This window comes from Pseudomonas sp. Pse1 (genome assembly GCF_024519635.1).
Lineage (GTDB): Bacteria > Pseudomonadota > Gammaproteobacteria > Pseudomonadales > Pseudomonadaceae > Aquipseudomonas.
In genome coordinates this window covers 57,537-115,207 of sequence record NZ_JALJRO010000017.1, presented here as the reverse complement: position 1 = coordinate 115,207, position 57,671 = coordinate 57,537, and the positions used below count along the sequence as shown (strand labels likewise).

The 57,671-nt window shown below is 60.1% G+C and carries 47 protein-coding genes (2 of these 47 cut by a window edge); 14 read left to right on the top strand and 33 right to left on the bottom strand.

The window, feature by feature from the left end:
* Positions 1 to 1,830 carry the 3' portion of a hypothetical protein gene (locus tag NR126_RS22015; protein ID WP_256831417.1) on the top strand. 501 nt of this gene lie to the left of the window's left edge, so the window shows 1,830 of its 2,331 coding nt (coding positions 502-2,331); its start codon lies beyond the left edge, outside the window; the stop codon is at positions 1,828 to 1,830.
* 55 nt (positions 1,831 to 1,885) lie between these two features.
* Here NR126_RS22015 and NR126_RS22010 read toward each other — a convergent pair whose 3' ends face one another.
* The 13 genes from NR126_RS22010 to hutU all read right to left on the bottom strand — a co-directional run bounded on the left by NR126_RS22010 (position 1,886) and on the right by hutU (position 19,994).
* Positions 1,886 to 2,620, bottom strand: coding sequence for an amino acid ABC transporter ATP-binding protein (locus NR126_RS22010; RefSeq protein WP_027617397.1), 735 nt, complete (start codon positions 2,618 to 2,620; stop codon positions 1,886 to 1,888).
* Positions 2,613 to 3,572, bottom strand: a complete 960-nt coding sequence (locus NR126_RS22005; protein ID WP_027617396.1) for an amino acid ABC transporter permease — start codon at positions 3,570 to 3,572, stop codon at positions 2,613 to 2,615. The genes NR126_RS22010 and NR126_RS22005 overlap by 8 nt, the downstream gene beginning before the upstream one ends.
* Positions 3,573 to 3,704: 132 nt before the next feature.
* Complete coding sequence (locus NR126_RS22000; protein ID WP_105754125.1) at positions 3,705 to 4,502, bottom strand: transporter substrate-binding domain-containing protein; 798 nt, start codon at positions 4,500 to 4,502, stop codon at positions 3,705 to 3,707.
* A 242-nt stretch (positions 4,503 to 4,744) separates the two neighbouring features.
* On the bottom strand, positions 4,745 to 7,315 hold the full coding sequence (gene mdoH, locus NR126_RS21995) for a glucans biosynthesis glucosyltransferase MdoH (protein WP_256831415.1): 2,571 nt from the start codon (positions 7,313 to 7,315) through the stop codon (positions 4,745 to 4,747).
* The gene (locus tag NR126_RS21990; RefSeq protein WP_027617393.1) at positions 7,308 to 9,125 is read right to left on the bottom strand and encodes a glucan biosynthesis protein G; all 1,818 of its coding nucleotides are present in this window, start codon (positions 9,123 to 9,125) and stop codon (positions 7,308 to 7,310) included. Before NR126_RS21990 ends, mdoH begins: the two co-directional genes overlap by 8 nt.
* Positions 9,126 to 9,402: 277 nt before the next feature.
* Positions 9,403 to 9,840, bottom strand: a complete 438-nt coding sequence (gene dtd, locus NR126_RS21985; protein WP_027617392.1) for a D-aminoacyl-tRNA deacylase — start codon at positions 9,838 to 9,840, stop codon at positions 9,403 to 9,405.
* A complete protein-coding gene (pip, locus tag NR126_RS21980; protein ID WP_256831406.1) occupies positions 9,837 to 10,808 on the bottom strand; it encodes a prolyl aminopeptidase in 972 nt (323 codons plus the stop codon). The genes dtd and pip overlap by 4 nt, the downstream gene beginning before the upstream one ends.
* A 588-nt stretch (positions 10,809 to 11,396) precedes the next feature.
* The gene (locus NR126_RS21975) at positions 11,397 to 12,572 is read right to left on the bottom strand and encodes a hypothetical protein (RefSeq protein ID WP_256831405.1); all 1,176 of its coding nucleotides are present in this window, start codon (positions 12,570 to 12,572) and stop codon (positions 11,397 to 11,399) included.
* Between the two features lie 376 nt (positions 12,573 to 12,948).
* Positions 12,949 to 13,752: an N-formylglutamate deformylase gene (hutG, locus tag NR126_RS21970; RefSeq protein WP_256831402.1), complete on the bottom strand. Its 804-nt coding sequence runs from the start codon at positions 13,750 to 13,752 to the stop codon at positions 12,949 to 12,951.
* Between the two features lie 10 nt (positions 13,753 to 13,762).
* The gene (gene hutI, locus NR126_RS21965) at positions 13,763 to 14,968 is read right to left on the bottom strand and encodes an imidazolonepropionase (RefSeq protein WP_256831400.1); all 1,206 of its coding nucleotides are present in this window, start codon (positions 14,966 to 14,968) and stop codon (positions 13,763 to 13,765) included.
* A gap of 17 nt (positions 14,969 to 14,985) precedes the next feature.
* Positions 14,986 to 16,395 (bottom strand): amino acid permease, encoded by a 1,410-nt coding sequence (locus NR126_RS21960; RefSeq protein ID WP_256831395.1) that lies wholly within the window; start codon positions 16,393 to 16,395, stop codon positions 14,986 to 14,988.
* 123 nt (positions 16,396 to 16,518) lie between these two features.
* Complete coding sequence (hutH, locus tag NR126_RS21955; RefSeq protein ID WP_155953780.1) at positions 16,519 to 18,057, bottom strand: histidine ammonia-lyase; 1,539 nt, start codon at positions 18,055 to 18,057, stop codon at positions 16,519 to 16,521.
* 254 nt (positions 18,058 to 18,311) lie between these two features.
* The gene (gene hutU / locus NR126_RS21950) at positions 18,312 to 19,994 is read right to left on the bottom strand and encodes a urocanate hydratase (protein WP_027617386.1); all 1,683 of its coding nucleotides are present in this window, start codon (positions 19,992 to 19,994) and stop codon (positions 18,312 to 18,314) included.
* 441 nt (positions 19,995 to 20,435) lie between these two features.
* Between hutU and NR126_RS21945 the strand changes: the two genes are divergently transcribed.
* Together NR126_RS21945 and NR126_RS21940 are read left to right on the top strand one after the other, a co-directional pair.
* Complete coding sequence (locus NR126_RS21945; protein WP_105754064.1) at positions 20,436 to 22,073, top strand: methyl-accepting chemotaxis protein; 1,638 nt, start codon at positions 20,436 to 20,438, stop codon at positions 22,071 to 22,073.
* A 142-nt stretch (positions 22,074 to 22,215) separates the two neighbouring features.
* Positions 22,216 to 23,130, top strand: a complete 915-nt coding sequence (locus NR126_RS21940; RefSeq protein ID WP_105754065.1) for an RHS repeat-associated core domain-containing protein — start codon at positions 22,216 to 22,218, stop codon at positions 23,128 to 23,130.
* Between the two features lie 142 nt (positions 23,131 to 23,272).
* On the opposite strand, the gene NR126_RS21935 is transcribed toward NR126_RS21940, so the two are convergent.
* Both NR126_RS21935 and hutC read right to left on the bottom strand, forming a co-directional pair.
* Positions 23,273 to 23,845 carry a HutD family protein gene (locus NR126_RS21935; RefSeq protein ID WP_256831381.1) on the bottom strand — a complete coding sequence of 191 codons (573 nt, stop codon included), beginning with the start codon at positions 23,843 to 23,845 and terminating at the stop codon, positions 23,273 to 23,275.
* Between the two features lie 14 nt (positions 23,846 to 23,859).
* Complete coding sequence (hutC, locus tag NR126_RS21930; RefSeq protein WP_256351103.1) at positions 23,860 to 24,528, bottom strand: histidine utilization repressor; 669 nt, start codon at positions 24,526 to 24,528, stop codon at positions 23,860 to 23,862.
* A 187-nt stretch (positions 24,529 to 24,715) separates the two neighbouring features.
* Here hutC and NR126_RS21925 point away from each other — a divergent pair, with 187 nt between their 5' ends.
* Positions 24,716 to 26,080, top strand: a complete 1,365-nt coding sequence (locus NR126_RS21925; protein WP_256831378.1) for a formimidoylglutamate deiminase — start codon at positions 24,716 to 24,718, stop codon at positions 26,078 to 26,080.
* A gap of 45 nt (positions 26,081 to 26,125) precedes the next feature.
* Here NR126_RS21925 and NR126_RS21920 read toward each other — a convergent pair whose 3' ends face one another.
* The gene (locus tag NR126_RS21920; protein ID WP_027617381.1) at positions 26,126 to 26,695 is read right to left on the bottom strand and encodes a lipocalin family protein; all 570 of its coding nucleotides are present in this window, start codon (positions 26,693 to 26,695) and stop codon (positions 26,126 to 26,128) included.
* A gap of 31 nt (positions 26,696 to 26,726) precedes the next feature.
* On the bottom strand, positions 26,727 to 26,981 hold the full coding sequence (locus NR126_RS21915; protein ID WP_027617380.1) for a hypothetical protein: 255 nt from the start codon (positions 26,979 to 26,981) through the stop codon (positions 26,727 to 26,729).
* Positions 26,982 to 27,260: 279 nt separating this feature from the next.
* Between NR126_RS21915 and NR126_RS21910 the strand changes: the two genes are divergently transcribed.
* Positions 27,261 to 29,153 carry a methyl-accepting chemotaxis protein gene (locus NR126_RS21910; protein WP_256831365.1) on the top strand — a complete coding sequence of 631 codons (1,893 nt, stop codon included), beginning with the start codon at positions 27,261 to 27,263 and terminating at the stop codon, positions 29,151 to 29,153.
* Positions 29,154 to 29,241: 88 nt separating this feature from the next.
* Here NR126_RS21910 and NR126_RS21905 read toward each other — a convergent pair whose 3' ends face one another.
* The 5 genes from NR126_RS21905 to NR126_RS21885 all read right to left on the bottom strand — a co-directional run bounded on the left by NR126_RS21905 (position 29,242) and on the right by NR126_RS21885 (position 38,109).
* A complete protein-coding gene (locus tag NR126_RS21905) occupies positions 29,242 to 29,844 on the bottom strand; it encodes a DUF924 family protein (protein ID WP_256831362.1) in 603 nt (200 codons plus the stop codon).
* Between the two features lie 3 nt (positions 29,845 to 29,847).
* On the bottom strand, positions 29,848 to 30,858 hold the full coding sequence (locus NR126_RS21900; RefSeq protein WP_027617377.1) for a class 1 fructose-bisphosphatase: 1,011 nt from the start codon (positions 30,856 to 30,858) through the stop codon (positions 29,848 to 29,850).
* 189 nt (positions 30,859 to 31,047) lie between these two features.
* Positions 31,048 to 32,421, bottom strand: a complete 1,374-nt coding sequence (locus NR126_RS21895) for a DUF3999 domain-containing protein (RefSeq protein ID WP_372827107.1) — start codon at positions 32,419 to 32,421, stop codon at positions 31,048 to 31,050.
* Positions 32,418 to 35,558 carry a DUF2339 domain-containing protein gene (locus NR126_RS21890; protein ID WP_256831355.1) on the bottom strand — a complete coding sequence of 1,047 codons (3,141 nt, stop codon included), beginning with the start codon at positions 35,556 to 35,558 and terminating at the stop codon, positions 32,418 to 32,420. Before NR126_RS21890 ends, NR126_RS21895 begins: the two co-directional genes overlap by 4 nt.
* 100 nt (positions 35,559 to 35,658) lie before the next feature.
* The gene (locus NR126_RS21885; protein WP_105754070.1) at positions 35,659 to 38,109 is read right to left on the bottom strand and encodes a glycogen/starch/alpha-glucan phosphorylase; all 2,451 of its coding nucleotides are present in this window, start codon (positions 38,107 to 38,109) and stop codon (positions 35,659 to 35,661) included.
* Between the two features lie 252 nt (positions 38,110 to 38,361).
* Between NR126_RS21885 and NR126_RS21880 the strand changes: the two genes are divergently transcribed.
* Entirely contained in the window at positions 38,362 to 38,802 is a 441-nt protein-coding gene (locus NR126_RS21880; protein ID WP_027617373.1) for a YkgJ family cysteine cluster protein, read from the top strand.
* Positions 38,803 to 38,912: 110 nt separating this feature from the next.
* On the opposite strand, the gene typA is transcribed toward NR126_RS21880, so the two are convergent.
* Entirely contained in the window at positions 38,913 to 40,736 is a 1,824-nt protein-coding gene (typA, locus tag NR126_RS21875; protein WP_027617372.1) for a translational GTPase TypA, read from the bottom strand.
* A gap of 139 nt (positions 40,737 to 40,875) precedes the next feature.
* Positions 40,876 to 42,330 carry a tRNA uracil 4-sulfurtransferase ThiI gene (gene thiI / locus NR126_RS21870; RefSeq protein ID WP_027617371.1) on the bottom strand — a complete coding sequence of 485 codons (1,455 nt, stop codon included), beginning with the start codon at positions 42,328 to 42,330 and terminating at the stop codon, positions 40,876 to 40,878.
* Positions 42,331 to 42,662: 332 nt separating this feature from the next.
* On the opposite strand from thiI, the gene glnA reads away from it, so the two are divergent.
* From glnA to ntrC, 3 genes are all read left to right on the top strand, one after another.
* Positions 42,663 to 44,069, top strand: coding sequence for a type I glutamate--ammonia ligase (gene glnA, locus NR126_RS21865; RefSeq protein WP_027617370.1), 1,407 nt, complete (start codon positions 42,663 to 42,665; stop codon positions 44,067 to 44,069).
* Positions 44,070 to 44,502: 433 nt separating this feature from the next.
* A complete protein-coding gene (gene glnL / locus NR126_RS21860) occupies positions 44,503 to 45,588 on the top strand; it encodes a nitrogen regulation protein NR(II) (protein WP_027617369.1) in 1,086 nt (361 codons plus the stop codon).
* Positions 45,585 to 47,021, top strand: coding sequence for a nitrogen regulation protein NR(I) (ntrC, locus tag NR126_RS21855; protein WP_105754071.1), 1,437 nt, complete (start codon positions 45,585 to 45,587; stop codon positions 47,019 to 47,021). The genes glnL and ntrC overlap by 4 nt, the downstream gene beginning before the upstream one ends.
* 416 nt (positions 47,022 to 47,437) lie before the next feature.
* Here the strand turns inward: ntrC and NR126_RS21850 are convergent, their stop codons facing one another.
* Entirely contained in the window at positions 47,438 to 47,878 is a 441-nt protein-coding gene (locus NR126_RS21850) for a hypothetical protein (protein WP_256831340.1), read from the bottom strand.
* On the opposite strand from NR126_RS21850, the gene NR126_RS21845 reads away from it, so the two are divergent.
* On the top strand, positions 47,877 to 48,332 hold the full coding sequence (locus NR126_RS21845) for a tRNA (cytidine(34)-2'-O)-methyltransferase (protein WP_027617366.1): 456 nt from the start codon (positions 47,877 to 47,879) through the stop codon (positions 48,330 to 48,332). The genes NR126_RS21850 and NR126_RS21845 overlap by 2 nt on opposite strands.
* A 102-nt stretch (positions 48,333 to 48,434) precedes the next feature.
* Here NR126_RS21845 and secB read toward each other — a convergent pair whose 3' ends face one another.
* The 3 genes from secB to NR126_RS21830 are packed head-to-tail and all read right to left on the bottom strand — an operon-like array spanning position 48,435 to position 49,637.
* Positions 48,435 to 48,917: a protein-export chaperone SecB gene (gene secB, locus NR126_RS21840; protein WP_027617365.1), complete on the bottom strand. Its 483-nt coding sequence runs from the start codon at positions 48,915 to 48,917 to the stop codon at positions 48,435 to 48,437.
* A 50-nt stretch (positions 48,918 to 48,967) separates the two neighbouring features.
* Positions 48,968 to 49,222, bottom strand: coding sequence for a glutaredoxin 3 (grxC, locus tag NR126_RS21835; protein WP_027617364.1), 255 nt, complete (start codon positions 49,220 to 49,222; stop codon positions 48,968 to 48,970).
* Position 49,223: 1 nt separating this feature from the next.
* A complete protein-coding gene (locus NR126_RS21830; RefSeq protein ID WP_027617363.1) occupies positions 49,224 to 49,637 on the bottom strand; it encodes a rhodanese-like domain-containing protein in 414 nt (137 codons plus the stop codon).
* 156 nt (positions 49,638 to 49,793) lie between these two features.
* Between NR126_RS21830 and gpmI the strand changes: the two genes are divergently transcribed.
* From gpmI to NR126_RS21810, 4 genes are all read left to right on the top strand, one after another.
* A complete protein-coding gene (gene gpmI / locus NR126_RS21825) occupies positions 49,794 to 51,323 on the top strand; it encodes a 2,3-bisphosphoglycerate-independent phosphoglycerate mutase (protein WP_256831336.1) in 1,530 nt (509 codons plus the stop codon).
* Positions 51,324 to 51,488: 165 nt separating this feature from the next.
* Positions 51,489 to 52,784, top strand: a complete 1,296-nt coding sequence (locus NR126_RS21820; RefSeq protein ID WP_027617361.1) for a murein hydrolase activator EnvC — start codon at positions 51,489 to 51,491, stop codon at positions 52,782 to 52,784.
* Positions 52,785 to 52,814: 30 nt separating this feature from the next.
* Positions 52,815 to 54,122, top strand: a complete 1,308-nt coding sequence (locus NR126_RS21815) for a S41 family peptidase (RefSeq protein WP_027617360.1) — start codon at positions 52,815 to 52,817, stop codon at positions 54,120 to 54,122.
* Position 54,123: 1 nt separating this feature from the next.
* Positions 54,124 to 54,903: a divergent polysaccharide deacetylase family protein gene (locus NR126_RS21810; RefSeq protein WP_256831332.1), complete on the top strand. Its 780-nt coding sequence runs from the start codon at positions 54,124 to 54,126 to the stop codon at positions 54,901 to 54,903.
* Here the strand turns inward: NR126_RS21810 and NR126_RS21805 are convergent.
* From NR126_RS21805 to hisH, 5 genes are all read right to left on the bottom strand, one after another.
* On the bottom strand, positions 54,900 to 55,655 hold the full coding sequence (locus tag NR126_RS21805; RefSeq protein WP_027617358.1) for an ABC transporter substrate-binding protein: 756 nt from the start codon (positions 55,653 to 55,655) through the stop codon (positions 54,900 to 54,902). The two genes, NR126_RS21810 and NR126_RS21805, sit on opposite strands and share 4 nt — an antisense overlap.
* Before the next feature lie 65 nt (positions 55,656 to 55,720).
* Complete coding sequence (gene hisF, locus NR126_RS21800) at positions 55,721 to 56,491, bottom strand: imidazole glycerol phosphate synthase subunit HisF (RefSeq protein WP_027617357.1); 771 nt, start codon at positions 56,489 to 56,491, stop codon at positions 55,721 to 55,723.
* A 9-nt stretch (positions 56,492 to 56,500) separates the two neighbouring features.
* Positions 56,501 to 57,238: a 1-(5-phosphoribosyl)-5-[(5-phosphoribosylamino)methylideneamino]imidazole-4-carboxamide isomerase gene (gene hisA, locus NR126_RS21795; RefSeq protein ID WP_027617356.1), complete on the bottom strand. Its 738-nt coding sequence runs from the start codon at positions 57,236 to 57,238 to the stop codon at positions 56,501 to 56,503.
* Between the two features lie 40 nt (positions 57,239 to 57,278).
* A complete protein-coding gene (locus tag NR126_RS21790; protein ID WP_027617355.1) occupies positions 57,279 to 57,539 on the bottom strand; it encodes a DUF2164 domain-containing protein in 261 nt (86 codons plus the stop codon).
* On the bottom strand, positions 57,539 to 57,671 hold the final stretch of the coding sequence (gene hisH / locus NR126_RS21785) for an imidazole glycerol phosphate synthase subunit HisH (RefSeq protein ID WP_027617354.1). The gene runs 506 nt beyond the window's last position; 133 of the gene's 639 nt are visible here — the last part of the coding sequence; its start codon lies off the right edge, out of view; its stop codon occupies positions 57,539 to 57,541. The genes NR126_RS21790 and hisH overlap by 1 nt, the downstream gene beginning before the upstream one ends.

Sequence of the window (57,671 nt, the reverse complement as noted above, 5' to 3'; positions counted from 1 at the left end):
CGCGCCTTTGCGCACCTAACACCCATAAAATACATGTTGATTCCAACGTCAGCTGCCAATCTGACTTTAGGTACAATCCGCGCAGCCCATCCGGGAAGAAATATCATCCTTTGCTTCGATCATGGCGAACCAAAAGACTGGAAACGGGAATGGGTACAAAAACCTTACCTATGGTCCTCGATTAAACATGCGTGGAGCGTCATCGACAACGAACAGACGGTGACAGAGGCCGTCATCAACGCAATGCTTTCACCACCCAGTGAACAATATTGGGTATTGAGCGCAGCGGCTCGCAACAAAAATGGCCCCATGTACTTGAGAGCCAACCATCCGATACGAACTGAAACATTCAGAAATGGCAGGAAAACTGCCAACGTTGTCATGGTGGACTTCATCGAAAGAGCAGAAACCATCACCAGTGTTACGGAGCAGTGTATTGCACTGAATCGACTGCGCTCACATGATGTACAGCCACCGACCACTCCCCAAAACCTGAAAGCCAGAAAGGTCCCTGGAGATAACCTGCAAAATACGGTGGAAGTGAGTTTGGATCGTTCAGACGATGGTATTGGGATCCGTACATACGAAATATATGAAGGCGATAATCTGCTGTTCACTACCAGCAATATCCCTCACCAAGAAAAAAACCTGCCGCTGAGAAATTACACCCTGAGAGCCAGAGCAGTTAACGTTAACGTTAACGTTAACGGCAAAAAATCAGAATTCGCGACGCCCTACACATTCATTCAGGATGTAGTACCCCCCAGCGTTCCAACAGAGTTCACAGTTTGGAAGTACGGATTTACTGCGATAGAGCTCCATTGGAACGCTTCGTATGATCAAGCAGGGATACAACATTACGAAGTTAGCCGTGAAAACCAGGCACCCATAATCACATCAGAATTGACAGCAGGATTTACACAGCTAAACCCGAATCAACTACATACATTCAAGCTGAGAGCAAAGGACGTCAATGGTTTATTCTCTGAATACACAGAACTGATTTACAAGCCGATCAACCCAAAGTTTGAAAATCCAAAACTGCACATACTTAAAAGCCCCGACGCGTCTGGATATTATGAAGGCATGATTACATGGGACATCATCGACGCTCCATCATTGAGTTTCGTGTACGAATACAACAACAGCGGAATTCCAACCGTTGGCTTTCACTTCAATGGCATACCACCATTCCAAATTTTTCGAGGCCGCTTAAACGTAGAAAAAACAATAACAGCGCGCGCATTCTTTACCTATACAAATGAAAGAGGCGAGCTTAGCACCAAAACTTTTTCGTACGCTGGCGAATACGTAATTCCACCCAGGAATCTAAAAGTCCAGTCACGCACACCAGACAGCACCGTTATTACCTGGACAGGTTCCTTTACTCCAAACGTCGAAAACTATGCACTCTCTCTAAACGAAAGATCTCCTATAATCCTACCAAGAGAAACGCTCTCTTATGAATTTGAAGGATTACCTGGCAATGAAAGATTTTCAGTAGAAATCTGGGCAATCAACAATTTTGACGAACAATCCGAAACTCGATCACTCATCATCGAGCCTATTCCTGGGTATATTGCTCCTCCGAAAAACTTTCATTATACACAACCGCTATTGCCCACTCTGGACTGGGATGCGCCGAACCAGCCTGTCTCTGGCTATAACGTCACCCTGACCGGCCCTGGCGGAACATCATGGATTTACGGGGTGAACGTGCCAAGGCTTCAAACTTTCTTGCTGCCAAGAACGCGATACGACGTCAGCATCACAGCCAAAACCGAAGCAGGAGAGTCGTTACCATTGATCGGCGAGTTCACCACGCATTGAAATCAACTCCCCGAGCAATCCAGCGCCTGCTCGGGGATAGCCGAGACTGGTTCGTTTACAAAACCTGGCGCAAAAACGCCTGCGCCCGCGGATCCTTCGGTGCATCGAAGAATTCCGCCGGCGAGGCGTCTTCCAGCAGTTTGCCGTGATCGAAGAACAGCACCCGGTCTGCCACTTCGCGGGCGAAGCCCATTTCGTGGGTGACGCAGACCATGGTCATGCCTTCCACGGCCAGGGTCTTCATCACGTCCAGCACTTCGCCGACCATTTCCGGGTCGAGGGCCGAGGTCGGTTCGTCGAACAGCATGACCTTGGGTTCCATCGCCAGCGCCCGGGCGATCGCCACCCGCTGTTGCTGGCCGCCGGAGAGGCGCGAAGGGAATTCATGGGCCTTCTGCGCGATGCCGACCTTTTCCAGCAGCGCCATGGCCTTGGCCTCGCGCTCCTTCTTGCCGCGCTTGCGCACGACCTTCTGCGCCAGGCACAGGTTGTCGAGCACGGTCATGTGCGGGAACAGGTTGAAATGCTGGAACACCATGCCGACTTCACGGCGGTAGGCATTGATGTCGGTTTTCGGGTCGGCCAGTTGCAGGCCGTCGATGCTCACCGAGCCCGAGTCGAACTCTTCCAGGCCATTGAGGCAGCGCAGGAAGGTCGACTTGCCCGAGCCCGACGGGCCGATCACCACCAGCACTTCGCCCTTAGCCACTTGCGTGGTGACGTTGTCCACGGCGCGGACGATCTGGCCACGGGTGTCGAAGACTTTTATCAGATCGCGGACTTCAATCACTTTGCGCGAGCCTCCGCTCAAGCCGGCTGGCGATTTTCGACAGCGGCAGGTTGATCAACAGGTACAGCCCTGCCACGCAGAACAGAATTTCGAACGGCGAGAACGAGGTGGTGATGACTTCCCGGCCGCTCTTGAGCAGCTCGGTGATGGCGATCACCGACACCAGCGAGGTGTCCTTGACCAGGCTGATGAACTGCCCGGCCAACGGCGGCAGCACGCGCTTGAAGGCTTGCGGCAGAACCACGTGACGCATCGACTGGCTGGCATTCAGACCCAGGGAGCGCGCGGCCTCGTTTTGCCCACGGGCAATCGACTGCACCCCGGAACGAATGATTTCGGCCACGTAGGCGCCGGTGAACAGCGACAGCGCGGCGATCCCGGCGAACTCGCGAGAGAGGTTCAGGACCGTGCCGATGAAGAAGTAGAAAATGAATATCTGCACCAGCAGCGGCGTACCGCGTACCAGTTCGATGTAGACGATCGACAGGTCGCGCAGGGTCGGGTTGTTCGACAGCCGGCACAGGCCGGTTGCCAGGCCGATCAACAGCCCGAGCACACCCGAGACCAACGACAGCCACAAGGTCGTCCACAGGCCCCACAGCAGCGGTCCGGCAGCCCAATGCCGAGTGACACCGACCACATCGCCTTCAGCCACATCGTCGCCACGCGCCACTTGCAGGCTGTTCTCGTCGACGACCAGCACTTGCTCGGTGCCGGCATCGTTGCGCAGGGTCACTTCAGCCTTGTCGCCCTTGCGCACCAGTTCGCTGACGGTGGAAATGTCGGCGGCGCGCTGGGTTTCCTCGGCGTGGTAGGCGAAGTACTGCGGGACGCGGTTCCAGCGCCATTCGTAGGACATCAGCGAGGTGGCGTAGTACAAAGCGCCAGCCAAGCCGACCAGCACCAGCACGGTCAGGACGTGCCAGGGCCATTGGGCTTTTTTATGTTTCATTGCGGGTTCCGGGGGATTTTTTGTTGCCTGGAAAGCCGTCATCGCGAGCAGGCTCGCTCCTACAGAGGAATGCGTTCTCCTGTAGGAGCGAGCCTGCTCGCGATTGACGCGACGCGGTCTGGCTGACCGGTGTTATTCCATGTCTTTCTGCCAAGCGGTGTCTTTGAACCACTTGTCATGGATGCGATCGTAGGTGCCGTCTTCGTGGATCTGGTGCAGGAAGTTGTTGATGAAGTTCAGGCTGTCGTAGTCGCCCTTCTTCAGACCGAACGCCAGAGGCTCGTAGGTGAACGGCTTGTCGAGGAACACCAGCTTGCCATTGCCCACCTTGTTTACCGCCACCACGTTGTACGGTGCGTCGTAGACGAACGCGTCAGCCTTGCCGTTGACCACGTCCAGCACACCTTCCTGCTCGTTGTCGTAGCCGTGGTACTTGGCCTTGGACATCAGCTTCTTGGCGACCATCTCGCCGGTGGTGCCCAGCTTGGAGGTGATGCGGTAGTCAGCCGTGTTCAGGTCTTTGTAGGACTTGATGGTGCCTTCCAGCTCCTTGCGGATCAGCAGGGTCTGGCCAACTACGATGAAGGGTTCGCTGAAGTTCAGGCGCAGGTTGCGTTCCTGGGTCAGGGTCATGCCACTGCCGATCATGTCGAACTTATCGGTCAGCAGGGCCGGGATGATCCCGTCGTAGCCGGTGGACACCAGTTCCAGCTTGACGCCCATGGCCTTGGTCATGGCCTTGAGCAGATCGACTTCGAAGCCGATGATTTCGCCGCGTTTGTTGGTCATTTCGAACGGCATGTAGGTCGGATCCATGCCGACTTTCAAGGTGCCGCGCTTGACTGCGTCATCGATGGCGCCAGCCTGTGCGGCGTTGACGGTTACCAGTGCAGTGACGCCAAGCAGCAGCATCGAGAGATACTTCTTCATCATCAAAGTCCCCAATCTTTTTGTAGTCAGGCACGCAAATTGCCGTTTTCGTGTGGAAATCCGGCAGATAAGGACAGAAGGCTGTCCAGGCGCACCAAAGAAGGCAGCGATGCTAACGCACTCGTCGACTTGGACAAAGAGGATGAAGGCTTTTGTCGTAGTTCATTGCCTTCGCGGTAAGTAGGAAGAATCGCCAATTGCAGGTACAAAAAAACCCCGCATCTGCATGCGGGGTTTTTTCGTCAGGCCGGTTGTGCCTGCAAGCTCAGGGGCTTGAGCGGCAACAACGGTGCATGGGGGTCGGCTTTCACCGAACCGCGCCAGGCGTCCAGCCACTCGGCGTGACCTTCGCTCCAGACCTGCTCATGCAGGCGGGCCAGAGCCACCGGGTCGCTGAGCAGTTGCAGGCGCTCATGGTTGTTCAGCCCGGCAGGGCCGACTTTCAATGCATGCCGCACGCGCTCGGCACGCAGCCACTCGATCGGCTCGGCCTGGCCGTGACGCGAAGTCGCCAGAGCACACGCCAGAGCGTTCTGCTGCGGATCGACCACGGCCCGGATGAAGCCATCGTTCAGTGCATGCCAACGGTTTTCGTGGGTGTACTGGTCAGTGGCCAGCAAGGCCTGTGGCGGATTGTATTCTTCAGGAATGAGGAACAGGCTCTCGTCACGGGACTTGAGGCCCAGGCCCACACGGCTGGAAATCACCGAGACCGGGATCGACAGCATCAGCGAACCGACAATCGGCACCAGCCACCACAGGAAGCTCGGGTTCAGCCAGATCACCAGCAAGGCCCAGAAGAAACCCAGCAGGGTTTGCGGACCGTGGCGCTTGACCGCCTCGCTCCAGGGCGTGGAGTCATCGTCACGCTGCGGCGAATTCCAGGTCGCGGCCCAGCCGAGGAATGCGGCGAGCACGAAGCGGGTGTGGAAAATCATCCGCACCGGCGCCAGCAGCATGGAAAACAGCATCTCCAGCAGCATCGACAGGGTGACCTTGAACTTGCCGCCGAACTCTTTCGCGCCCTTGGCCCAGATCAGGATGATGCTCAACAACTTGGGCAGGAACAGCAGCACGATAGTGGTCGAGAACAGCGCGATGGCCTTGTCCGGGTGCCATTGTGGCCACAGCGGATACAGCTGGCGCGGCTCAAGGAAGTACTGCGGCTCCATCAATGTGTTGACCGCCAGCAGCGCCGTCGACAGCACCAGGAAGAAGAACCACAGCGGCGCCGACAGGTACGACATCACGCCGGTGAGGAACACCGCACGGTGCACCGGGTGCATGCCCTTGACCAGGAACAGGCGGAAGTTCATCAGGTTACCGTGGCACCAGCGACGGTCACGCTTGAGTTCGTCCAGCAGGTTCGGCGGCAGTTCTTCGTAGCTGCCCGGCAAATCATAGGCAATCCACACGCCCCAGCCGGCACGGCGCATCAGCGCCGCCTCAACGAAGTCGTGGGACAGGATCGCACCGGCGAACGCGCCTTTACCGGGCAGCGGCGCCAGGGCGCAGTGCTCAATGAACGGCTTCATGCGGATGATCGCGTTGTGGCCCCAGTAGTGGGATTCACCCAACTGCCAGAAGTGCAGGCCGGCGGTGAACAGCGGGCCATAAACACGGGTCGCGAACTGCTGCATGCGCGCATACAGAGTGTCCATGCCCGACGCCCGAGGCGCGGTCTGGATGATCCCGGCGTCCGGCGTGGCTTCCATCAAGCGCACCAGGCTGGTCAGGCACTCGCCGCTCATCACCGAGTCGGCATCCAGTACCACCATGTACTTGTAGTCGCCACCCCAGCGCCGGCAGAAGTCGTCGAGGTTGCCGCTCTTGCGCTTCACGCGACGGCGACGACGGCGATAGAAGATCTTGCCGAAGCCCTTGGCCTCGCGGCAGACGTCCAGCCAGGCCTGCTGCTCGGCAACGCAGATATCGGTGTCGTTACTGTCACTGAGGACAAAGAAATCGAACCGATCCAGATCGCCAGTCGCGGCGACCGATTCAAAGGTCGCGCGCAAGCCGGCGAATACCCGTGGCACGTCTTCGTTGCAGATCGGCATCACCAACGCGGTACGCGCGTCTTTCGCAATCGCCTCGTTGCCCGCGCTTTTCCCGGAGATACGGTACTTATCGTGCCCGGTGAGCAATTCCAGGAAGCCCATCAACGCGGTCCAGAAACCGGCCGAGACCCAGCAAAACAGAATCCCGAACAGGATCAGGATGCTGGTCTGCAAGGCATACGGCAGCACTTGCGTGGCGGTCTGCAGCAGCGGTTGGTGCATGACTTCTTCAAGGTCGACGAACGACCAGCCCTGGTACGGCATGATGCCTTTCATGTACCAGCCGGCAACGATGGTCTGGCCGAGCATCAGCAGCAGGAGAATGTAGCGTCGGATCGAACCAACGGTACGCCAACGCGCAGCCGGCAACACTCGCTCATCCTTGGGTGGCGTCGGCGGGTTGGTGCGGCCAGTCAGCCGCCGCCAGCCACGCACCAGGATATTGGTGCGCCATGGCTCGGGCACGACCTTGGTCCGACGGATCGGCGGGGTTGCCTTGAGGCAGACCCGACCGCTGGCGTCGAGCGCGAGCATCTCGGCCTCCTCCAGCTCCTCGGCGGAGTTGAGGGTCAGGCGTCGGCCAACCGAGGCCTGCGCGGCCTCGCTCGGTGCGTCGAAGGTCGAAGACGACAGGCGTTCATGCAGTTCGCTGAAGGACTTGCAGCCCGCCAGTTCGGCGCGCTGCTCATCGGTCATCGGCAGGTGCGCCAAATACTCGCTGAGAGTCTCTGGCTGTACGTGGGAATTACTCATCGGCAGGCAACTGATAGCTCCAGGTCTCGGTCAGGACTTCTTCAGTCGGCGCCGATTCCGGTGTGGCTGGGGCCGCGTCGGCAGCAGCAGGCTGCTTGGCGTCATTCTTGTCGGCCTTATCCTTGGCATCCGCGACCGGCTTGGCTTCGGCCTTATTGGCCTCGGCGGCTTTCGCATCCTTGTCGGCTTTTTCGGCCTGTTTCGCAGCGACCTTGTCAGCTTTGGCCACCGACGAGGTGGAGGCCGGGATCGAGGTCTTGGCCAGATCGGCCGGCACGATGTTCTGCACCAGAGCCGCACGCATCTCGGTGGACTTGCTCGGATCCTTGATCTTCAGTCGCAGGGTCAGGCGCCAGCCCTTGGTTTCCGGGTTGTAGCGCACGCTGTTCTCGACCAGTTCGGCGTTGTCGCCGACGCTGACCTGGCTGCGTACATCAGTATCGGCCGGCAATGCCGCCAGGGACGGACCTTCGAAGTCCACCAGGTAGGCAACGCTGCCGTCCGGCTGACGAATCAGGTTGGACTGCTTGACGTCACCGGTGGATTTCAAGGTCTGGCTGACCCAGGCGCTGTCCGGCGCGTGAATCGCCGCCTCGTCCATGGTCCAGTGCATGCGGTAGGCGAAGTCCAGCGGCTTGCCCGGCTCCGGCATGGTTTCCGGGCTCCAGAAAGCGACGATGTTGTCGTTGGTTTCGTCAGCGGTCGGAATCTCGACCAGGTCGACGGTGCCCTTGCCCCAATCACCTTTCGGCTCGATCCAGGCACTTGGACGCTTGTCGTAGCGGTCGTCGAGGTCTTCGTAGTGGCTGAAGTCACGGCCACGTTGCAGCAGACCGAAACCACGAGGGTTCTCTACCGAGAAGTTGCTCACGGCCAGGTGTTTCGGGTTGTTCAGTGGACGCCAGATCCACTCGCCATTGCCGGCATGGATCGCCAGGCCGCTGGAGTCGTGGAGTTCACGGCGGTAGTTGAGGACTTTCGACGGCTGGTTGGCGCCGAACAGGAACATGCTGGTCAGCGGCGCGATGCCGAGCTTGCCGACTTTGTCACGAAGGAACATCTGCGCCTTGACGTCAACAATGGTGTCGCTGCCCGGACGCAGGGTCAGGCGGTAGGCACCGGTGGCCCGTGGCGAATCCAGCAACGCAAAGATCACCAGGTGCTTGTCGCCCGGCTTCGGCTGTTGAATCCAGAACTCGCGAAAACGCGGAAACTCTTCGCCGGATGGCAAGGCGGTGTCGATTGCCAGGCCGCGAGCGGACAAACCGTAGACGTGATTCTTGCCGACGACGCGGAAGTAACTCGCGCCGAGCATGGTCATGATCTCGTCTTGCTTGTCAGCCTTGTTGATCGGGTACAGCACACGGAAACCGGCATAACCCAGCTGTTCGGTGGCTTTAGGATCGAATTTGAGGTCGCCGAAATCGAAACGATTGGGGTCGTATTTGATCTCTTCGACGGTATTCGCCGTGATTTCGTTGATTTTCACCGGCGTATCGAAATGCATGCCCTGGTGATAGAACGACAGCTTGAACGGGGTCTTCTTGTCCGCCCACTCGGCCTTTTCGGTGAGGAAGCGAATTTTCTGATAATCGGCGAACTTCATCTCGCGGAATTCGTTCGGCAGATTGCTGCGCGGGGCTTCGTACTTCTGCCCGGCCAACTCTTGCGCCTTGGCCGACACGTCGTTCAGATTGAATGCCCAAAGCTGGCCGGCGCTGAGCAGGCACAACAGGGCAGAGCCCGTCGCCAGTGCATTGCGCAACCGTTTGGCAGACAATTTTGGTGCAGTACAGGGACTAACAATCACGAGCAACCCTCGCCGAAAACAGATCAAAAAACCAACGGCCAGCTATCTATATGCCAGGTTGGCGAGCATTGTTCCGACTCCGATGGGGCAAAATGATTCCCCAAACGGTCGCGAACAAGTCTCTACCTAAGTCAAAAATGGGCCAACGAACGCTGATCCCCGTAGCGCGGGATTATCTAGTAGCCCGCGTTACAACGCATCAGGGGTAACAAAGTATTTATTGCGAAAAACCCCTGTTTCATCCCGAAACACGCCGGAAAAGATGTTTCAAACGCTTTCAGGTCTGTAACAGGAAGGTCACCGGGCCATCATTGACCAGGTGCACCTGCATGTCCGCGCCAAATCTGCCTGATGCCACATTGCCATGCAACTGTTGCGCTTTGCCTAATAGATAGTCAAAAAGCTCTTCGCCGAGTGCCGGAGGGGCAGCGGTCGAAAAGCTTGGGCGCAGGCCATTTTTGGTATCGGCGGCGAGGGTGAACTGCGAGACCAGCAGCAAACCACCGCCAACGTCGGCCAAGGACAGGTTCATCTTGCCCTCGGCGTCACTGAACACCCGATAGTTAAGCAGCTTATGCAGAAGTTTGTCGGCACTTGCCCGGGAATCCTGAGGCTCGACAGCGACCAGCACCAACAACCCTTGGTCGACCGCCCCGACAATCTCCCCTGCTACCTCGACGCGCGCACCCCGCACGCGCTGCAGCAGGCCCTTCATGCTTCTTCCGGCGGCAGGTCGAGCAGGCGTCGCGCCATCTGGCTCGCCGCACGTACCAGGGCATCAGTGATGCCCGGCTCAGAAGCCGCGTGGCCTGCGTCGCGAATCACTTGCAGCTCGCTGTTCGGCCAGTTCTGGTGCAGTTCCCAAGCGTTGTCCAGCGGGCAGATCACATCGTAGCGACCATGGACGATGACGCCCGGCAGATGGGCGATCTTGCCCATGTCACGAATCAACTGGTCCGGTTCGAGGAAAGCATTATTGGTGAAGTAGTGGCATTCAATCCGGGCAATCGACAGCGCGCGCTGCGGTTCGGAGAAGCGATCGACCACCAGCGGGTTCGGACGCAGGGTCGCGGTACGACCTTCCCACAGGGACCAGGCCTTGGCGGCGTGCATCTGGGCGATCTGATCGTTGCCCACCAGGCGCTTGTGGAAGGCGCCGAGCAAGTCGTGGCGCTCGTCCTGAGGAATCGGCGCTATGTAGTCCTGCCAGTAGTCAGGGAACAGACGGCTGGCGCCTGCCTGGTAGAACCATTCGATTTCTTGCGGGCGGGCGAGAAAGATCCCACGCACGATCAGACCATGGACACGGTCGGGATGGGTTTGCGCATAGGCCAGGGCCAGGGTCGAACCCCAGGAGCCGCCGAACAGCACCCATTTATCGATATTCAGGTGCTGGCGAATTTTCTCCATATCCGCCACCAGGTCCCAGGTGGTGTTGTTTTCCACGCTGGCGTGAGGGGTCGAGCGGCCACAACCGCGCTGGTCGAAGGTGACGATGCGGTAAAGGTTCGGATCGAAATAGCAGCGGCTCGCCGCGTCGCAGCCGGCCCCGGGGCCACCGTGAATGAACACCACCGGCAAACCTTCCGGTGAACCGCTCTCGTCGACATACAGGGTATGGGTTTCATCGACAGCCAGATCGTGCCGGGCGTAGGGTTTGATCTGCGGAAACAAAGTCTGCATTGCGCGCTCCGTAAGGGGTCGAGGTCATCCCTGGGGGGACTACTTTTATTCTGCCGTTGGGCATCATAAACCCGATTTACCTTAATGAGCATGTCCGCGCGACGTCACAGCCTCCCTGCCACAAACACCGTCATTTTTAACAAGCGAAAAACCTGTTGGAGCGAGCCTCGCGATGGCGCCCGTCCTATCGCTGCAAAGTCCCGAAAAATCCAATCCACGAAGAATAGAAACAATGTCTCATAGCCAACCAATATAGAAAGCTGTCAGAAACATCAGCAGTCGACCTCCACAAAAACTATTTCAATAGTGAAATAACCTCTACCAAAAACTGGCAGAGGTTTTTGGAGAGCCACCATGAGTTCCCCTTCGCCCTCGCAATCAATCAGTCAAAGAAGAGCTCTATGCAGCAGTCGAATTCCCAGGTGACCATCTGGAGTTCAAGGCAAAAAAGTCAACATAGAAAACAGCATTGATACTTTGGGAGTTGAGTGATCGCCGGTAACTGCCAGTTGCACCCCGGTCCAATCGAGTGACCCGGACAGAGGCGCAATGGGAAGTTCTGAGTCTGCATCAGCGGTGCGTGCGCCTTTACACCACAGTGAACCGCACAATTTCGCTTTGGTCTGAGTATCTAGGGCCATTTACCTTTGAGACGACCTTGATAGCATAAGTTCCTGGAGCCCACTCCTTGAAATCAGACCACTTGCCATTCGCTACTGATAATGTTCTGAGTTCATCACCTTCTGCACTCAACAAAAAAAGTTCACGAGGAGTACCTTCGGCATCACCTGCGATTTCTATCAATCCTGCAGGGTGGGTGCTCCCAGAAAGTGGCTTACTGATCAATGGTGTGGGGAGCCTCTCACCCGGGAAGGGTGTGATTGGCTCTGAAGCTTTCCCTATGCCTTTATCAGCGTCAGTACAAACAACTTGATGATAATCAACGATAAGCGGAATTGGACCCACACGCACCTTCCACCGATCACCAACCATGATGCCATCGAAGGCTTCACGGCCACTACGAGGGTCTGATACAAAAACATAAGTCCCGGCGTGGGATACAGGCGTGCACTCACCTTCGTACTCTACATAACCCTCAACTGTGTAAGAGTGATACTTCCATGGATTGGTAACCGTTACCTTGAGTGATTGATCTATCAGCCCTACAGCAATCCAACGCTCCGCGACGCGCGATAAACCACCGTTCACACCCCGAGTGATTTTGACGTAGACAATTTCCGACTTCTGCCAACTGTGCTGAAAATACCAAAATGCCCCATCCACGTTGGCCGTCCCCAACAAATTGTCATCCACATCCCTTATGTAGATGATGTCGCCTGGTTCATGGGGGCCCGAGAAAGAGACGTACTCATCTATCGCAGCATAAGTGACTTTGGTCTCAGGGACTGTCACTCCCGGAGCCGCAATGGTAGGTGTGCGGACGATGAAGGTCACCGTGGGGCCGGGAGCTGAAATCACCCCATCAAGGGTTTGCCGCACGCTGATACGGTGCCCACCCGCGGTCATATCCTTGAACGTGGTACTCCAGTTTTTTCCGATCGTTGGCACCGCTACCCACGTGCTCCCCTCGGACATTTCCACCTGCGCTCCGTCCTCGCAGGTGCCAGCACAACGCACGTAAGCACCGTCATGCACAGCGCCGTCCTTGGGCCACTCCATCACCGGAGCAGGCAGACTCTTCTTGGCGGGAGAGTGACTGGAACCGGTTGGTTTTTTGCTTGGATTCTCGCGCGTCGTCGACATGGCATTCGTTCTCCATTGCACGCGGGTAAGTCCACATGCGTTTGGAGATCTTTCGCCAAAGACCAGTAGTTGTATACCTGTCAAAGATGACAGTAGCGACGAATGGCATCCTGAATGTTGATCTTGAGCCAGAGAGATTCGAAGCAAATTTTGGCAGGGTCAACCATGGTCAGTACCCTCCATGGCTAATGACTTCACCCCATACATGAAAGAGCCGCAGGATCATATTTATACCGGGGTCGAACTATGTAGCGAGCCTGCTCGCGATGAACGTCCAGCGAATGCGGTTATTCAGATAGTCCGCGTTATCGTTAACGTCTTTCGCGAGCAGCGGAACGCCGCCTAGGGCTGCTGCTACAGGGACGGCGATGAATCGCTATGCGCCGTAGTGCTTCTGGCCCCAAGCGAGCAGGCCTTGCAGCAGTTCTTTCAACACCACCCGCGTCGGCTCCGCCAGGTCCGCCCGATAGCGGAACGGCTCGAACTCTTCCATATAGGTGCACTGCCCTAGCTCCAGTTGCACGGCGTGGATGTTCTCGGCCGGGTTGCCGTAATGGCGGGTGATATGGCCGCCTTTGAAGCGCCCGTTGAGCACATGCGTGTAATTGTCGTGGCGGGCGCAGATGGCTTCCAGCTCGCAGGCCAGGACCGGATTGCAACTGGCGCCATTGAAGGTGCCGAGGTTGAAGTCCGGCAGTTTGCCGTCGAACAGGTGCGGGATCACCGAGCGAATCGAGTGGGCGTCGAACAGCAGCGCGTAGCCGAACTCAGCTTTGAGCCGTGCCAGTTCGCTCTGCAGGGTCTGGTGGTATGGGGTCCAGATCTGCTGCAGATAAGTGGCGCGCTCTTCTTTCGACGGCTCCTGCCCCTCTTTGAACAATGCAATCCCATCGAACAGCGTGGCCGGGTACAGGCCGGTGGTGGCGCCGACGTACAGCGGCTTGTCGTCGGACGGGCGGTTGAGGTCGATGACGAAGCGCGAGTACTCGGCCGCCAGGGTGCTGGCGCCCAACTCGGCGGCGAAGTCGTAGAGCTGCGGAATGTGCCAGTCGGTGTCCGGCAGGCTTTTCGCGTCAGCAATCAACCCGGCTTCGACCGCCGGGGTCAGACGGGTACCGGCATGGGGCATGCTGATCAGCAGCGGCACCCGGCCTTGTTTGAAGTTCAGAACCTTATCCACAGCTGCTCTCCTAAATCTCGACTTCGACGCCGTGGCGCACGACGCGTTTTTCCAGTTCGCCGCCCAGCCAGTACGACAGGTCGGCGGGACGATCGATTTGCCAGGCGACAAAATCCGCGACCTTGCCCACTTCCAGCGAACCGTGAGTCTGCTCCATGCCCAACGCCGTGGCGGCGTGAATAGTCGCGCCGGCCAGGGCTTCTTCCGGGGTCATGCGCAAACAGGTGCAGGCCATGTTCAGCATCAGGCGCACCGACAGCGCCGGCGAGGTGCCCGGGTTGAGGTCACTGGCAATGGCGATCTTCACCTTGTGTTTGCGCAAAGCATCCATCGGTGGCAGCTGGGTTTCCCGCAGGAAGTAGAACGCCCCCGGCAACAGCACCGCGACCGTACCGGAGGCGGCCATGGCGATGGCGTCGTCTTCGGTCATGAACTCCAGGTGGTCGGCGGACAACGCCTGGTAACGCGCCGCCAGGCTGGAGCCGTGCAGCGACGACAGTTGCTCGGCGTGCAATTTCACCGGCAAACCGAGTTGCTGCGCGGCAATGAACACTTTCTCGACTTGCGCCGGGGAAAACGCCAGGTACTCGCAGAACGCATCCACCGCGTCCACCAGGCCATCGGCCGCCAGGGCCGGGAGCATTTCGGCGCAAATGTGCTCGATGTAGTCGTCAGCGCGGTCCTTGTACTCCGGCGGCAAGGCGTGGGCGGCGAGGCAGGTGGTGCGCACGCTAATCGGAAACGCTTCGCCGAGACGCCGGGCGACCCGCAACATCTTGCCTTCGTTGGCCAGGTCGAGGCCGTAGCCGGACTTGATCTCGATGCTGGTGACACCGTCGCGCATCAGGCTTTTCAAGCGCTTGGCGGCGCTGGCGAACAGTTGATCTTCGCTGGCCTCGCGGGTGGCGCGCACGGTGCTGGCGATGCCGCCACCGCTGGCGGCGATTTCCGCGTAGCTGACACCTTGCAGGCGCTTCTCGAATTCATCGCTCCGGTTGCCGCCGAACACCGTGTGGGTGTGGCAGTCGATCAGGCCCGGGGTGACCCAGGCGCCGCCGAGGTCGTGGACCTCAGGATAGTAATCGGACGGCAGCTCACGACGTGGGCCGATCCACTCAATGAGCGCACCGGACGTCACGATGGCGGCATCCTCGATGATCGAGTAGGTGCCTTGCGCCATGCTTGCGACGTTACAGTGTTGCCAGAGGGTTTTCATCCCGGGCCTCCGTGGGGTTATCGATGAGAGGTTGAAGCGTCGCGGGCGACTTCGACCGGCTGTGCGGCCGCCGGCTTGACCCACAGTTTATAAGCAATCACCAGCAGGACGATCCATACGGCACCCACCACCAGCGCGGCCTGGGTGTCCGGGAAGTAACCCAGTACACCAAAGACGAACAGCATGAAGACGATCGCCGCGGCCGGCGCATAGGGCCAGAACGGTACCGGGAATTGCAGCGCAGCGACCTGCTCACGGGTCATAGAGCGACGCATGGCGACTTGGGTGACCAGAATCATCAGCCAGACCCAGACGGTAGCGAAGGTAGCGATCGAAGCGATCACCAGGAACACGTCCTTGGGGATCAGGTAGTTCAGCACCACGCCGCCGAGCAACGCAGCGCCCATGACCACTACGGTCATCCACGGCACGCCCTGCTTGGACAGTTGCGCGAAGCCTTTCGGTGCGTGACCTTGCTGGGCCAGGCCGTACATCATGCGCCCGGCGCCAAAGATGTCGCTGTTGATCGCCGAGACTGCGGCCGAAATCACCACGATGTTCAGGACAATCGCCGCAGAGCTGATGCCCAGGCTGTCGAAAATCTGCACGAACGGGCTGCCCTGGCTGCCGATTTGCGGCCAAGGAAAGATTGCCATCAACACGAACAGGGTCAGCACGTAGAACAACAGGATGCGCAGGGGTACGGCGTTGATCGCCTGCGGAATCACCCGTTGCGGGTCCTTGGCTTCGCCGGCGGTGATGCCGATGATTTCGATACCGCCGAAGGCGAACATTACGACTGCCAAAGAAGCGATAACGCCACCGATGCCATTGGGCATGAAACCGCCATGAGCCCAAAGGTTGCTGACGCCGGTGGCCTGCTCAGTGCCGGCCGAACCGATGCCGAACAGCATGATGCCGAAGCCGCCGAGGATCATCGCGACGATGGCCGCGACTTTCAGCAGCGACAGCCAGAACTCCATCTCGCCAAAAACCTTGACGTTGCACAGGTTCAGGCCGCCGATCAGCAGCACGATGCCCAGCACCCAGATCCAGCGTGCGACCTCGGGAAACCAGAAGCCCATGTAGATGCCGAAGGCGGTGACGTCCGCCAGGCAGACGATGATCATTTCGAAGGCGTAGGTCCAGCCGAGGATAAAGCCGGCCATCGGCCCGAGGTAGGTGCTGGCGTAGTGGCCAAAGGAGCCGGAGACCGGGTTGTGCACGGCCATTTCGCCGAGGGCACGCATGACCATGAACACCGCTGCGCCACCGATCAGGTAGGCCAGCAGCACGGCAGGGCCGGCCATTTGAATGGCGGAGGCGGAGCCGTAGAAAAGCCCGGTGCCGATCGCCGACCCCAGCGCCATGAAGCGAATATGTCGGGCGGATAGCCCGCGTTTCAAGCCTTTGTCTGGCTGTTGCATTGCTCGTCCCTATTATTTTTATCGACGCAAAAAACGCATCGCAAACAAACCGACTCCCACAAGTTCAGCGTAATCCTTGTGGGAGCGGCGGTGCGACGATTCGACTTGCCCGCGATGGGACCCTTACAGGCTTGGCAGCAACTTCGCCGTCACCAGTTCATTCAGGCAGCGCGAAGCCAGCAGCTCGCTGGCAGCGTTGATGTCCGGCGCGAAGAAGCGGTCCTTCTCGTAGAACGGCACTTTGGCGCGCAGGATGGTACGGGCTTGTTCCAGCTTCGACGAGGTTTTCAGGCCGTCGCGCAGGTCCAGGCCCTGGCAGGCAGCCAGCCACTCGACTGCGAGAACACCACGGGTGTTTTCAGCCATTTCCCACAAACGCTTACCAGCGGCTGGCGCCATGGACACGTGGTCTTCCTGGTTGGCGGAAGTCGGCAGGCTGTCTACCGAATGCGGGTGTGCCAGTGCCTTGTTTTCGCTGGCCAGTGCCGCCGCAGTCACCTGGGCGATCATGAAGCCGGAGTTGACGCCACCGTTGGCCACCAGGAACGGCGGCAGTTGCGACATGTGCTTGTCCATCATCAACGAAATGCGGCGCTCGCTCAGGGAGCCGATTTCCGCGATGGCCAGGGCCATGTTGTCAGCGGCCATGGCCACTGGCTCGGCGTGGAAATTACCACCGGAAATCACGTCGCCTTCAGCAGCGAACACCAGCGGGTTATCCGACACGGCGTTGGCTTCGACGGCCAGCACTTCAGCGGCCTGACGGAACTGAGTCAGGCAGGCGCCCATGACTTGCGGCTGGCAACGCAGGGAGTAAGGGTCCTGGACCTTGTCGCAGTTCTGGTGCGAATCAGACACTTCACTGCGCTCGCCCAGTAGGTCGCGGTAGGCTGCGGCCGCGTCGATCTGGCCCTTCTGGCCACGGGCTGCGTGGATGCGCGCGTCGAACGGCGAGCGCGAACCCAGCACCGCTTCAACGGTCAGGCCGCCCAGGGCCAGGGCACCGGCGAACAGGTCTTCACCTTCAAACAGACCGCGCAGGGCGTAAGCCGTCGAGACTTGGGTACCGTTGAGCAGCGCCAAGCCTTCTTTGGCGGCCAGGGTCAGCGGCGTCAGGCCGGCGACTTTCAGCGCTTCGGTAGCTTCCAGCCATTCGCCTTTGTAGCGGGCCTTGCCTTCGCCCAGCAGCACCAGCGACATGTGCGCCAGCGGTGCGAGGTCGCCGGAGGCACCGACCGAACCTTTCAACGGAATGTGCGGGTAGACCTCGGCATTGATCAGGGCGATCAAAGCATCGATCACCAGCCGACGGATACCAGAGAAACCACGGCTCAGGCTGTTGACCTTGAGCACCATGATCAGGCGCACCAGCGCATCGCTGATCGGCTCGCCGACACCGGCGGCGTGGGACAGCACCAGGGAGCGCTGCAGGTTTTCCAGGTCTTCGCTGGCAATGCGGGTCGAGGCCAGCAGGCCGAAACCGGTGTTGATGCCGTAGGCGGTACGGTTTTCCGCGAGGATCTGTTCCACACAGGCCACGCTGGCGTCGATCTGTGCCGAAGCACTGTCGTCCAGGGTCACACGCACCGGCTGTTGATACACGGCACGCAGTTGGGCAAGGCTCAGTTGGCCTGGGATGAGGTTCAGCGCAGTCACATTCATTCTCCTTTTGAGAGTTTTATTAACCAGACGCTCCGGAAGTATCCGTTGTCCGTCGCTTCCCGCTTTTGAGGGGTGGCGCCTTGGCACGCTGGTCTTAGTTAGAAGTCAGTACAAATCGGCAAATGTCTCTTGCATCGAGGCCGGGTCTTTCAACAGCACGGTCATTAATCCACGGTTTTCAGCCCGCACAAGCAATCTCTGCCGACATCACTGATGTAGGAGCTGGCTGCCCGCCGGCTCCTACGGGTAGTGCGTTACTGGCCGGTAATCATCGGCAGGTTCAGACCTTGTTCCTTGGCACAGTCGATCGCGATCTGGTAACCGGCATCGGCGTGACGCATAACACCAGTGGCCGGATCGTTGTGCAGCACGCGAGCGATGCGCTCAGCCGCTTCGTCGGTACCGTCGCAGACGATCACCATGCCCGAGTGCTGGCTGAAGCCCATGCCGACGCCGCCGCCATGGTGCAGGGAGACCCAGGTCGCGCCGCTCGCGGTGTTGAGCAGGGCGTTGAGCAGTGGCCAGTCGGACACGGCGTCGGAACCGTCCTGCATCGATTCGGTTTCACGGTTCGGGCTCGCTACCGAACCGGAGTCCAGGTGGTCGCGACCGATCACGATCGGCGCCGACAGTTCGCCGCTGCGCACCATTTCGTTGAACGCCAGGCCGAGCTTGGCGCGCAGGCCCAGGCCCACCCAGCAGATACGCGCCGGCAGACCCTGGAAGCTGATGCGCTCGCGCGCCATGTCCAGCCAGTTGTGCAGGTGGGCGTCGTCCGGGATCAGTTCCTTGACCTTGGCGTCGGTCTTGTAGATGTCCTGCGGATCACCCGACAGGGCTGCCCAGCGGAACGGGCCGATGCCACGGCAGAACAGTGGACGGATGTAGGCAGGAACGAAACCTGGGAAGTCGAAAGCGTTTTCCACGCCTTCTTCCTGAGCCATCTGGCGGATGTTGTTGCCGTAGTCGAAAGTCGGTACGCCCTGCTTCTGGAACTCAAGCATAGCTTTGACGTGAACGGCCATCGATTGCTTGGCGGCCTTGACCACAGCGGCGGGCTCGGTCTTGGCGCGAGCGCGGTATTCTTCCCAGGTCCAGCCAGCCGGCAGGTAACCGTTGAGCGGGTCGTGGGCGCTGGTCTGGTCGGTGACCATGTCCGGGCGCACGCCACGCTTGATCAATTCCGGCAGAATTTCAGCCGCGTTACCCAGCAACGCGATGGAGATCGCCTTGCCTTCCTTGGTGTACTTGGCGATGCGCGCCAGGGCGTCGTCGAGATCTTTGGCCTGCTCGTCGACATAACGGCTGTTCAGGCGGAAGTCGATGCTCACCTGCTGGCATTCGATGTTCAGCGAGCACGCACCGGCCAGGGTTGCCGCCAGTGGCTGGGCGCCGCCCATGCCACCGAGACCTGCAGTCAGGACCCACTTGCCGGTGAGGTTGTCGTTGTAGTGCTGGCGACCGGCTTCGACGAAGGTTTCGTAGGTGCCCTGAACGATGCCCTGGCTGCCGATGTAGATCCAGCTGCCGGCGGTCATCTGGCCGTACATGGCCAGGCCCTTGGCATCCAGTTCGTTGAAGTGTTCCCAGTTCGCCCAGTGTGGCACCAGGTTGGAGTTGGCGATCAGCACGCGCGGGGCATTGCTGTGGGTCTTGAACACGCCGACCGGCTTGCCGGATTGCACCAGCAGGGTCTCGTCGTCGTTCAGGTTAGTCAGGCTCTCGACGATCTTGTCGTAGCATTCCCAGTTACGCGCTGCGCGACCGATACCGCCGTAAACCACCAGCTCTTTCGGGTTCTCAGCCACTTGCGGGTCGAGGTTGTTCATCAACATGCGCAGCGGCGCTTCGGTCAACCAGCTCTTGGCGGTCAGCTGGTTGCCGCGAGCAGCGCGGATTTCTACGTCACGAAACTTCGTCGGTTTATTCTCGGTCACGAAAAGCACTCCTCAGCAATCAATCCAAACCAACCCAGGCGGTGGGCGAGCGAGCCGGCGAGCAACAATGCTTGCCAGCGAATCAGTGGACGATGGTCGAGTCTTCGTGACTCATACGCATACGTCTTTACTTGTACATACAAGCATATGCAATCGAGCGGCCAACTTATTGGATAGCCGTTCAATAAAATCTTGGAAATGGCTGAAACGCCACAGGAGCAAGGGTTTGAGCGGCGGATCGCTGCTCGCTCGGTTCCAGCGACTCGGCTCACCGACTGTTACTTGAGCCTGTTTTCGCCCTGATCTGGGGCGTTCGGTAACACGCCGGGTACACAATAGAGCAATCAGGAAACACCCTACGTCATCCCCAGAAGCGCCCTACTCCATCAACCCGGAACCTCGCCGAATACCCATTGACGCTACCTTCGCGAGGATCACCCGATGAAACAGTGGAAAGTCAGAACGCACCTCCTGCTCCTGGCCACACTCCTGCTCAGCAGCATGCTGGGCATTGGAGCAATGGGCCTGTACGGCATGCGCGCCACGGTTCAGGGACTGGAAACGGTGTACCTGGACCGCGTCATTCCGCTACAGGACTTGAAGCGCATATCCGAGCTGTATTCGGCGCAAATCGTCGACGCTATTCATAAAGCACGCGACGGTGCCTATAGCGCCGGCCAGGCCGCAGAGCAGATACAACTGGCGCGGGGCGAAATAAACAGCCTTTGGCGCCGCTACCGCTCAACCCATTTAATTGAGGCAGAACTCCTCTTGATCGAGCGGATCACTCCACTGATGCAAGCCACCGATGCACCGCTTGAAGCCTTGCAGGCAGAACTCAAAGACAACGCCAGCACCGGCTCGGGCCTGGAACAATTCGCCGCCCACCGGTTGTATTCCTTGATCGATCCGTTGAGCGAGCTGTTCAGTCAATTGACCCAGGCCCAACTCGACGAGGCACAGCAACAGTTCGCCCACAGCCAGGATCGCTACGCGACCTACGTGCAACTGATGGCGCTACTTTTGGCACTGACCCTGCTGTGGGGCAGCATCTATGCCCTGCTGTTTGGCACCCGCCTGAACCGCTATCTGGGCGCCGAACCCCACGAACTGGCGAGCATCAGCACCCAGATTGCCCAGGGCCAACTCAGCGAGCCGGCAACTTACGGCGCCGTTTCCACCGGGGTCATGCACTCAGTCGAAGCCATGCGCCGCAGCCTGCGCGGCATGATCGGCAAGGTCCGCGAGGCTTCGCGGCACATCGAGTCCTCGACCCTGAACCTGAGCGTGGCCTGCGAACAGGGCCTGCGTCAGGCCGCTGAACAAAACGCCGCCGCGTCATCAATTGCCGCAGCGGCGGAACAGATGTCCGCCAACATCACCCACATCGCCGACAACGCCGCCCAGGCCCAGGCCACCACGCAAAAGGCCGAGCAGATCACCGCCCTGGGCATCACCAGCATGGAGCGCTCGATCATCGAGATGCAGCAAATCGCCGAACTGGTGACCCAGACCTCAAGCGAAATCGATCAGTTGACCCTGCACTCCAACGCCATCGGAAAGATTGTCGACGTGATCCACAGCATTGCCGAGCAGACCAATCTGCTGGCCCTCAATGCCGCCATCGAGGCCGCCCGGGCCGGCGAACAGGGTCGTGGTTTTGCCGTGGTGGCCGAAGAAGTGCGAGAACTGGCGACCCGCACCACCCGCTCCACCGATGAAATCGTGGCACTGGTGAGCGCCATCCAAAGCGGCATGCGCAAGGCCAACAGCAGCATAAACGCAGGCCGCGAGCGCGTGCTTCAGGGTCAACAATTGATCGACAACGCCGGCAGTTCGATGAATGACGTCAAGGCAGTGCTGGATGCCTCGTTGGAGGCGGTCAGGCAGATATCCCACGCCTTGCAGGAGCAACGCGAGGCCAGCGAGGACGTTGCGCGCAACGTGGAAACAGTCGCCCAGCGGGTCGAGGAAAATGTCACGGCGCAGCAGGATGTGGTCAAGACCATTCATGCCCTGCAGCAGATGTCAGCGGAACTGGAGGTCACCGTTCGAGGCTTCGTCCTCGAACGGCAGTAACGCCGCTTCAAAACCGCAGCGCGCAGCCCAGGCAGGTGCTGCGGTTGCGAAGGCTTAACGTCTAGCAGTTCTGATAGTTATCGGCCCGAGCTGATTGCTTTAGCCTGACGATACAAATTAACCGATGTAGAGGATTGATGCGATGGGCAAGCTTGACACCCCACTGTGCCTTTATCGCTACGATGCCCTGGACCAACTGGTCGGCCTGACGCCCGCACTGCAGGCGAACACTCGGCGGTTTTATGCGCAGGGCAAGCTGACAACGGAGATTCGAGGCCAGGAAAGTCACACAATCATTCAGCACGCCGATCATCTGCTGGCACAGCTACGGCGCCAATCAACAACGGTGCACACCAGCCTGCTACTTGCCGACCGGCAGCGCTCGATCCTGCACATTCTCGATACTCAGGCACACTTGCTCAATTACACGCCCTACGGCTATCGCCCGGCGGAACACGGTACCAGCAGCTTGCTTGAGTTCAATGGCGAGCGGCGCGACCCAGTGACCGGCCATTATTTGCTCGGAAACGGTTACCGCGCATTCAATCCAATACTGAAGCGATTCAACAGCCCGGACAACATGAGTCCGTTTGGTAAGGGTGGGTTGAATCCGTATGCGTATTGTCTGGGGGATCCGGTTAATCACGCGGATCCGACGGGGCATTTTATTGGGGCCATATTCGCGGCACTGTCGACCAAAGCCATAGCGGTAGCCGGAGGAACCTTGTCCGTAGCCGGCGGCTTTATGGCGAAAGCCATGGGTAGTTCCATACGCCCGATATGGACGCAGGCAGCGGCCGCGTCGGCGATCGTTGCTGCCGGAGTCTGGGGAGCAGCAGCCAGCGGTCGTGCGGTAGCGCCACTGGCCATACGCCAAATTGCCCAAGGCACGGTTGTTGCGGGACTGGCTGTCACTGCCAGAGCCGCAGCACCTATTGTCAGCGGTATCGCCGAGACTGCAATTACAACCCTGAGACATGTAGACAGGGTTTTCGAACAAGTCGCCTTAAACGAGAGAGTGAAAGCAACTCTACTTTTCGTGAGACAGGCACTGTAACCAACTTGAGCAGAATAAATTCAGTCCGAAGAGGAGTTGTCCCACCAAGGCAACGCTGCGCCATGAACCCATGACGCCGAGTTTGAAACGAGAAGGGTGCCGCGTTGCTCAACCCGCTCCCTATCCGACGCTCAAAGCCAAGTCAACGAGCAGTCAAATCAATCACGCAGCATGATCCGCTCGAAGAAACGTTCAGAAGACCGCCATCATGCTCAAAGTGAAGGCAGTCATAACGCCCGAGGCACTGCGTTGTTTCAGTGCCCAGCGTAATTTCCAACTGATCACTCACACTGAATATCAAAAGCGTACTGGCCGAACTGAAAAACCGTTGCTCGCCGGCCAACCACTGCAACCGCGCACGGTAGCGCTGGGGCGCATAAATCAGGTTGAAGTCGCGAATCGCCCCGCCCAGCAAGGTGCAGGACACCTGGCTCTCGCCACTGAAGGCGAAGGGATCGAGCGGCAGCAAAGGTCGCGTTGCCTGGCCATCGACGGTCAGCGTCATGCCCGCGCCTTGCAGCACAGTGATCACCCGCTGGTAGCCGGCGAAGGTCGAGAAGCCGCCCGACTCGCCGATGTCGGCAATCGACAGGCGCCAGCCAAAGCCGTCCAGCCCGGTGCCGGCATCGCGAGTGATTTCTTCGGTGCTGCCGCCGCCGTTTTTCCACGGCATGCGCGGATAGTCGACCGCACGCAAGACTTTCAACTGACTCATGGTTGCCTCTTGTTCTACTTGTGAAAGCGCCCTTCCAGGCGATGACGGGAACCGGGGTGAATCAGACGAGCGGCGGTCACTGGCTGGCGACCCGACCAGGTGCGCCGGCGAATCAACAGGCAAGGCTCGCCTTTTTCGATCTGCAGCAGCTTGCATTCGCTCGACTCGGCGAGGATCGCCTCGACCACGTGCTCGCCTTCGGTCAACGGCGCTACCTGGTTCAGATAGGCGTAGGGCGTTTGCACGGTGAAGTCCTGCTTGAGGTACTCCGGCGCCACCAACGCATTGACGAAACGGTCTTCGATTTGTACCGGAATATCGTTCTCGTAATGCACGATCAGCGAGTGGAAAACCTTTTGCCCTTCGCGCATGTCCAGCGCCAGTGCGCGCTCGGAGCCGGCGGCCTCTTCTTCCAGGGTGATCACCTGGCAGGTGTGGCGATGACCGCGTGAAGCGATTTCGTCGGCAATGTTATGCACTTCAAACAGAGCCGATTGGCTTTTCGGTTCGGCAACGAAGGTGCCGACGCCCTGCATGCGCACCAACAGGCCGTCCGCGGTCATCTCGCGCAAGGCGCGGTTGATGGTCATGCGGCTGAAACCCAACTGGCTGACCAGCTCGCTTTCCGACGGCACGCGGTAGTGCGGCGGCCAGTTTCCACTGTCAATCTGCTGGGTGATCATCTGTTTGACGCGGGCATACAAGGGCGCCGGACTGTCGCCCAGGTTGGCACTCAGCGGCGTGTTGGCAGGCGGAGTCGGCACGGGAAATCCTTGTTGAGGGATAAAGGTTGCTAGCTTGCCGGAGTTTACCGGGCAGGCAAACGTCTGTATATGTATATACAAATAACACACGATGGGGTGCCGAACGATGTCCGCCTTCTTTGCCGAGCGCGCGCTACTGCCTAACGGATGGGCCAACAATGTACGTCTCGAGGTCAGCGCCGACGGCCTGCTGACCCACATCCAGGCCGATGCCAGTGCCGAAGGCGCCGAACGTTTGAGCGGGCCGGTACTGCCGGGCATGCCCAATCTGCACTCCCATGCGTTCCAGCGGGCCATGGCCGGGCTGGCGGAAGTGGCCGGTAATCCGAACGACAGTTTCTGGACCTGGCGCGACCTGATGTATCGCCTCGTCGGAAAAATCAGCCCGCAGCAGCTTGGCGTGATCGCCCGCCAGCTGTACATCGAGATGCTTAAGGCCGGCTACACCTCGGTCGCTGAATTCCATTACGTGCACCACGACCACAATGGCCAGCCTTACGCCGACCCCGCCGAACTGTCGTTGCAGATCAGCCAGGCCGCCAGCGCCGCCGGCATCGGCTTGACCCTGCTCCCGGTGCTCTACAGCCATTCCGGTTTCGGTGGCCTGGCGCCAAACGACGGCCAGCGCCGCTTTATCAACAGCACGCAAAACTACCTCGACCTGCAAGCCCGCCTACAGCCAATTCTGGCGAAGCAGCCGGCGCAAAGCCTGGGCCTGTGTTTCCACTCGTTGCGCGCGGTCACGCCGCAGCAACTCAATGAAGTGCTGGCCGCCAGCGACAAGCAGTGCCCTGTGCACATTCACATCGCCGAGCAGCAGAAAGAAGTCGACGACTGCCTGACCTGGAGTGGTCGTCGTCCGCTGCAATGGCTGTATGAAAACACCGAGGTCGATCAGCGCTGGTGCCTGGTCCACGCGACCCACGCCAATGCCGAAGAAGTCAGCCTGATGGCGAAAAGTCGGGCCATCGCCGGCCTGTGCCTGACCACCGAAGCCAACCTCGGCGACGGGATTTTCCCGGCCGTGGACTTCCTCGCCCAGGGCGGGCGCATGGGCATCGGTTCCGATAGCCATGTGTCGCTGAGCGTGGTGGAAGAACTGCGGTGGCTGGAATACGGCCAGCGCCTGCGCGACCAGCGGCGTAATCGCCTGTATGGCGCCGAACAACCGATGGTCGGCCGCACCCTGTACGACGCGGCCCTCGACGGTGGCGCACAGGCCCTGGGGCAACCGATTGGCGCCCTGGAAGTCGGCAAGCGCGCCGACTGGCTGGTGCTCGACGGCAACGACCCATACCTGGCGACCGCGAGCGGTGACGGGATTCTTAATCGTTGGCTGTTTGCTGGCGGCGATCGCCAGGTGCGTGATGTGCTGGTCAACGGCAAGTGGGTGGTACGCGGCGGGCAGCATGCCGGCGAAGAGGAAAGTAATCGCGCCTTCACCCAGGTGCTGCGCGATTTGCTCGGCTGAAATGCCCGGGGTTGTGGCGAGGGAGCAGGCTCCCTCGCGGCAGCCTTACTTCGAGGTCTGCGCCATGCGTGTGTCCGACACACGCCAGATCAGGCGGGTGGTGTCGTAGCCTTGCTGACGGGCGCGGCTGAGCAATTCTTCGCGAGTATCGGCGTTGACTTCCGGCTTGCGCGACAGCAGCCAGAGGTAGCGTCGATTGGGGTTGCCGACAATCGCGGTCTGGTAGTCGTCGCTGACGTACAGCACCCAGTAGTCGCCCTTGACCACGCCCGGCAGCAGGCGGGTAAACCAGTTGTCGAAATTAACCCAAAGCTTGTCAGTCTTGCCCGGTACCTGCGCGACGGCCGTGCCGCGGGCTTCTTCCCACTTCCATTCGGCGGTCAGGCAGCGGTTCAACACATCGATCTCACCGTTGGGCTTGAGTGAGTAATGGGCTTCGGACTGCGCGCAGTTGCGCTGGAAGTACATCGGCATGCGCGCCAGTTCGTACCACTTGCCCTGATAACGCTTGAGATTGACCTCGCCGGCCGTTTTCGGCGCCAGCGAATCATCGCCATGGGTGGCGCAGCCAGCCAAGATCAGGCTGGCAAAAATAGCTATTACAAACCGCATCATTATTCTTCTCCCGAGGGCGCGTAGCCCCGGATTACTTCAGGCCTTGCCCGGAAAACATCAGCACTTTGTCACCGGCGTACTGCACGCTGATAAAGCTGTTCTTGTCGCCCCAGGTGCAGCTGGACATGCCCAGTGCGCCGGAACAATCGGCTGGTTTGCCGAGCAGGTTTTCCACGTCGGCCTTGGGCATGCCCGTCGACAATTTCGAGTAGTTTTCCTGGTTGACCTTGCTGCACGCGACCAACAGCACGCAAAACGAAAGCAAGGCGATAGATCGCAGCGACATGGTGAAACTCCTGGAAAGAAACGCTGGCGTGGCTGCCAACCAGAAGCTTAGAAGAGAAAACCCCCATCTGGTTCCCAGCCCCTGCGGGAATTTCTTGAACGGTCAAATCGGCATTTCCCCGGCAAATCAGCGACTTTTTGCGAGTAATCGGCATTTCGTCGAAATTCGCAAAAGCCGCCTAATCTTTGGCGCCGCCCTGTCGACATAGAAGCTGCGTCAAGCCAGCTGTGACCCTGTGTCGCCCTCTCGTTGATCAGTCCTCCCGCGGTAGCTCCTTTAATGACCAGAAACATGAAATTCAGCCACAAGATCCTGCTCGCTGCTGCCCTGGTGGTGGCCGTCGCATTTGCCTGTTTCATCCTGTTCAACGACTACCGCCAGCGCCAGACCCTGCGTACCAGCACCGAGGCCTCGATGCAGGAACTCGGCAGCCTGACCACCAGCAACATCCAGACCTGGCTGGAAAGCCGCATTCAACTGCTGCAATCGCTGGCGCAGCAAGTAGCCGCCGACGGCCCTGGCACCACTACCCTGCAGCGCGCGGTTGGCTTGCCGGTGTACACCCGTAACTTTCAACTGAGCTACTTCGGCGGTGCCGACGGCGTGATGCACTCGGTGCCGGCCGGCAATCGCGCAGCCGATTACGACCCCCGTAGCCGTGGCTGGTACAAGGCAGCCAACGCTGCCCAGCAGAGCATTGTCACCGAACCCTATGTCGCCGCTTCGTCGGGCAAGCTGGTGATCACCGTGGCCACCCCGGTGCAGCGGCAGAACCAGATGATCGGTGTCGCCGGTGCCGACATCGATCTGGGCAGCGTCAGTTCGATCATCAACTCGCTGGACTTCGACGGCCACGGCCATGCGTTCATCGTCAGCGGTGACGGCAAGATCCTGATCCATCCCGAGAGCAAACTGGTCCTCAAGTCCCTGGGCGATGCCTACCCCGGCAACACGCCGCAGGTGCGGGCCGGTCTGCAGGAAGTCACGGTGGATGGCCGCCGCCAATTCATCTCCTTCACCCCGGTCAACGGCGTGCCGTCGGCCAATTGGTACGTAGCCCTGGTGCTCGATCAGGACACGGCATTCTCAATGCTCAGCGAGTTCCGCACCTCGGCGATCGTTGCCATGCTGATTGCCGTGGTGATCATCATCAGCCTGCTGGGCATGTTGATCCGGGTATTAATGCAGCCGCTGCTGGACATGGGCCGGGCCATGCACGACATCGCCGAAGGCGAAGGTGACCTGACCAAGCGCCTGAGGATTCACGGTCACGATGAATTCGGCACCCTGGGGCTGTCCTTCAACCGTTTCGTTGAGCGCATCCATAACTCAATCCGCGAAGTGTCCTCGGCCACCGGCCAGGTCAACGAAGTGGCCCTGCGGGTGGTCAGCGCCTCCAACTCGTCGATGTTCAACTCTGACCAGCAAGCCTCGCGCACCAGCAGCGTCGCGGCAGCGATCAATGAACTGGGCGCTGCCGCCCAGGAAATTGCGCAGAACGCTGCCCTCGCCTCGCAGCACTCCAGCGACGCGCGCGGCCTGGCTGAGGAAGGTCAGCAGGTGGTGGATAGAACCATCGCGGCGATGCAGCAACTGTCGGCACAGATCAGCGATTCCTGCGGCAACATCGAGACCCTGAACAGCAACACGGTGAACATCGGGCAGATCCTTGAGGTGATCACCAGCATCTCCCAGCAAACCAACCTGCTGGCGCTTAACGCCGCCATCGAAGCCGCGCGTGCCGGTGAGGCCGGGCGTGGTTTCGCGGTAGTCGCCGACGAAGTGCGCAACCTCGCCCACCGCACCCAGGACTCGGCGCAGCAAGTGCAGACAATGATTGAGGAACTGCAGGTCGGCGCCAGCGCGGCGGTGAGCATCATGACCGACAGTCAGCGGCAGAGCGAAAACAGTGTCGGCATCGCTAATCAGGCCGGCGCACGGCTGGGCAGTGTGACCCAGCGCATCGGCGAAATCGACGGCATGAACCAGTCAGTGGCCACCGCCACCGAAGAACAGACCGCCGTGGTCGAGTCGATCAATGTCGACATTACCGAGATCAACACGCTGAATCAGGAAGGGGTGGAAAACCTGCAGGCGACCCTGCGTGCGTGTGCCGACCTTGAGCAACAGGCGGCGCGGTTGAAGCAGTTGGTGGGGAGTTTCAGGATCTGAGGTGCCCCTCAAGGGCCTCTTCGCTGGCAAGCCAGCTCCTGCCTGGACGTGTGCGATCTGAAGGAGCTGGCTTGCCAGCAAAGCTTTTTCAGAAGCCCGACCCAGGCCGCTTGAGAAACGCCAATTCCTCAGCCGTCGACTCACGCCCCAACACCGCATTGCGATGGGGAAAGCGGCCAAACCGGGCGATGATCTGCTGATGCCGTTCGGCATAGTCGAGGTTATCGGCGAACACCGCGCGATCGGCTTCGGGCTGCTGGCTCATCAACTCGGTAAAGCGCGAGATCGCCTCGTTCTGCACCGCGAGGTGCTCGCAGTGTTCGAATACCAGGTAGATGAACACCCGCTGGATCGGCCGTAACGCGCGGTCGAAATCCGCCGCAATGCCCTGCGCTACCAGCTTTTGTGCGCGCAGATCGCCGGAAAAGGCCTTGGGGGTCTCGCGAAAGATCATTCGCGGTAATTGGTCGAGCAACAACACCAGGGCCAGCCAACCTTCGGGACCTTGCGTCCACTCGGTCAATCCGCCGGCCAGTGCCTGTTCCACCAGCTCCCCGAAACGCTCGCGCGCTTCGAGGTCCTGGCTGTCACGCTTGCCGAACCACAACGTGCCCTGTTGCGCCGCCACTGCGTTGGGGTCATCGGCCGAACCGAACCACCACTCAAGCAACGGCTGCCAGGGCGTGGTCATGATTTATTCCTTGTGGTAAGCCGTGATGCGTGCAACTTCCTGCTTCGAACCCAGGAACACTGCAACACGCTGGTGCAGGCCTTCGGGCTTGATGTCGAGGATGCGCTGGTGACCGTCGGTGGACGCGCCGCCGGCTTGCTCAACCAGGAACGACATCGGGTTGGCTTCGTACATCAGGCGCAGTTTGCCCGGCTTCGACGGTTCACGGCTGTCGCGTGGGTACATGAACAGACCGCCACGGGTCAGGATGCGGTGCACGTCGGCAACCATCGCCGCGACCCAGCGCATGTTGTAGTTCTTTTTCAGCGCGCCTTCTTCACCGGCCAGCAGTTCGCCGACGTAGCGTTGTACCGGGGCTTCCCAGTGACGCTGGTTGGACATGTTGATGGCGAATTCCTGGGTAGTTTCAGGAATGCTGATGTTCTCGTGAGTCAGCACGAAGCTGCCCATTTCACGGTCCAGGGTGAAGCCCTTGACGCCGTCGCCCAGGGTCAGCACCAGCATGGTCTGCGGGCCGTAGATCGCGTAGCCGGCAGCGACTTGCTGGGTGCCTGGCTGCAGGAAGGCGTTTTCGTTCAGCGCTTCGTTCTGGCTCAGGTACTCGTTCGGGCAACGCAGTACCGAGAAGATGGTCCCGACCGGGGCATTGATGTCGATGTTCGACGAACCGTCCAGCGGGTCGAATACCAACAGGTACGCGCCTTTCGGGTATTTACCCGGGATCTGGTAGGCGTTGTCCATTTCTTCGGACGCCATGCCGGCCAGGTGACCGCCCCATTCGTTGGCTTCGAGCAGGATCTCGTTGGAAATCACGTCGAGTTTCTTCTGCACTTCGCCCTGCACGTTTTCGGTGCCCATGCTCCCCAGAACGCCGCCCAGGGCGCCCTTGGATACTGCATGGCTGATTTCCTTGCAGGCGCGCGCTACAACCTCGATCAGGAAACGCAGATCGGCAGGCGTGTTGTTGCTACGGGTCTGCTCGATCAAATAGCGACTCAGGGTAACGCGGGACATGGAAGGCTCCGAAGGAATGGGGGCTAAAAACCCGCGCAGTTTAGCGCGAGTCGTCAGGCAATTGCTCATATCAGACGAGATTCGCACAACAGAGTTCATGTGCGGGGTTGAGCGTAGTCCGAAAAAAGGACGTTTGGGTGTACGACAGCAATGTGTTTGCCAAGTCTATGCCGACCTGGCAAACACTGATCAGGACTTGACCGACGGCTTGCGCGACAGGCTGAACGCCATGGCCGCGAGGAACGCCACACTGAGCAGCAACACCGCCCACAGGCCGATTTTTTTCCAGTCAGTTACCGGCGGCGCCGGCGTTAGCACGGCGCTCGGTGCCGTCACCAGCGTGCCATCCTCGACCTGGGCCTGACCGAGGTTTTCCAGGCGTTTTGGATTGAAGTCCGGAATCAGCGTGGCCAACGGCAGACTGGCCGCCTTCACCGTCGGATTGCCGAGGGCCAGGGTATAGGGGCCGGCGCCACGGGCGAGGAACACCAACTGAGTCGAGCGCACCGCGTAGCGCACCATCGGTGCCTGCGCACCCAGGCCACCGCCGCGATCATCCACCGTCAACTTAAGCTGCTGCACCACCTGTCCCGGCAGGGGTAACTGGTCCTGCAGCACATCCTGGCCGTTCTGGCTCAGGCGATAAAGCAAGCCGCTGCTCAACGGCTGCCACGGCAGGCTGCTTTCCCGCCGGCCCGAGAGCAATACCGGGGCCAGGCTGTTGGCTTCATCCAACTGCACCTGCACGCGCTCGACGTTCAATCCCATGGGCAGTTGCCAGCTGTACTCGGCATCCTTGAGCCGATTACCGGACAAAGGCGCGGACCACGCCAGCGGAGCAGGCGGGATACTGGCGTCGAGGCTTTGAACCTGCGCCGACGTCAGCACCGGCGCGCCTTGTGGGGACAGCCACAGCAATCGCAAATAACGCGCGCGCAGGCCAGGCAACTCGACTTCGCGCTGCTCGACTCGCTCGTCGGCAAACGACAGCCGTGCAACCTGCCCCTCGCCCCAGGTCTGCCAATGCTGCAGGTCGTCGCTGGCTTCGATACTGAAACGCTGAAATCCATCCTGTTCACTGGACCAGTCAAGGATCAACTGCTGCAACGGTTTCTTGATCGCACTGGCATCCAGCAGCCAACCGCGACGCACCTCTTCACCGGCCTCCAACTGGCTGGGCGGCTGGACCTGCACCAGGGTGCCGTTGGCATTGGACTGCACCCGCACGTTCGGCACCGCCGAGCCCGCATCCGCCGCATCGTACAAGGGGAACGCCTTGAGTTCATGCAGCGGCAGGCTTTCACCCACCGCAGGCTGCGCCAGGGTCAGCGAATAGGCCTGCGCCTCACCGGCGGCATTGAACACCCGCAGATCACTGAGATCGGTCTGACGCGCGTGCAATTGCACCGCCAACGGCAAATCGAGACGGTACCACGGGCCCTCGCCGCTGAGGGTCAACGGCATTTGGGTGGTGAAATCTGCGGGGCTGTCCTGAGCCTGCGCCGCCAAGGCAATACAGCAGCCCAGGATACCCAGCCAGGACCGGTTCAACATGATGCTCAAGACGACACTCCTTTGGATTCATTGACCGCGTCTTGCGGCCCCGATGTGATTTCGATGCGTCTGGGCGGCAGGGGCGCGAAATAGCCGACCACCAGCAGCAACACACCGACACCGATAAACGACACGATCCGCGCCAGACCGCCGCGGTTACTCAATTCGACAAACAACAACTTGGCCACCACCACGCCAATCAGCGCCGCGCCCACCAGCCAGACCTGGCGACGGCTACGCAGGTGCCCACCAATCATCAGGCCGAGGGCAATCAGGGTCCAGACAATCGACAATCCGGCCTGCACCCGCATCGATTCCAGCAGCGCCTCAAGCTCGTAAGGCACGCCACTCCAGTGGTGCGCCGTGCGCATGACCATCGCGGTGAACAGGGCGAACAGCGAAACCCCGGCGACGATCTGACTGAGCTGGCCTTGGGCGAAGGGCAATTGATCGAGGGTGTTGCGCGACCACAGGTACACGCCAAACAGGCTGAACAGCAGACCGATTTCCAGCGGATTGATCAGCGGTACATAGGGCAGCGGCTCGGCGCTCCCGTCGCTGGCGATGTTCGCCAGCCAGAACCAGGCAAGCATCAGCAACGCCAACGGCAAGGCAGCGTATAGCCGGTACTCGCGGCTGTAGTTCGACAGCGGCCACGGCCAGGCACGCGGCACGGCCATCAGCACCAGATACACGCTCGGCACCAGCGCCCAGCCGAGCCAGCGCCAGGCGTTGTACTGCTCCGACAGCACCAGCAGTCCGTAACGCAACTCCAGCACCAGCACCGCGAGTAACAGCCAGCAGCCGAGTACATGGGCGATACTGGCGACGGTCGCCGGCAGCAGGGTCGCCAGCCGCTTCAATGAGAGGAAATGCACGGCGAACAGCAGCGTCCAGACCAGCCAGCCGAAATCGGCGGCCGGGTGGTAGCGCGAATGCCAGGCGCCCAACAAAACCAGGGCCGCAGCCGGAATCAACAGCGTGCACAGCACGCCCAGCGCCGGCCATGCCAGACGCAGGGCGAGCCAGGCCCACAGCGCCACGCTGAGCGCCAGCAGGCCGAGCAACCAGGTCGATTGCAGGGACGGCGCGGCGAAATGCAGCACCTCACTACTCAGCGCCAGCGCCCACCAGCCCGCACCCCAGGCCAACAGGCCGTACGAAAGGCGTTGCAGGTCGAGTCCGCTGAATGTATTGGCGTACCGCTGCAACTGCCAGGCCCCCAGCAGCGCGGCCATACCCAACAGCGCTGGCGCCCAGAACCCGGCATGGGCCAGCAACACGCGATCTTCGGCAGCGCCGGCGGCCAGGATCACCAACACACCCGCCAGCAATTGCACCACCAGGGCACTCACCAGCACGCTGCGCGACGGCAGGCGCACGCCCACCAGCAGCGTCAGCAACCCGGCCAGCGCCCAGCCGATCACTGTGCCGTGGCTGAAGAAAAACAACGGTGCCAACAGATAGATGAAGGTCAGACCGGCGCAGGCCAGCACCGGCAGGCCTTTGCGTTCCCAACTGCGGCTGCGCTCAAGGGGCGCCTGGTGCAGTTGCCAGAAGCTGAACAGCAAGGCCACACCAACAAGCAACGCGCCCAGCGTCGAACCGTTGAGCAGGCTGCTGTCGCCCTCGTGCAGTTCGCTGAGAAAGATCAGCGCTGCCCCCAATTGCAGCAGCAAGGCAAAGGCTCGGGCGACGGGTCGCCGTTGACGCAGGCCGAGCCAGTAGATGCCCGCTCCCTCCACGGCCCAGGCTGCCGTGGTCCAGCGTGCATCCAGGCCCAGGGGGATCGCCAGGCTGGTGAAAATCACGCCCAGTGCCAGACAGGTTTGCGCCAGCAACCAGGCCCGTCCGCCGCGCAGGACATACGCCAGGCCCATGTAGAGGAAGCCCAGGACCAGGGCACTGAACGCCGCAGCCAAGGGCAAATGCTGGACCAACGCGAATTGCAGGCCGAAGCCCACCAGTGGCGGACCAAACAGCAGCGTACCGTCGACGTAATCGCCGTTGCGCGCCGACCACTGCAGCAGCGCAGAGCGGTCCTCGGTCTGCGGGACGTCCTGCGCCTCCTGCAATTTGCGCCGGGCATACAGCAGGCCAATGGCCAGGTACATCAGAAAAAAGCCGATCAGAAACGGCTCGGTGCTGGCCAGCAGGTCCGGCGTGTAGGCGCGCAAGCCCCATGTGAATCCAATGCCGAAGGTGCCGACGAAGCCGATCACGTTCAGCAAGCGCCAGGCCTTGAACCAGGCGATGGCGAGGATGCCGGCATTGAGCAGCAGGAAATAACTGAACAGCGCGACATGGCTGCCGGCGCCGGTAGAGGTCAGGATCGGCGCGGCAAATCCACCCAAGGCGGCTGCGCAGGCCAACGCCAGGGAATCCTGCTTGATCGCCAGCAGCGCCGAGAACAGCGTGACCGCCACCAACAGACCGAGAGCCACCGTCGGATCGAGCAAGGGGTGCAAGCGCATGGCGGCGAATACGGTGAGGTACAGCACGCCGATCCCGGCACCTTGCAGAATCAGCGCGTAGTCAGGGTTGCGCTGACGCAGCCACCAGCCCAGGCCCATCAGCGCCAAAGCGGCCAGGGCGACCCCGGCGTAGCGCACTTCCAACGGCACCACCATGCCTTCGGTGGCATAGCGCAGCAGAAACGCCAGGCCGAAAAACAGCAGCACCACGCCGACTCGCAGCACGGTGTTGCCGCCCAGCAGCCAATTGCGTGCTGCGTTGATGCCGCGTTCGATCAGGTTCGAGCCACGCGGGGCGGCTGGCTGCTCGGGCTCGCGAGCGATCCAGTGGTCGACCGGCGTCGGTTGCGGCTCGAGTTCAGGGGGTAGTTCCCAGACCAGCTCTGGCGCGGCTGGCTCGGAGCTTGTTGAGGCGACAATCTGCGGCTCGGCAACGGGCGCCACGCGCTCGCCGCCGGCCTCCAGAAACGCCAGGCGTTGCTCGACCGTACCCAGCGCGACCTGCGCCAGTTGCAATTGGCGTTGCTGCTCGGCGGCTTGCCCGCTCAAGCGTTTGATTGCCAGCACCTGGCCAATGCCCAGTCCAATCAGCGCGCCCACAAAGGCGTCGCTGAGGGACTCATCCAGCAGCCAGCCCAGCACCAGGCCAATCAGCATGTACGTCCATTGCATGGTCGATATCCCTAAGCACTGAAGAATCCAGTAAAACCGGTGCCCAGTATATCGATCCGGCCCAACAAACGCTGGGCCTGCAACAGATTTATCCTGACTGCTACTCCAAGGCTTTCCAGATTTGCGTGGCGTACTCGCGGATGGTGCGGTCAGACGAGAACCAGCCCATTCGCGCGCTGTTCAGTACAGCAGAACGCCACCATTCGTTATCGTTATGCCAAAGACTCTCGACGCGCATCTGCGCCGCCCAGTAGGAATCGAAATCAGCACAGACCAGGAAACGGTCGTAGTCGATCAGCGAATCGATCAGGCCGGTGTAGCGCGCCGGATCGTCCGGCGAAAACACCCCGCTGCGAATCGCTTGCAGCACGTCGTTCAAGCGATGGGAGGCGGCGATATCAGGGCCGGCATGGAACTCATGGTTCTGTTTGCGCGCTTCGACCTGCTGCGCGCTGAGACCGAAAATGAACATGTGCTCGGCGCCGATGCGTTCGCACATTTCCACGTTAGCGCCGTCCAGGGTGCCGATGGTCAATGCACCGTTGAGGCCGAACTTCATGTTGCTTGTACCCGAGGCCTCGAATCCGGCAGTGGAGATCTGCTCCGACAGGTCCGCCGCAGGGATGATGCTCTCCGCCAGGCTGACGTTGTAGTTGGGCAGGAACACCACTTTGAGCAGGCCGCGCACGGTCGGGTCGTTGTTGACCGTTCGGGCGATGTCGTTGGTCAACTTGATGATCAGTTTGGCCTGGTGATAACTGGCGGCCGCCTTGCCGGCGAAGATTTTCACCCGCGGCACCCAGTCGGTTTCCGGCTCGGCACGGATCGCCTGATACAGGGCGACGGTGTGCAGCAAATTGAGCAACTGGCGTTTGTACTCGTGAATCCGCTTCACCTGCACGTCGAACAGCGCCGCCGGGTTGACCGCGATGCCCAAGCGCTCGTGAATCAGGTAGGCCAGCGCTTTCTTGCTGTGCAGCCGTTGCTCGGCGAACTGCTTGCGAAACGCCGACTTCTCGGCGAACGCTTCCAGGCCGACCAACAGTTCCTCGGGGTTATCCAGCAATTCAGGGCCCAGGGCATCGACCATCATCGACGTCAGCTCGGGGTTGGCCTGGTACAACCAGCGCCGGAACGTAATGCCGTTGGTCTTGTTGTTGATCCGCTCCGGGTACAGCTTGTGCAGTTCCGAAAACACCGTGCTGCGCATCAGTTGCGTATGCAGGCCAGACACGCCGTTGACGCTGTGGGAGCCAAGGAATGCCAGATTGCCCATGCGCACGCGACGGCCGTTGTCTTCCTCGATCAGCGACACCGCGCGCAACACGTCGAAATCATGAATACCCTTGGCCCGCAGCGAATCGATGTGTTGAGCGTTGATGAGATAAATGATCTGCATGTGCCGCGGCAGCATCCGCTCCATCAATCCTACCGGCCAGGTCTCCAGCGCCTCGGGGAGCAAGGTGTGGTTGGTGTAGGACAGCGTATCGACGGTGACCTGCCAGGCCGCGTCCCATTCCACGTCGTGCACGTCGACCAGTTGCCGCATCAATTCGGCCACGGCAATCGAGGGGTGAGTGTCGTTGAGCTGGATCGCCGCATGATCGCCCAGGGTCAGCACCGAGGTATGCATGTTGCGATGGCGGCGCAGCAGGTCCTGCAGCGAAGCGGCAACGAAGAAATATTCCTGGCGCAGGCGCAATTCCTGCCCCGCCTCGGTGCTGTCGGCCGGATAAAGCACTCTGGAGATGCTTTCCGCACGTGCCACTTCCGCCACTGCACCCAGGTGGTCACCGGCGTTGAAACGCTCCAGATGCAAATCTTCGACCGCCCGCGCCCGCCACAGGCGCAGCGTGTTGACGCTGGCACCGCGCCAGCCGACTACCGGCGTGTCATAGGCCACCGCCCGCACGGTCTCTCCAGGCGTCCAGACCTGTTTGGTCTTGCCGCTGGCATCGGTGAGGGTCTCGACGCTGCCACCAAAGCCGATTGGATAAATCACCTCTGGCCGCTCGAACTCCCAGGGGTTACCGAAATCCAGCCAGTGCTCGGTCTGTTCCTGCTGCCAGCCGTCGACAATCGCTTGGCGGAACAGCCCGTGCTCGTAGCGAATGCCGTAGCCGTGACCGGCGATGCCCAGGGTCGACATGCTTTCCATGAAGCACGCAGCCAGGCGCCCCAAGCCGCCGTTGCCCAACGCCGCGTCGGGTTCCAGCAGGCGGATGCGCTCCAGATCGACACCCAATTCGGTCAGTGCCTCGCGGGCGACGTCGAGCAAACCGAGGTTGCTCAGGCTGTCGTAAAGCAGGCGGCCGATGAGGAACTCCAGCGAGAGGTAATACACCCGCTTCTGGCCCTTGCGGTAGATTTGCCGCGTATGGTCCATCCAGTGCTCGACCATGTGATCACGCGCCGCCAACGCGATGGCCTCGAACCAGTCGTGATCGAAGGCGTGATCAGGGTCTTTGCCGACGGCGTACGTCAGTTTGGTCAGGACGGCTTCGCGGAACGCAGCCACCTCGGCTTCGCGAACAAGTGGTTCTTGAGTCATCGATGAGACCTCGGGAGCATGGAATTGTCTGAGCCTAGACGGTCTGACAGACGGTAGAGGCATGGGTTCGGCAGTTTTTCCAATGGGTGCGAGTCAGTCGCGAATGTGAGGCTGTTGACGGTAAATGGATGCAGGGGTCGTGCCGGGGTTTGCGGGCATTCGGCCGGGATAAAAAAAATCTGGCGAAAGGTTGTTCAAAAATCCACCAGTCCCGGTATGATCGCGCGCCCTGATACACGCTGGATATTGCCCATGATGAAGCCCACCCTGATCGCTGCCGCGGAGATCGACCGTCTCGATACCTGGGCCAAGTACTCCGCCCCCATGTGTGGCGCCTGCATATCCAGCTGCTGCACGCTGCCGGTCGAAGTGAAGATCAAGGACCTGATCCGCATTGGCATTGTTGATGAGTTCGAAATGGGCGATCCCCCGAAAAACATCGCCAAGCGCCTGCAGAAGGAAGGGATAGTCGAGCGCTTCAACCAGCGCACCGAGATCTTCACCATCCAGCGCATGAGCAACAACGATTGCTACTACCTGGATCGTAAATCCCGTCTGTGCACTATTTATGAAAAGCGCCCCGACACCTGCCGCAACCACCCGAAAATCGGCCCGCGTCCAGGTTATTGCGCTTACAAGCCCAAGGAAGTGGAGCGCCAGAGCAATAGCCGGCGGACCCTGGACAAGTTCTGACCCAGAGATAGCAGCCCCAGCGGTGTGCCTGACATACCGCAAATACCCCAAAAAAAACGCCCCCAACCTTGCGGTCGGGGGCGTTTTTTGTGGCGGGTTAACTAAGTGACTTAGTTAGCCTTGGCCTTCTTGGCAGCGCGGGTACGCTCGCTCTCGTCAAGAATTTTCTTACGCAGGCGAATCGATTTTGGAGTCACTTCACACAACTCATCGTCCTGGATGAATTCCAGAGCCTGTTCCAGGGTGAAGCGAACAGGTGGAACCAGAGCGATGGTTTCGTCTTTACCCGAAGCACGCATGTTGTCGAGCTTCTTGCCCTTGGTAGGGTTGACGCCCAGGTCGTTGTCACGGCTGTTCAGGCCAACGATTTGACCGTTGTAGATTTCCTGACCGTGTTCAACGAACAGCTTGCCACGAGCCTGCAGGGTTTCCAGGGAGTAGGTCAGCGCCTTGCCGGTTTCAACCGAAACCAGAACGCCGTTCTGACGGCCGGACATGTCGCCCGACTTCATCACGTCGTAACGGTCGAAGATCGAGGTCAGGATGCCAGCACCGTTGGTCAGGGTCAGGAACTGGTTACGGAAACCGATCAGACCACGAGCAGGGATGTTGTATTCCAGACGCACACGGCCTTTGCCATCCGGCACCATGTTGGTCAGGTCGCCTTTACGCAGACCCATCTCTTCCATCACCTTGCCCTGGGATTCTTCCGGCAGGTCGATGGTGACGTTTTCGAACGGTTCGTGCTTCACGCCGTCTACCAGACGGATGATCACTTCCGGACGGCCTACAGCCATTTCGAAGCCTTCGCGACGCATGGTTTCGATCAGTACCGAGAGGTGCAGCTCACCACGGCCGGAAACCTTGAACTTGTCAGCCGAGTCGCCTTCTTCAACGCGCAGTGCAACGTTGTACAGCAGCTCTTTGTCCAGACGTTCCTTGATGTTACGGGAAGTCACGAACTTGCCTTCTTTACCGCAGAAAGGCGAGTCGTTTACCTGGAAGGTCATGGAAACGGTTGGCTCGTCAACGGTCAAAGGCTTCATCGCCTCGACGGTGTCCGGGTGGCACAGGGTGTCGGAGATGAACAGCGAGTCCATGCCGCTGATGCACACGATGTCGCCAGCTGCTGCTTCTTCAACGTCGATGCGGTGCAGACCGTGGTGACCCATCAGCTTCAGGATACGACCGTTGCGCTTCTTGCCGTCGGCGCCGATAGCCACTACCGGAGTGTTTGGCTTGACGGTACCACGGGCAATACGGCCAACACCGATAACACCCAGGAAGCTGTTGTAGTCCAGAGCGGAGATTTGCATCTGGAACGGACCGTCACGGTCAACGGACGGCGCTGGTACGTTGTCGACGATCGACTGGTACAGCGGGGTCATGTCTTCAGCCATCTCGGTGTGGTCCAGACCGGCAATACCGTTCAGGGCCGAGGCGTAGACAACTTTGAAGTCCAGCTGTTCTTCGGTGGCACCCAGGTTGTCGAACAGGTCGAAGATCTGGTCCAGAACCCAGTCCGGACGTGCGCCTGGACGGTCAACCTTGTTGATGCAGACGATCGGACGCAGGCCGGCTTCGAAAGCCTTTTTGGTCACGAAACGGGTTTGCGGCATAGGGCCGTCTTGAGCGTCAACCAGCAGCAGAACGGAGTCGACCATCGACATTACGCGCTCTACTTCGCCGCCGAAGTCGGCGTGGCCCGGGGTGTCCACGATGTTGATGTGGTAGCCGTTCCAGTTAATGGCGGTGTTTTTCGCCAGAATGGTAATACCGCGCTCTTTCTCCTGGTCGTTGGAGTCCATCACGCGCTCGTCGTTGAGCTCGTTGCGCTCCAGGGTGCCGGATTGGCGCAGGAGTTTGTCTACCAGGGTGGTTTTACCGTGGTCAACGTGAGCAATGATGGCGATGTTGCGTAGATTTTCGATCACTTGTGTATCTCGATCAGAGGATTCGGTGTGCTGACAAGTCTTGGCAGCGATTTACAGTAGAGTCAGGCCATGCCGTTACAGCTTGACGGCAGAGTCGGGGGGCCGGTGACGCAGGCCACAGGCAAACAGCCCCGGGCTCTTAGCTCGGTCGATAAACGCGCACATTGGCATGCCCCTCACTGAGCAAATGGTGGGCATGCAGGCGACTCATCACGCCTTTGTCGCAATACAGCAGGTACTGGCGAGTAGGGTCCAGTTCCTTGAAACGAGCGTTCAGTGCATAAAACGGCATCGTTTGTACCTCGACGCCAGCCAGCGCCAGCGGGTCATCCTCGGCCGCATCCGGGTGACGGATGTCGATGACGATCTGACCGGCCAGCGCTTCGCTGACTTCTTCAATCTGCAAGTCCTGGCCCAATTCGTCGATCACCCGATCGATTGGCACCAGCTTGGCGTTCTCGAGCGCTCGCTCAAGGACCGCCATGTCGAATTCTTTCTCTTCGTGCTCAACGCGATGGCGTTTGGCAGCGGTCTTCGGGTTCACCGAAATGACCCCGCAGTACTCCGGCATGTGCCGGGCGAAATCGGCGGTGCCAATCTCGATGGCGGTATCGATGATGTCCTGCTTGTGACTGGCGATCAGCGGGCGCAGCACCAGCTTGTCGGTCACGCAATCGATCACGTTCAGGTTCGGCAGCGTCTGGCTCGACACTTGGGAGATCGCCTCGCCAGTGACCAGCGCATCAATGTGCAGGCGGTCGGCGATTCGTTCGGAAGCGCGCAACATCATACGCTTCAATACTACGCCCATATGACTGTTATCGACTTTGCCGAGAATTTCGCCGAGCACTTCCTCGAACGGCACACTGACAAATAACACGCGTTGCGAGCTGCCGTACTTCTTCCAGATGAAATGCGCGACTTCCATCACGCCCAATTCGTGGGCACGACCACCCAGGTTGAAGAAGCAGAAATGCGCCATCAGGCCGCGGCGCATGATCTGGTAGGCCGCGACAGTGGAGTCGAAACCGCCGGACATCAACACCAGGGTCTGCTCCAGCGCGCCCAATGGATAGCCGCCGATGCCGTTGTGCTGGCTGTGAATGACGAACAACCGTTGGTCGCGAACTTCGATTCGGACTTCGATTTCCGGCTTTTTCAGGTCAATCCCGGCAGCGCCGCACTGACGGCGCAACTGGCTGCCGACATATTTCTCGACGTCGATCGAGCTGAACGGGTGCTTGCCGGCACGCTTGCAACGTACCGAAAAAATCTTCCCGGCCAGGGCATCGCCGTAGTGCTGCTTGCACTTGGCGACGATGTCGTCGAAGTCACCCAGCGGGTACTCGTCGATCTGCAGGAAGTGTGCGACGCCCGGCGTGCAGCTCAGGCGCTCGGTCATGTCCTTCAGGGCTTTGGGGTCAGTAACGTGGGTTTCCAGTTCGAGGTTGTCCCACACGCCGTTCACCACCACGGCCGGGTCCAGGTCACGGAGCACGGCACGGATGTTCTTGGCCAACTGACGGATGAAACGCATCCGTACCGGGCGGCTTTTGATGGTGATCTCGGGGAAGACTTTTACGATTAGTTTCATGAAAACAGCGCGCGCTGGGCCAGCCGAAAAAGGGGGGCGCGGATTATAGCGGAAATTGCTCAAGGTTTAACCAATTAATCTGCATCAGGTTTGCAATGCACCAAAACGGTTCATTTGCACCTTTGCGCGCTACATTAGAGGGCGCGTTTTTGCCGATTCAGGCCGTTTGCACCTTTATAAGGGTGATTTTGGGGCGAAAAACCCATGCTGGGGCACTGGCATGCAATTTGCTCTCTTGTGAGGCAGGTTGCCTTGGCAGAGTATTCGCGCCGGCATCACCCACATTACTTAGGGCATCCACTACTCAAGCCCGAAGCCACCCGGAGGACACTATGTCGAAGTCGGTTCAACTCATCAAAGATCATGACGTTAAATGGATTGATCTGCGCTTCACGGACACCAAAGGCACTCAGCACCACGTGACCATGCCGGCTCGCGATGCGCTGGAAGACGACTTCTTCGAAGTCGGCAAGATGTTCGACGGTTCCTCCATTGCTGGCTGGAAAGGCATCGAAGCCTCCGACATGATCCTGATGCCGGTTGATGACACTGCTGTCCTGGACCCGTTCACCGAAGAGCCGACCCTGATCCTGGTCTGCGACATCATCGAACCTTCGAGCATGCAAGGTTACGACCGCGACCCACGTGCGATCGCCAAGCGCGCCGAAGAGTACCTGAAGGCCACCGCCATCGGTGACACCGTATTCGCCGGTCCAGAGCCAGAGTTCTTCATCTTCGACCAGGTCAAGTTCAAGTCGGACATCTCCGGCTCGATGTTCAAAATCTACTCCGAACAAGGTTCGTGGATGTCCGACCAGGACGTGGAAGGCGGCAACAAAGGCCACCGTCCAGGCGTCAAAGGCGGCTACTTCCCAGTTCCGCCGTTCGACCACGACCACGAAATCCGTACCTCCATGTGCAACGCACTGGAAGAAATGGGCCTGACCGTTGAAGTTCACCACCACGAAGTGGCGACTGCTGGCCAGAACGAAATCGGCGTCAAATTCAACACCCTGGTGAAGAAAGCCGACGAGACCCAAACCCTGAAGTACGTGGTGCACAACGTTGCCGACGCCTACGGCCGCACCGCTACCTTCATGCCGAAGCCACTGTACGGTGATAACGGTTCGGGCATGCACGTTCACATGTCCATCTGGAAAGATGGCAAGAACACCTTTGCAGGCGAAGGTTATGCCGGCCTGTCCGACACCGCCCTGTACTTCATCGGCGGTATCATCAAGCACGGTAAGGCGCTGAACGGCTTCACCAACCCGGCGACCAACTCCTACAAGCGTCTGGTACCAGGCTTCGAAGCTCCGGTAATGCTGGCCTACTCGGCTCGCAACCGTTCCGCTTCGATCCGTATTCCTTACGTGTCGAGCCCGAAAGCCCGCCGTATCGAAGCACGCTTCCCGGATCCAGCTGCCAACCCATACCTGTGCTTCGCCGCACTGCTGATGGCTGGCCTGGACGGCATCCAGAACAAGATCCACCCTGGCGATGCAGCTGACAAAAACCTGTACGACCTGCCGCCTGAAGAGGCGAAAGAGATCCCACAAGTTTGCGGCAGCCTGAAAGAAGCCCTGGAAGAGCTGGACAAAGGTCGTGCGTTCCTGACCAAAGGCGGCGTGTTCTCCGATGACTTCATCGACGCCTACATCGCCCTGAAAAGCGAAGAAGAAATCAAAGTGCGCACCTTCGTGCACCCACTGGAATACGAGCTGTACTACAGCTGCTAATCCAGTAACGCCAGCACTCGCGGCGTGACTTGAAAGAGGCCTTCTTCGGAAGGCCTTTTTTTATGGAAAGTTCCGACGCAGCGAACCTGCCGCGCCTGCGGTATTCACAGCTGCATCTGGCAGCCAGAGCAAGACCCAATCAGTAAGCTTCTCCCCCCTTTCGCGAAACGTCCTGCAGTCGACGTCATCCAATCAATGGAAGCGCCGTTCAGCTTTGCGCACTATATTGGTGCGATAGGTTGCACTGGCTAACACCTTGAAACCCATTTTGGTTCATCAATGCTTTACGGAGGTAGCAAAACGCCACGTAAATGAACCTGAAACGCCCATTTCAGAGGGCTAACTGCTTCTTTTCGGAGCCTTGGTTTGGTTTTTGCATTTTCTTTGTAACAGCGCTTTTTTCTCGCGCGCGACTGCTCCAAAAGAGGTCCTAATGACCATCAGCGACGCACTGCACCGCTTGCTACTCGACAACCTGACGACCGCTACCATCCTGCTCAATGCCGATCTGCGCCTTGAGTACATGAACCCGGCGGCGGAAATGCTCCTGGCCATCAGCGGCCAGCGCAGTCATGGGCAGTTCATCAGCGAACTGTTCACCGAGTCGACCGAAGCCCTGAACTCGCTGCGCCAGGCAGTCGAGCAGGCGCACCCGTTCACCAAGCGCGAAGCCCTGCTTACCGCCCTGACCGGCCAGACCCTGACAGTCGATTACGCGGTCACGCCGATCCTCAGCAATGGCGCCACGCTGTTATTGCTTGAAGTCCACCCACGGGACCGGCTGCTGCGCATTACCAAGGAAGAGGCGCAACTGTCCAAGCAGGAAACCAGCAAAATGCTGGTGCGCGGCCTGGCCCACGAAATCAAGAATCCATTGGGCGGGATTCGGGGCGCCGCACAGCTGCTGGCGCGCGAACTGCCCGAAGAAAGTCTCAAGGACTACACCAACGTCATCATCGAGGAAGCCGATCGCCTGCGTAACCTGGTGGATCGCATGCTCGGCTCGAACAAGCTGCCATCGCTGGCCATGTGCAACATTCACGAAGTGCTGGAGCGCGTCTGCAGCCTCGTCGAGGCGGAAAGCCAAGGCTGCATCACGCTGGTGCGCGACTACGACCCGAGCATTCCAGACGTGTTGATCGACCGCGAGCAGATGATCCAGGCGGTGCTCAATATCGTGCGCAACGCGATGCAGGCCATCAGCAGCCAGAACGAACTGCGCCTGGGCCGCATCACCCTGCGCTCACGGGCCATGCGCCAATTCACCATCGGCCATGTGCGCCATCGCCTGGTGACCAAGATCGAGATTATCGACAACGGTCCGGGCATTCCCGCGGACCTGCAGGAAACCATCTTCTTTCCCATGGTCAGCGGCCGTCCGGACGGTACCGGGCTGGGCCTGGCCATTACCCAGAACATCATCAGCCAGCACCAGGGCCTGATCGAGTGTGACAGCCACCCAGGCCACACCACGTTCTCGATCTTTCTGCCACTGGAACAAGGAGCCACATCGACATGAGCCGTAGTGAAACCGTGTGGATCGTCGATGACGACCGTTCTATCCGTTGGGTCCTGGAAAAAGCCCTGCAACAGGAAGGCATGACCACCCAGAGCTTCGACAGCGCCGATGGCGTGATGAGTCGCCTGGCGCGCCAGCAACCGGACGTGATCATTTCCGACATCCGCATGCCCGGCGCCAGCGGCCTGGACCTGCTGGCGCGGATTCGCGAGCAGCACCCACGGTTGCCAGTGATCATCATGACCGCTCACTCCGATCTGGATAGCGCTGTCGCGTCCTACCAGGGTGGCGCCTTCGAATACCTGCCCAAGCCCTTCGACGTCGACGAAGCGGTATCGCTGGTCAAGCGCGCCAATCAGCACGCCCAGGAACAGCAAGGCCTGGAAGTGGCCCCGACCCTGACCCGCACCCCGGAAATCATCGGCGAAGCGCCGGCGATGCAGGAAGTGTTTCGCGCCATCGGGCGCTTGAGCCACTCCAACATCACCGTGCTGATCAATGGTGAATCCGGCACCGGCAAAGAGCTGGTCGCCCATGCCCTGCACCGCCACAGCCCGCGTGCGGCCTCGCCGTTCATCGCCCTGAACATGGCGGCGATTCCCAAGGACCTGATGGAGTCCGAGCTGTTCGGTCACGAGAAAGGCGCATTCACCGGCGCTGCCAACCTGCGGCGCGGGCGCTTTGAACAGGCGGACGGCGGCACCCTGTTCCTCGATGAGATCGGCGACATGCCGGCAGACACCCAGACCCGTTTGCTGCGGGTGCTGGCTGATGGCGAGTTCTACCGCGTTGGCGGCCATGTGCCAGTCAAAGTCGATGTACGAATCATCGCCGCGACCCACCAGAACCTGGAAACCCTGGTGCACGCCGGCAAATTCCGTGAAGACTTGTTCCATCGCCTGAACGTGATTCGCATCCATATTCCGCGCCTGTCGGACCGTCGTGAAGACATTCCGACCCTGGCCAAGCACTTCCTGGCCCGGGCCGCACAGGAGTTGGCGGTCGAACCGAAGCTGCTGAAAAACGAAACCGAGGAATACCTGAAGAACCTGCCTTGGGGCGGCAACGTGCGCCAGCTGGAGAACACTTGCCGCTGGATCACGGTGATGGCTTCGGGTCGCGAAGTGCATATCAGCGACCTGCCACCGGAACTGCTGAACCTGCCGCAGGATTCTGCACCGGTCACCAACTGGGAACAGGCCTTGCGCCAATGGGCCGACCAGGCTTTGGCCCGCGGCCAGTCGAGCCTGCTCGACAGCGCCGTCCCGGCCTTCGAGCGAATCATGATCGAAACCGCCCTCAAGCACACCGCTGGCCGCCGCCGCGATGCTGCCGTACTGCTGGGCTGGGGCCGCAACACCTTGACCCGCAAGATCAAGGAGCTGGGGATGAAGGTCGATGGCGGGGATGATGACGAGGCGGATGAGGGCTGAATGAGGGCCCCTGTGTAGGAGCTGGCTTGCCGGCGAAGGAAGTTGATGCGGTGTCGCTGATGATCCCTTCGCTGGCTTGCCAGCGAAAACAAAAAGCCATGCACCGCATCAATGCACCGCGAACCGCAATCGCGCACGGCAGTTGAACTGAAACCCCTCCGACAACGCCACCCAACTCGAAGATCTTCAAACCCAAAAGCCCCGTACTCCGGGGCTTTGCGCTTTTATCTGAAATTTTTTTGCACAACGTGAGCGTTCTGGCACGCGCCCTGCAATAACTCCATCACTACCCAGTTTCGGGGACCTTGGTACAGGCAGGCCGAGGATTCCCCTCTTTACACCGGGGCTTGCGACGCAAGATGCAACCCCCTCCCGTTTTGGGGACCTTGGTACAGGCAGGCCGGGGATTCCCTCTTTTATTGCTCCTGGAGATGGATCTCCAACCGCCAGCGATCATCCTCCTCGCTGCCGGCCCATTTGCCCTTCAGCGGACGGGCCGCCACCAGCGTCAGCAACAACCCCTGGTCACTCTTGCGCACTCGCCAATTCACGTCACGCTGATTGAGCTTGAGCTGTCCCTTGGCGGACTTGCCCTGCGCATCGAACAGCAGCGCCACCGTCCCGTCGATCTGCTCGCCGTGAATCTTGGGTTCATTGTTGAACCACACCACCAAGCCATCGTCCATCACGTCGACCTGCTGCAACTCAGTCGGTTCCGGCGTGGTCAGGCGGCCGATCATCAGGCCCACCATCACCCCGACAATCGCCAACGAACCGATCACCCGCGGGAATAGCTTCGATCGCAAGTCCACTTCAGGCGTAGAATGCCGCCTGTCTTTACCTTCGGAGCCGTGCATGTTTCACGTCATCCTTTTTCAACCGGAAATTCCACCGAATACCGGCAACGTTATCAGGCTCTGTGCCAACAGCGGCTGCCACCTGCATTTGATCGAGCCTCTGGGCTTCGAGATGGATGACAAGCGCCTGCGCCGGGCCGGCCTCGACTACCACGAGTACGCCACGTTGCAGCGCCATGCCGATCTCGCCAGCTGCCTGGAAAGCCTGGGCCAGCCGCGGGTGTTCGCCTTCACCACAAAGGGCTCGCAACCCTTCCACGACGTCAGCTTCGCCGAGGGCGATGCGTTCCTGTTCGGCCCGGAAAGCCGTGGGCTGCCTGCCGAAGTGCTCGACGCCCTGCCCGCCGGCCATCGCCTGCGCCTGCCCATGCGTGAGGGCTGCCGCAGCCTGAACCTGTCGAATACCGTAGCGGTCGCGGTGTATGAAGGTTGGCGCCAGCTGGGCTTCAAGTAAGCTTTTTCGCCGGACCAAAACAATCGCGGGCGAGCCCGCTCCCACAGGTTTTGCACAAGCCTGTGGGAGCGGGCTCGCCCGCGATGGTGTCAGCCGCGCCGTTTATTGAACGGTCTGCGTGCCTTCCTGCTGCATACGCTGCACTTCCTGCGCATACAGCGCATCGAAGTTCACCGGAGCCAGCATCAGTGCCGGGAACGAGCCGCGGGTCACCAGACTGTCCAGGGCTTCGCGAGCGTACGGGAACAGGATATTCGGGCAGAACGCGCCAAGGGTGTGGCTCATCGAACCCTGGTCGAGGTTCTTGATCAGGAAGATACCGGCCTGCTGGACTTCAGCGATGAACGCCACCTCGTCACCGTTCTTCACGGTCACCGACAGGGTCAGCACCACTTCATGGAAGTCGTCTTCCAGAGCTTTCTGACGGGTGTTCAGGTCCAGACCGACGCTCGGCTCCCATTGCTGGCGGAAGATCGCCGGGCTTTTCGGGGCTTCGAATGACAGGTCACGTACGTAGATGCGCTGCAAGGAGAATTGCGGTGCATTTTCTTCTTCTGTAGCAGCGGTGTTCTGTTGGTCAGTCATCGCAGATCCTTCTTGATCCAGGGGTCTTTTAGGTTGGCTTATCGTGTAGCTCAGGCCTTGAGCAGCGCGTCGAGCTTGCCCGCGCGGTCCATGGCAAACAAATCATCGCAACCACCGACGTGGGTGCTGCCGATCCAGATCTGTGGCACCGACGTACGCCCCGCCTTCTGGGCCATTTCGGCGCGCACTTGCGGCTTGCCATCGACCTTGATCTCTTCGAAGGCTACGCCCTTGTTCTCAAGCAGGTACTTGGCTCGCGAGCAGTAGGGGCAGTAATCGCTGGAGTAGACGACGACCTTGGCCATATCACTTCACCAGCGGCAGGTTGTCGGCTTTCCAGCTGGAGATACCGCCGGACAGTTTGGCCGCGGTAAAGCCGGCCTTGAGCAGTTCGCGAGCGTGAGTGCCGGCGGTCTGACCCATGGCGTCCACCAGGATAAGGGTCTTGGCCTTGTGCTTTTCCAGCTCGCCAACGCGGGCAGTCAGCTTGTCGTGCGGGATGTTCAGCGCGCCAACGATGTGGCCGGCGGCGAAATCCTTGGTCGAACGAATGTCGATCACCACACCCGAATCCTTGTTGACCAGCGCGGTCAGTTCGCCGGTGCTCAGGCTGCGGCCGCCACCTTGCATCTGGTAAGCGATCAACAGGCCCAGCAGTACCACGAAGATACCGACGAGCAGATAGTGATTAGTGGCAAATTCAATCAGGTGAGCAACCATCGAAGGAGGTTCCAGGGCGTTAAAATGTCGGCCAGTATACACAGCCACTATGGTCGGCCAAACCCCGTCCGGCGGTGACGTGGAAGGAACTTGCCTTTAAACTGCCACTCCCTTTTTCCATCGCCCCCTTTTTTAACTCAAGCCAGAGCGGAATCTATGACTACCACGCCTAAACCTTTGGTCCTGATGATTCTTGACGGCTTCGGTCACAGTGAGAACCAGGAGTCCAATGCCGTGTTCGCGGCCAACAAGCCGGTCCTCGATCGCCTGTGCGCCACCGTTCCGAATGGCCTGATCTCGGGTTCGGGCATGGATGTCGGCCTGCCGGACGGGCAGATGGGCAACTCGGAAGTCGGCCACATGAACCTTGGCGCGGGCCGCGTGGTGTACCAGGACTTCACCCGCGTGACCAAGGCGATCCGCGACGGCGAGTTCTTCGAGAACCCGACCATCTGCGCCGCCGTGGACAAGGCCGTTGCCGCCGGCAAGGCCGTGCATTTCATGGGCTTGCTGTCCGATGGCGGCGTGCATAGCCACCAGGATCACCTGATCGCCATGGCCGAACTGGCAGTCAAGCGCGGCGCCGAGAAGGTCTATCTGCACGCCTTCCTCGACGGTCGCGACACGCCGCCAAAAAGCGCCCAGTCGTCGATCGAACTGCTGGATGAAGCCTTCAAGACCCTGGGCAAGGGCCGGATCGCCAGCCTGATTGGCCGTTACTTCGCCATGGACCGCGACAACCGCTGGGATCGCGTTGCCCAGGCCTACAACCTGATCGTCGACGGCAAGGGTGAATTCCACGCTGCAACCGCTCAGGAAGGCCTGCAAGCCGCCTACGAGCGCGGCGAGAGCGACGAATTCGTCAAAGCCACGACCATTGGCGACACAGTCACGGTTGAAGACGGCGACGCCATGGTGTTCATGAACTTCCGCGCCGACCGCGCTCGCGAGCTGAGCCGGGTGTTCGTCGAAGACAACTTCAGCGAGTTCGAGCGTGCGCGTCAGCCAAAGCTGGCCGGCTTCGTCATGCTCACCCAATACGCTGCCAGCATTCCTGCACCCTCGGCTTTTGCCCCGGGCAGCCTGGAAAACGTGCTGGGCGACTATCTGGCAAAGAACGGCAAGACCCAGCTGCGCATCGCTGAGACCGAAAAGTATGCCCACGTGACCTTCTTCTTCTCCGGTGGCCGCGAAGAACCGTTCCCGGGTGAAGAGCGCATCCTCATCCCTTCGCCAAAAGTCGCCACCTACGACCTGCAGCCGGAGATGAGCGCCCCTGAAGTCACCGACCGCATCGTCGACGCCATCGAAAACCAGCGTTATGACGTGATCGTGGTCAACTACGCCAACGGCGACATGGTCGGCCACAGCGGCGTGTTCTCCGCCGCAGTGAAGGCTGTGGAATGCCTGGACCTGTGCGTCGGCCGAATCGTCGATGCCCTGGAGAAAGTCGGCGGCGAAGCGCTGATCACCGCCGACCACGGTAACGTCGAGCAAATGTCCGACGAATCCACCGGCCAGGCCCACACCGCCCACACCACCGAGCCGGTACCGTTCATCTACTACGGCAAGCGTGACCTCAAGGTCCGCGAAGGCGGCGTCCTGGCGGACGTGGCACCGACCATGCTCAAGCTGCTGGGCCTGGAGCAGCCGGCGGAAATGACGGGTAAATCGATCCTCGTCTAACCGCAAGCCCCCCTGTAGGAGCGAGCCGCCCGGAGCAGGCTCGCTCCTACAGGTGTTCATGGGGTTTTTCCATCCAGTTATCACACACTCGGAAAAGGGCATTTTTTTTGCCGTCCATGGCGGGCATACTAAGCTGTCTTTTTTCCCCTGGTGTTACCCACCTCTATGCTCCGCGTCCTGATAGCCCTCGCTCTGACCTGCCTGCTCCAACCGGCCTTCGCTGACGAGCGCGCGCAAACCCAACAACAGTTGGACGCCACGCGTCAGGATATTGCCGAGCTGAAAAAGCTGCTGGGCAAGCTGCAGGAAGAAAAATCCGGTGTGCAGAAAGACCTCAAGGGCACCGAAACCGAGATGGGCAAGCTCGAGAAGCAGGTTGATGCCCTGCAAAAAGAGCTGCAGAAAAGCGAATCCGAGTTGCAGCGACTCGATGCCGAGAAAAAAAAACTCCAGAGCGCGCGCACTGAACAGCAACAACTGATCGCCACCCAGGCCCGAGCGGCCTACCAGAACGGCCGTCAGGAATACCTCAAGCTGCTGCTCAACCAGCAGAACCCCGAGAAATTCGCCCGCACCCTCACCTACTACGACTACCTGAGCCAGGCCCGCCTGGAGCAGCTGAAGAATTTCAACGAAACCCTGAGTCAACTGGCCAATGTCGAGCAGGAAATCAACCAGCAGCAAGCCCAATTGCTGGTACAGAAAAGCAGCCTCGACAGCCAGCGCGATGAACTCGACAAAGTGCGCAAGGAACGTCAGCTGGTGCTGGCCAAGCTCAACACTGACGTAAAAGACCGCGACCAGAAGCTGCAAGCCCGCGAGCAGGATCAGGCCGATCTGTCTAAAGTACTCAAGACCATCGAGGAAACCCTGGCCCGCCAGGCCCGAGAGGCGGAAGAAGCGCGACAGAAAGCGCTGATCGCCCAGCAGGAAGCGGAAAAAAAGCGTTTACGTGAGGCCCAGGCCGCGGCGGATGCCACGTCTGATGCCCCACGCAAAATCACCCGACCAACACCTGGCGCACTGGTTTCCAGCTCAGGCGAAACCTTCGGCGGGGCTTTTTCGGCAACTCGGGGAAAACTTCCGTGGCCGGTTGATGGTCGATTGCTTGCACGCTTTGGCGAGACCCGCGGCGATGACGCCCGCACCAAGTGGGACGGGGTGATGATCAGCGCCTCCGCCGGCAGCCAGGTGCATGCTGTGCATGGCGGTCGCGTGGTCTTTGCCGATTGGTTGCGCGGTGCCGGTCTGCTGGTGATTCTCGACCATGGCAACGGTTATTTGAGCTTGTACGGCCACAATCAGACGCTGCTCAAGTCAGCGGGCGATGTGGTCAAGGCCGGGGAGTCCATCTCCACGGTCGGTAACAGCGGCGGCCAGGACACGCCCGCCCTGTATTTCGCTATTCGTCAGCAGGGTCACCCAAGTGATCCGGCACAATGGTGTCGCGCGCAAGGATAGGGCGCCACCTAACTCAGGAGTTCGTTCGACATGCTGCATTTGTCCCGCCTCAATTCACTGGCCCTGACGATCGCCCTGGTGATCGGCGCGCCGCTGGCGTTTGCCGCCGAGCCCGCCTCATCGACCTCGGCCGCGACCACCAAGGCGCCATTGCCGCTGGACGAGTTGCGTACCTTTGCCGAGGTCATGGACCGGATCAAGGCAGCTTATGTTGAACCGGTCGACGACAAGACCCTGCTGGAAAATGCCATCAAGGGCATGCTCAGCAACCTCGATCCGCACTCCGCCTATCTGGGCCCGGAAGACTTCGCCGAGCTGCAGGAAAGCACCAGCGGCGAGTTCGGTGGCCTGGGCATCGAAGTCGGCTCCGAAGACGGCTTCATCAAGGTGGTCTCGCCAATCGACGACACGCCTGCATCCAAGGCCGGCATTCAGGCCGGTGACTTCATCGTCAAGATCAACGGCCAGCCCACCCGCGGCCAGAGCCTGACCGAAGCCGTGGACCGCATGCGCGGCAAGATCGGCGAAAAAATCACCCTGACCCTGGTGCGTGACGGTGGCAATCCGTTCGACGTGACGCTGGCCCGCGCGACCATCCAGGTCAAGAGCGTCAAGGCTCAGTTGCTGGAATCGGGCTACGGTTACATCCGCATCACCCAGTTCCAGGTCAAGACCGGTGACGAGGTGTCCCAGGCCCTGGCCAAGCTGCGCAAGGAAAACGGCAAGAAGCTCAGCGGCATCGTGCTCGATCTGCGCAACAACCCGGGCGGCGTCCTGCAATCGGCGGTGGAGGTGGTCGACCACTTCATCACCAAAGGCCTGATCGTCTACACCAAGGGCCGTATTGCCAACTCCGAGCTGCGCTTCTCCGCCACCGGCAAGGACGAAAGCGAAGCCGTACCGATGGTGGTGCTGATCAACGGTGGCAGCGCCTCGGCCTCGGAAATCGTCGCCGGCGCCCTGCAGGACCAGAAACGCGCAGTGGTCATGGGTACCACCAGTTTCGGCAAGGGCTCGGTACAAACCGTACTGCCGCTGAACAACGACCGCGCACTGAAAATCACCACGGCGCTGTACTTCACACCGAACGGACGCTCGATCCAGGCCCAGGGCATCGTCCCGGACATCGAAGTGCGCCGGGCGAAGATCACCAACGAGCAAGACAGCGAGTACTTCAAGGAAGCCGACCTGCAAGGTCACTTGGGCAATGGCAACGGCGGCGCCGACAAGCCAAGCGGTTCGGGCGGCAAGGCCAAGCCGATGCCACAGGATGATGACTATCAGTTGGCCCAGGCGCTGAGCCTGCTCAAGGGCCTGAGCATCACCCGTAGCCGCTGAGATGGGTTTGCGCGGCATCCTCTGTCTGTTGTGCTGTCTGGCCAGCGTCGTCCATGCGACCCTGGCCCAGGCTTCCCCCACGCACAAGGCCTACCTGAGCCTGATCATCGACGACCTGGGACAGAACCTGCCCCGGGATCGTCGCGTGCTGAGCCTGCCCGGCCCGGTGACGACCGCGATCATGCCCGACACCCCCCACGCCGCCGAATTCGCCCGCGAGGCGCACCGCGCCGGCAAGATTGTCATCCTGCACATGCCCATGGACCCGGCCACCGGCCCGTTCGCCTGGCACCCCGAACTGCCCATCGAAGCATTGCAGAGTCGCCTGGATGCGGCGTTCAAGGCCGTACCCTATACGGCGGGCATCAACAACCACATGGGCAGCCGCATGACTGCCCAGCGCCCGGCCATGGCCTGGCTGATGGCCGAACTGCAGCGGCGCCACAAGTTCTTCCTCGACAGCCGCACCAGCGCCCAGACCGTCGCTGCCGCCGAGGCCCAGAAGATCGGCCTTGCCAGCCTGTCGCGGGATGTGTTTCTCGATGATGTGCGTACGGAGGCGGCGATCCTCGATCAACTGCAGACCGCCATCAGCCTGGCGCGCAAACAGGGCTCGGCAGTGATGATCGGCCACCCTTACCCGCAAACGCTGGCGGTGCTGGAGCGCGAGCTGCCCCGACTCAAGGCCCAGGGCGTCGAGTGGATTGATATCAAATCGATGATCAGCCTGCGCAGCAACCAGGCAATGGCCGGGCATGGCAAGGATGGGCGTTACCGCTAGAGATAGCGTGCCATGATGTCGTCCACCACGCCTTCCTCACGCAACTTGTCCAGCGCGGCCTGCAGCTTGGCGACGGTCTCATCGGACACCTCCTTGTTCAGCGCCAGGTACAACTGCGCGCTATTGAAGCGCAGCACCGTCTTCAGCCCGGTCACGCCGTCCTGGCGTGCCAGATAACGGCCAGCCGGATCACCGGTGGCCCACAGGTCAATCTGGCCATTGACCAGCTTCTTGGCGTTGTCCTGATCGCGCAGCACCACAATGGGTTTGAGCCCCTGCTTGGCCAGGGTTTGCGCAATCGCATCGCCTTTGTAGGCGCCGATCTTGTACTTGCGCGCCTGTTGCAGCGATTCGAGGGTGATCTTGCTGTCAGCCCTGGCAAGCAGGATCCAGTCGTCCGGGCCAATGGGGCCGACCCATTTGAACAAACTTTCGCGATCCGGCAGGCGTGCCATGACGAATGCGCCGTAGCCGGGGTTTTCCAGGGCGAGTTTATAGACACGCTCCCAGGGAAAACGCAGGGTCAGACTGTAGGTAAGGTCGGTGCGTTTGAACATTTCCCGGACGATGTCCACGGCAATGCCGTCGATATTCTCGTCCTGAGCGAAGTTCTTGCCGTTCTTCGCCATGTTGTAAGGCGGGAAGTTTTCCGTCAGCAACACCAGGTCGGTGTTGATGTTTTCCGCTGCGCGTACAGGGCTGGATAACAGCAATGAAGCACTGGCGAGAACGAGGAAAAGGCGTCTGAGCATGTCGGCTACCGGAATCCATGGCGTGCCCAAGCTTGCCTTGAGCCCGCCATGCTGTCCACTGGCCTTTAGCGAACCACGATCCCGCGTGCCGCCATGTAGGCCTTCGCTTCCGGCACGGTGTACTCACCGAAGTGGAAGATACTGGCCGCCAGTACTGCACTGGCGTGACCTTCGAGGATGCCGTCGGCCAGGTGCTGCAGGTTGCCAACGCCGCCGGAGGCGATGACCGGAATGCCCAGCGCGTCGCTGATGGCACGGGTCACGCCCAGGTCGAAGCCGCTTTTCATGCCATCTTGATCCATGCTGGTCAGCAGGATCTCACCGGCCCCCAAGCCTTCCATCTTCTTCGCCCACTCCACCGCATCCAGCCCGGTAGGTTTGCGTCCGCCATGGGTGAAGATCTCCCAGCGCGGGGTTTCGCCCGGCAACGAGACTTTCTTGGCGTCGATGGCGACCACGATGCACTGCGAGCCGAAATGCTGAGCGGCTTCGCCGACGAATTCCGGGTTGAACACTGCCGCGGTGTTGATCGAGACCTTGTCCGCACCGGCATTGAGCAGGTTGCGAATGTCCTGCACGGTGCGTACGCCACCGCCGACGGTCAGCGGGATGAACACCTGGCTGGCCATGCGCTCGACGGTGTGCAGCGTGGTATCGCGGCCGTCGACGCTGGCGGTGATGTCGAGAAAAGTAATCTCGTCGGCACCCTGCTCATCGTAGCGACGGGCAATTTCCACCGGGTCGCCGGCGTCACGAATGTTCTCGAATTTCACACCCTTGACCACCCGGCCGTTGTCTACGTCCAGGCAAGGGATGATGCGTTTGGCCAGCGCCATGGTCAGTCCTCAGCCTTTGTACGAATCGCAGAAGGCTTGCGCCTCGGCGACGTCGAGAGTGCCTTCGTAGATCGCACGGCCGGTGATAGCGCCGATGATACCGGGCGCCTTGGCGTCGAGCAGGGTCTTGATGTCGCCCAGGTTGTGGATGCCGCCGGAAGCGATCACCGGGATCTTTGTTGCAGCAGCCAGTGCGGCGGTGAACGGTACGTTGCAGCCCTGCATCATGCCGTCTTTGGCGATGTCGGTATAAACAATCGAAGAGACGCCGTCGGCTTCAAACTGCTTGGCCAGGTCGATCACCTGGATGGTGCTGATTTCAGCCCAGCCGTCGGTGGCGACAAAACCGTCTTTGGCATCCAGACCCACGATGATTTTGCCCGGAAACGCGCGGCAAGCTTCGGCGACGAACGCAGGATCTTTCACGGCCTTGGTGCCGATGATCACGTAGCTCACACCCGCTTTCACGTAGTGCTCGATGGTTTCCAGGGAGCGGATACCGCCGCCGATCTGGATCGGCAGGTTCGGGTAGCGCTTGGCGATCGCAGTGACGACTTCGCCGTTGACTGGCTGGCCTTCGAAGGCGCCGTTCAGGTCGACCAGATGCAGACGACGGCAGCCGCCCTCCACCCATTTGGCGGCCATGCTCACCGGGTCATCGGAGAACACCGTGGAATCTTCCATACGGCCCTGGCGCAGACGTACACAGGCACCGTCTTTAAGATCGATAGCGGGAATAATCAGCATCTGGCAAACCTTCAATTCGATTTTTCAGCGTTGCTCGAAATCAGTTTTTTTCGAGCGCCCACAGGTCGCTTTCGATGCTTTCAAACCTCTCTTTGAGGTGCGTCTGCACATCGAAAATCGCCCTGTTGTAATAGTGCGGAGCAATTTCGCGGGTAAACAGCTCAAGAATCTCAGCCGCCTCGAACGTACCGAGGTCGAGTTCGAAGCGGTCCTCCATGAACCGCTTGATCTTGCTGTTGGCCTCGTTCTCCTGCTCGGCGGTGAGCCGCAGGATCGGCGGCTTTGACTTCTTGACCGCCATTACCAGCGACCGTCCCACGCGGCGAAGTTCTGCAGCAACTGCAGGCCGTGGGAATGGCTCTTCTCCGGGTGGAACTGCACGGCGAAGCGCGAGCCTTCAGCCAGTGCGGCGGCGAAATTCTGGCCGTAGTGA

Coding starts and splice junctions, on each gene's coding strand:
- NR126_RS22005 (WP_027617396.1), bottom strand. CDS start 3,572: ATGAAACATAAAAAAGCCCAATGGCCCTGGCACGTCCTGACCGTGCTG.
- NR126_RS22000 (WP_105754125.1), bottom strand. CDS start 4,502: ATGAAGAAGTATCTCTCGATGCTGCTGCTTGGCGTCACTGCACTGGTA.
- mdoH (WP_256831415.1), bottom strand. CDS start 7,315: ATGAGTAATTCCCACGTACAGCCAGAGACTCTCAGCGAGTATTTGGCG.
- dtd (WP_027617392.1), bottom strand. CDS start 9,840: ATGAAGGGCCTGCTGCAGCGCGTGCGGGGTGCGCGCGTCGAGGTAGCA.
- pip (WP_256831406.1), bottom strand. CDS start 10,808: ATGCAGACTTTGTTTCCGCAGATCAAACCCTACGCCCGGCACGATCTG.
- NR126_RS21975 (WP_256831405.1), bottom strand. CDS start 12,572: ATGTCGACGACGCGCGAGAATCCAAGCAAAAAACCAACCGGTTCCAGT.
- hutI (WP_256831400.1), bottom strand. CDS start 14,968: ATGAAAACCCTCTGGCAACACTGTAACGTCGCAAGCATGGCGCAAGGC.
- NR126_RS21960 (WP_256831395.1), bottom strand. CDS start 16,395: ATGCAACAGCCAGACAAAGGCTTGAAACGCGGGCTATCCGCCCGACAT.
- hutH (WP_155953780.1), bottom strand. CDS start 18,057: ATGAATGTGACTGCGCTGAACCTCATCCCAGGCCAACTGAGCCTTGCC.
- NR126_RS21945 (WP_105754064.1), top strand. CDS start 20,436: ATGAAACAGTGGAAAGTCAGAACGCACCTCCTGCTCCTGGCCACACTC.
- NR126_RS21940 (WP_105754065.1), top strand. CDS start 22,216: ATGGGCAAGCTTGACACCCCACTGTGCCTTTATCGCTACGATGCCCTG.
- NR126_RS21935 (WP_256831381.1), bottom strand. CDS start 23,845: ATGAGTCAGTTGAAAGTCTTGCGTGCGGTCGACTATCCGCGCATGCCG.
- hutC (WP_256351103.1), bottom strand. CDS start 24,528: ATGATCACCCAGCAGATTGACAGTGGAAACTGGCCGCCGCACTACCGC.
- NR126_RS21925 (WP_256831378.1), top strand. CDS start 24,716: ATGTCCGCCTTCTTTGCCGAGCGCGCGCTACTGCCTAACGGATGGGCC.
- NR126_RS21920 (WP_027617381.1), bottom strand. CDS start 26,695: ATGATGCGGTTTGTAATAGCTATTTTTGCCAGCCTGATCTTGGCTGGC.
- NR126_RS21915 (WP_027617380.1), bottom strand. CDS start 26,981: ATGTCGCTGCGATCTATCGCCTTGCTTTCGTTTTGCGTGCTGTTGGTC.
- NR126_RS21910 (WP_256831365.1), top strand. CDS start 27,261: ATGACCAGAAACATGAAATTCAGCCACAAGATCCTGCTCGCTGCTGCC.
- NR126_RS21905 (WP_256831362.1), bottom strand. CDS start 29,844: ATGACCACGCCCTGGCAGCCGTTGCTTGAGTGGTGGTTCGGTTCGGCC.
- NR126_RS21900 (WP_027617377.1), bottom strand. CDS start 30,858: ATGTCCCGCGTTACCCTGAGTCGCTATTTGATCGAGCAGACCCGTAGC.
- NR126_RS21890 (WP_256831355.1), bottom strand. CDS start 35,558: ATGCAATGGACGTACATGCTGATTGGCCTGGTGCTGGGCTGGCTGCTG.
- NR126_RS21885 (WP_105754070.1), bottom strand. CDS start 38,109: ATGACTCAAGAACCACTTGTTCGCGAAGCCGAGGTGGCTGCGTTCCGC.
- NR126_RS21880 (WP_027617373.1), top strand. CDS start 38,362: ATGATGAAGCCCACCCTGATCGCTGCCGCGGAGATCGACCGTCTCGAT.
- thiI (WP_027617371.1), bottom strand. CDS start 42,330: ATGAAACTAATCGTAAAAGTCTTCCCCGAGATCACCATCAAAAGCCGC.
- glnA (WP_027617370.1), top strand. CDS start 42,663: ATGTCGAAGTCGGTTCAACTCATCAAAGATCATGACGTTAAATGGATT.
- glnL (WP_027617369.1), top strand. CDS start 44,503: ATGACCATCAGCGACGCACTGCACCGCTTGCTACTCGACAACCTGACG.
- ntrC (WP_105754071.1), top strand. CDS start 45,585: ATGAGCCGTAGTGAAACCGTGTGGATCGTCGATGACGACCGTTCTATC.
- NR126_RS21845 (WP_027617366.1), top strand. CDS start 47,877: ATGTTTCACGTCATCCTTTTTCAACCGGAAATTCCACCGAATACCGGC.
- NR126_RS21850 (WP_256831340.1), bottom strand. CDS start 47,878: ATGCACGGCTCCGAAGGTAAAGACAGGCGGCATTCTACGCCTGAAGTG.
- secB (WP_027617365.1), bottom strand. CDS start 48,917: ATGACTGACCAACAGAACACCGCTGCTACAGAAGAAGAAAATGCACCG.
- grxC (WP_027617364.1), bottom strand. CDS start 49,222: ATGGCCAAGGTCGTCGTCTACTCCAGCGATTACTGCCCCTACTGCTCG.
- NR126_RS21830 (WP_027617363.1), bottom strand. CDS start 49,637: ATGGTTGCTCACCTGATTGAATTTGCCACTAATCACTATCTGCTCGTC.
- gpmI (WP_256831336.1), top strand. CDS start 49,794: ATGACTACCACGCCTAAACCTTTGGTCCTGATGATTCTTGACGGCTTC.
- NR126_RS21820 (WP_027617361.1), top strand. CDS start 51,489: ATGCTCCGCGTCCTGATAGCCCTCGCTCTGACCTGCCTGCTCCAACCG.
- NR126_RS21815 (WP_027617360.1), top strand. CDS start 52,815: ATGCTGCATTTGTCCCGCCTCAATTCACTGGCCCTGACGATCGCCCTG.
- NR126_RS21810 (WP_256831332.1), top strand. CDS start 54,124: ATGGGTTTGCGCGGCATCCTCTGTCTGTTGTGCTGTCTGGCCAGCGTC.
- NR126_RS21805 (WP_027617358.1), bottom strand. CDS start 55,655: ATGCTCAGACGCCTTTTCCTCGTTCTCGCCAGTGCTTCATTGCTGTTA.
- hisF (WP_027617357.1), bottom strand. CDS start 56,491: ATGGCGCTGGCCAAACGCATCATCCCTTGCCTGGACGTAGACAACGGC.
- hisA (WP_027617356.1), bottom strand. CDS start 57,238: ATGCTGATTATTCCCGCTATCGATCTTAAAGACGGTGCCTGTGTACGT.
- NR126_RS21790 (WP_027617355.1), bottom strand. CDS start 57,539: ATGGCGGTCAAGAAGTCAAAGCCGCCGATCCTGCGGCTCACCGCCGAG.